Source organism: Aestuarium sp. (assembly GCF_023253315.1).
GTDB lineage: Bacteria > Pseudomonadota > Alphaproteobacteria > Rhodobacterales > Rhodobacteraceae > Marivivens > Marivivens donghaensis.
Genome location: NZ_JALRGW010000023.1, coordinates 1 through 44,665 on the forward strand (window position 1 = coordinate 1; position 44,665 = coordinate 44,665).

Here is a 44,665-nt window from a genome sequence, read left to right on the forward strand (position 1 = left end):
CTTGTTTTCAATGAGGCTGCTTATATCTCTGAAGATGTCTTTAATGGGACCACGCCTTTCCTGGCTGCGAACCCAGACTCAAAAGTAGTTCTAATTTCAACTCCTTTCGGCACCCTTGGTTATTATTATAAACGCCCATGAGCGGTGTCTTTGTCTCAGCCGCCGCGGTTGTCAGTGCAAGGCAGATCCCGGCCTGAGCAGGATCGCAGGGGCCAGGGGACAGTAGGATCGCTTCGGGGTTCATGCCCATCGCGTCCTGAACGGTGAGGGCGTCATTGCGTTTGACGACAACATCCGCGCCCAATTCGCCCAAGTAATGGACTAGGTTGTAGGTGAAGCTGTCGTAGTTATCGATCAAGAGCAACATGGTAGGCCCAACAAGCATTTAGGGGTTTTGCCGACCGTAAAGGTGGCGGTATAGTCGGCGCATACATGATCCTGTATGAGAGGGACCGTCAAGGTCCGCAGGGGAATTTACCGGACTGGGGCGTCACGGGGGCAGATAGGTGTTACGAGGATTACTTTCAGGCGTTGGTGTAGGCGCATTGGTTGCAGGTGCAGGGCTATCGGTGGTGTCACTGTTGGCCCCATTGCCCGTACCATCGACGCCTCCTGTCGGGGTGGAAACTCAGTCCGCGCAGATTGAGCCTGTCGCGGTCGAGGTGGAAAGCCCGACCTTGGCTGTAGATGCGGCGACGGGCATCCAGATCGAAGCGCCTGATATGTCACCCGGTGTCGCGATGGAGGTCACCGAACCTACGCCGCCGATTGCGGATACGACACCTGCGGATCGTCCTGATCCAATTGAAATTGCAGGCGATATGGCTGAGCCAGAGGCGGAGCAATCCGCAGGCGTTGAGGCCACAACCGATGCGCCTGTTCTCCAGTCGCCAATGGTTGCACAGCCTGAAATGCCAACGGGCGAGGCCGATATCGTGGTCAGCACCCAGCCCGCGATTGAAGTGATTGTGGTGCCTGAGGAAGAGCCAGCGCCTGTTGAGGACGCGCCCGTTGTGACGGATGTAGCGCCCGAGATGGTGGTGCCCGAGGTGGTTGAGCCTAAGGTTGTTGAACCTGAGCCAGAACCCACGCCTGAACCCGAGGCACCAAACGTCAACGCGGCCCCTGTGCCCGGTCTCTCTGGTGAACCCGCGAGCGTGATGCCGTCGAGCGATAGCTCTGTCGTGATCCGTCGACCCGCGACCGAAGCCGAGGCGCCCGTGGTCGAGGCCAGCACCAACGCGCTCCTCGATTACTCGGCCTATTTCGCGAACCCTGACGATCTGCCGCTGATGTCGTTTGTGGTGATCGATGACGGGGCTTTGCCGAACGGGCCTTTGCTCCTTTCTGCGGTGCCGTTCCCCGTGACGGTCGCGATTGCTGTCTCTGACCCTGATGCAGCTTCGAAAACCGCCGCTTACCGCGCTGCGGGCTATGAGGTTGCGGCGATCCTGACCTTGCCCGCAAACGCCACGGCCCCTGATGCGGCCCAAGTGATGGAAGCCACCTTTGCCACCATGCCAGAGGCTGCGATGGTTCTCGATATGGGGGACGCAGGCCTGCAATCGAACCGTCAAGCGACCGAAGCAGTTATGGCCCGCCTTGCGGCCGATGGGCGTGGGTTCATCACGGCGGCGAGTGGCCTGAACGCGGCGATCCGTGCGGCTGAGGGCGCTGATGTGCCCGTTGCCACGGTCGAACGTGACCTTGATAGCAATGACCAAACCGCCGCCGTCATTCGCCGCTTTATCGACCGTTCCGCGTTTCAGGCGCGGCAAACCAGCGGCGTTGTGCTGATCTCGCGTCTGCGGGCGGAATCGCTCAGCGCGCTGACGCTCTGGTCGACGGCGAATAGGGCGGGGCAGGTCGCTTTGGCCCCTGTTTCGGCGATTTTAAAGGACTAACGGGCGGGCCTTCGGGCTATCTCCCAGACGAAACCCACTACAAACGGAACCACAATGACACGTATCGTCCTCTCTAGCGACCACGCCGCAATCGAGCTGCGTCAGGCCATCGCCGCCCACATCACCGCCAAAGGTTATGAGGCCGTCGACATCGGCCCGACCGAGAACGTCAGCACTCATTATCCCGTCCATGGCAAGGCCGCGGCAGAGCGTGTGGCTTCGGGCGATTGCGATCTGGGCATTATCCTCTGCGGCACAGGCCAAGGCATTATGATGGCCGCGAACAAAGTCAAAGGCATCCGTTGCGGCGTCTGCTCTGACCAGTTTTCGGCTGCGATGATCCGTCAGCACAACAACGCCAACATCCTGTCGATCGGTGCCCGCGTTGTCGGCGAAGGTCTGGCTCTGGCCATCGTTGATGCCTTCCTCGACGCCGAATTCGAAGGCGGCCGCCACGCCACCCGCGTGGACATGATCGAAGAGTAAGAGAGATAAGCGCAGGGGGCTGAGGGGTTTCCTGCGCTGCTTAATTTGGCGTTAATTTTAGTTGGTGGAAATGTTACATTCGGAACTCTGTTCGCAGTTGGAAAATATTAAGAACAACCTGATTTTGGGGCTGTCAGGTGTATTTTTGTTAACCGAAGAACGTTCACGTGGTTTGTTGGCTGGTCATCATGCAAAAGTCGGTGGTCTAACTATCGACTTTACCGAAGTATCAAAACTGCTTGCCGAACCAGCAGACAGAGAAATCGCTGTAAAAGAGTGCATAAAGTCTATTTTCAGAAACTCACTCAAAGAAACGTTTGAGACGATCAAAGTTTACTGCGTCGATAGCAACCAAACTGAAATATTTCAAAAGTTTGGCAGTTATAAAGTCGCGAAACATCTTCGGAATGCGGTTTCTCACGACAACAAGTGGGACTTACGCCGCCCAGGAAAAAGTGAATTTTATCCTGGACTGCCGTTTAAATGGTCAGATTTGGTGATTTCCGCAGACCTTGATGGTTTACCAGTTGAACTGTCTCACGTTACATTTGAAATTCAACTCGCGTTGGTGCTCGATTTGATCAGGCATGCACAACAGGAGTTAAAATAAAACCCCGCTTGCGCGGGGTTCTTTTTTCTCAGTTATTGCCCGATCCCGTGAAACGCGTGGCGTCCTCGGCGGCTTTGCGGATGGCATTCGATTTGTGGACGGTTTCCATGTATTCGGCGTGGGGGTCGCTGTCGTAGACGACGCCGCCGCCTGCTTGGATGTAGAGTTTCTCGTCCTTGAGGACCGCAGTCCGTAGGGCGATGCACATGTCCATGTCGCCGTTCGCGCTGAAGTACCCACAGCCGCCGCCATAGACGCCGCGCTTTTCGGGTTCCAGCTCGTCGATGATCTCCATCGCGCGGACCTTGGGCGCGCCAGAGACTGTGCCCGCGGGCATCCCCGCAAAGAAGGCAGAGAGCGCGTCTTGGTCCTCGGCCAGTTCACCGACCACGTTCGACACGATGTGCATCACGTGGCTGTAGCGTTCGATGATGAACTGTTCGGTCGGGCGGACGGTGCCGATTTTGGACACTTTCCCCGTGTCGTTGCGGCCAAGGTCGAGGAGCATGAGATGCTCTGCCAATTCCTTTTTGTCGGCCAAGAGGTCGAGTTCGTTCGCCTTGTCCTCTTCGGGCGTGGCACCACGGGGGCGGGTGCCTGCGATGGGGCGAATGGTGACTTCGTTGCCGAACACACGAACGAGGATTTCGGGCGAGGCGCCGATGACCTGAAACCCGCCGAAGTTAAAGAAGAACATGAACGGCGACGGGTTCGTGCGGCGCAGCGACCGATAGAGCGCAAAGGGCGGTTCGCGGAACTCTTGGGTCCAGCGTTGGGCTGGCACGACCTGAAAGATGTCGCCCGCGCGGATGTAGTCCTTGGCCTTTTCGACGGCTGCCATATAGCCGTCTTTGGTAAAGTTCGACGTGGCAGGCGCGGCCTCGTGCGCGGTGCGGAATTCGCGGCTGTCGACGGGGACAGGGCGGTCCAAGGCGCGTTGGGCTTCTTTGACGCGTTCAGCGGCTTGGGCAAAGGCAGCCTTGGCCGAGAGGCCAGAGTTTGCCCATGCGGGTGCCACGAGGATTACGTCACCTTTGACCCCGTCGAGGACAGCCACGACCGATGGACGCAACATCATCGCATCGGGCAGGCCGATGGGATCAGGGTTCACGTCGGGCAGGTGTTCGACCAAACGGATCATATCGTAGCCGAGGTAGCCAAAGAGGCCAGCCGCAGCGCCCGGCAGATCGTCCGGCAGATCAATCTTTGATTCCGCGATCAGGTTGCGCAGCGAGGTGAGCGGATCGGCCTCTTCTTCGACAAAGGCGTCGTCATCATAGCGGGCCGCGCGGTTGACGCGGGCCGTGGTGCCGTCACAGCGCCAGATCAGATCAGGGTTCATGCCAACGATAGAGTAGCGACCACGGACTTCACCGCCCGTCACACTTTCCAGCATGAAGGCATCTTTGCCCGCGCCCGAGAGTTTGAGCATGAGGGACACAGGCGTATCGAGGTCAGCGGCCAGACGGGTGTAGACGATCTGGTTTTCACCAGCGTCATAGCCACGTTGGAAGCTCTCGAAATCTGGGCTGAGGGCCATAGTGCGGTTCCCTTATTGGATCTGAGCGTGGACCGCGTTCACGGCCTCGCGCACAACATTGATGTCGGTCTCACCGCGCAGGGTGTTGAGCGTAATCTGCATCGCGTCCTGAGCCACACCGTTCGACAGCTGCGCCGCGAAACGATCACGCAGGGCGATCACATCGGGGTCCTCAAGGTTCGGTGCGTTCACAGCATCCACACGGGCCAGAACCGCGCCGCCGTCATAGGGCAGGGCAAAGCCATTGCCAGCCGAGGTTTCGAACACGCGGGTCATGAAACCTTCGGGGGTGTAGTCGAGGAAGGTCTGACGGGTCACGTCAACGTCGATGGTTGGTGCGAGGCCAAATTCACCGAACTGCGAACCGTTGGAGAGGGCGGTTGCCATCTCTTCGGCTTTGGCGAGGATCGCGGCTTGGGTGGTGTCGCGTGTCCAGCCAGCGGTCACCTCGTCGATCACATCCTCAAGCGGCTGCAGTGCGGGCTCTTGGATCGTTTCGACGCGCAGCGCAAAGATGCCACCGTCAGACATTTCGATCAGTTCAGGATAGGCACCGATCTGCGCCACAGCCGCGGCCTGACGAAACTCAGGGTAAGCGGCCATGCCGTCGGTCGAGGCGACAGTCCAGTCAATCGAACCAAGCTCCATTTGGGTTTGGTCAGCGAGGTCCTCAACGCGGGCACCGCCAGCGATGAGATCAGCCATCTGTTCGGCGACATCGCCAATCACACGGCGGGCACGGTCACGGCCCAGTTCAGCGCGGAGTTCGTCAGCGGCAACTTCAAACGGGATCGATTCCGCTTCGAGCACGGCGTTGATGCGGAACAGCGCGGGTCCGATCAGCGAGGGCAGTGGGCCAACAACGTCGCCCGAGGCAGCCGCGAAAACAGCAGCGCCCGCTTCGGCCAGTTGCATCTGATCCACATCACCGAGGTCAACGTCGTCAAGCGTCAGGCCACGATCCGCAACCAGTTGGTCAAAGTCGGTTTCGCCAGCGGTGATCGCGTCCATGGCGGCTTGGGCAGAGGCCTCATCCGCAAAGCCGAGACGTTCGACCAAGCGACGCTCTGGGCTGTTATAGTCAGCGGTGCGCTGTGCGTAGAGATCCCGAAGCGATGTTTCGTCCACCTCAATCGTCGGCAGCAGCATGTCGGGTGTCAGGGCCGCATAAACGATGGATTTGGTTTCCAGCGTGGTGAAATCGGCGGGGTGACCTTCGTGGTAGGCAGCGAGGTCTTCGTCGGTCGGGGCAGGGATCGCATCGGTCAGAGCGGCGTCAGTGACCTGAACCCAAGTGATGTCACGGCGTTCTGCGGCATAGTTCACCATCGCATCGATGTAACCAGCGGGAACGGTGTAGCCAGCGGTCAGGCTGATCTGCAGCGCGGTTGCGGCCATTTCATCGCGGAGCGCTTGTTCGTAGTCGCTTTCGCGGGTGCCCATGCGGGACAGAACATCGCGGTAGGCGTCGCGGTCGAAGGTGCCAGAGAAGCCTTGGAAATTCGGGTTCGAGGTCACGCGGTCACGCACGCGTTGGTCGCCAACGGAGACGCCCATAAGTGAGGCTTCGTTTTCGAACAGGCGCATGTTGATCATGTCGTTCAGCACCTGTTGGTCGATGCCGAGCGATTGTGCTTGAGTGAAGCTCAGCGGTTGACCGACCTGACCCGAGAAGGTGTCGATCCCGCGGCGCAGTTCGAGTGCGTATTGGTTCAGGGTGATTTCTTTGTCACCGACCGTTGCGAGGGTGTTTGTCCGACCCGACAGGTTCGTCGTGCCAAAGCCCACAAGGCTGAAGAACAAAAGGCCCAAGATGACCCAGACGCCCAATTTTGTCTTCTTTTCGCGTGCCATCTGCGGCCCCCCTGAAACTGATCTCTTCACCCTGTCAAACAAGGCCTGCAATGAATAGGCGGGCGGGCGATAAGGTGCAAGCGGGGAGCCACGGGAAACCGTCAGTGTCCGCGGTTTTTTGAATTGGCGTGGAAATCTGGGAAAATGTATACTTTTGCATAAAAATGGCGCGAAAGGATAGTATTTCGCGCCATGAAATGTTCGAATTGTATAACTTTAACCGATGATTAATCGGTGCCGCGATAGGGCTGAACGTATTGCAGCGCCATATCCCAAGGGAAGAAAATCCAAGTATCTTGGCTGACTTCGGTGATGAAGGTGTCCACCTGCGGGCGGCCTTTGGGCTTTGCGTAGACGGTGGCGAAGTGGGCGTTGGGATACATTTCGCGGACCAGTTCAAGCGTTTTACCGCTGTCCACGAGGTCGTCGATGACGAGGATACCCGTGCCGTCACCCATGATCTCTGCGTCGGGTGCCTTGAGCACTTGAGCCGAGGATTGGTTCTGGTGGTTGTAGGATTTGACGCTGATGGTGTCGATGGTGCGGACATCCAATTCACGGGCGATGATCATCGCGGGGGCCATGCCGCCACGGGTGATCGCCACGATGGCTTTCCACGATCCATCTTCTGCCGGACCTTGGCCGTCCAGACGCCATGCCAGCGCGCGGCTGTCACGGTGGATTTGGTCCCAAGACACATGGAACCCTTTTTCGTGGGGCAGAAGATCGTTCTTTGCCATTTGGTCAGTCCTTTACGTCAGGGCGATTTTCAGGCCGAGCAGGGCAAGGAGCCCGCCGAACATCCGGTCAACACCGGCCTTTAGTCGCAAATAGGCAGCACGCGCGCGGGGCAGAGAAAAGACCCGAGCAACGATGATATACCAGAGTGTTTCATTGGCGAAAACAGCCGCAAGTATGGCAATACGCCACGGCAAGGGCGTGTCATGCGGCACGAGGCCGACAAAGACCGCGCCAAAGAACACAGCAGGCTTGGGGTTCGAGGCAAATGTCAGGAACCCGTAGCGCATCGCAGAAACGGCAGAGCGGGGCGCGGCGCCCGGTGTCGGTTCTGCCAGCGGTTCGCTCGCGTGTTTCCACATGTTGTAGGCGATCCAAAAGAGGAACGCGGCACCGACCAGTTTGAGGCCGATGAACAACGAGGGAAGAATTTCAAAGAGAAGGGCGAGGCCAGCCATTGCCGCGGTGGCCCAGAGGATCGCACCGAGCCCGAACCCAAGGGCGAGGGCGGTTGCCACCTTGAACCCGTCCGAGGCTGCGGTGCGCACAGCGACGACAAAGCTGGGTCCAGGGGAAATCGCCGCCGCAAGGTGGATCAGAACGATCGACAGAAATGCGGCGGCGGTCATGGTTTACTCTTTGTTCATGTCAGGCGCGTCGACGGCTTTCATGCCGACAACGTGGTAGCCTGCGTCAACGTGGTGAGTTTCGCCCGTCACGCCGGTTGAGAGATCGGACAGAAGGTAAAGCGCGGAACCGCCCACTTCGTCGATCGACACGTTTTTGCGCAGTGGCGAGTTATATTCGTTCCATTTCAAGATGTAACGGAAGTCACCGATGCCCGATGCGGCCAGCGTTTTGATCGGACCCGCCGAGATCGCGTTGACGCGAATACGGTCTTTGCCCAGATCTTCGGCGAGGTAGCGCACAGACGCCTCGAGGCCTGCTTTGGCAACGCCCATGACGTTGTAGTGTGGCATGACGCGTTCTGCACCGTAGTAGGTGAGGGTGAGGCACGAACCACCGTCGGTCATCATCTTTGCTGCGCGCTGAACAACGGCGGTGAACGAATAGACAGAGATGTCCATCGTCATCAGGAAGTTTTCGCGGGTGGTGTCCACATAGCGGCCACGCAGTTCATTTTTGTCAGAGAAACCGATGGCGTGGACGATAAAGTCCATCTTGCCCCATTTTTTCTCAAGCTCTGCGAAAAGCGCATCGACAGTGTCCATGTCGGACACGTCGCACGGCAGAACCGTGTCAGAGCCGAGCTGTTCAGCGAGCGGGCCAACCCGTTTCAGCAGCGCTTCGCCCTGATAGGAAAAGGCAAGTTCCGCACCAGCGTCTGCGAGTGCTTTGGCGATGCCCCAAGCTATTGATTTGTCATTGGCGAGGCCCATAATTAGACCGCGCTTGCCCTGCATGAGTTGCGACGACATTGTGTCCCCCTTGCCCCTTTCGCGTTATATCGCTTCGGTGTAGGCGATTGGACCAGTCGCTTCAAGCCTGTGTGAGACGCAACGTCACAGTTGTTGTATCAAAACGCGCTTGTTACGCGCCCCACCTTGTTGATGAGAAGAGGGTATCATGAGTGACCGCACTGGCATTTTCGCAGGCGACGATCCGTTCCAATTGGCGCGGGACTGGTTGGCTGAGGCCGAAAAGAGCGAGATCAATGACCCGAACGCTATCGCGCTGTCGACCGTGGACGCAGACGGTCTGCCGAATGCGCGTATGGTGCTTCTCAAAGAGATCGAGGACGACGCCTTTGTGTTCTACACGAACTACGGGAGCAAAAAGGCCCAAGAGCTAGAGGGGGCAGGGAAGGCTGCCTTTGTCATGCATTGGAAGTCCCTTCGTCGGCAAATCCGGGTGCGCGGAACCATCGAACGCGAGGACGGACCGCAGGCGGACGAATATTATCATTCGCGATCTCTCAAGAGCCGTTTGGGGGCATGGGCGTCGAAACAATCGCAACCTCTCGATAGTCGGGGCACTTTGATGGCCGAAGTGGCCGTTGTTACCGCTAAAGAGGGAATCAATCCGGCGCGCCCACCATTTTGGGGTGGGTTTCGCATCACGCCAGTCGAGATCGAGTTCTGGGCTGATGGCGCGTTTAGGTTGCATGATCGCTTTAGATGGACACGCGAAGGTGTAAACGCACCTTGGTCGGCGGTCCGTTTGTATCCCTAAGATGATCAAAATGCCGTTGGTGGGACTTGTTTCTTGCGAACAAAACAGGTCTGCTGACGCGGTGAAGCTGCGGCCGGATGGGGGCCCGCGGCGGGATTGAAAGTATGATGACTGACACAATAAATGAACGCCCTGTCAAAGGGCGTGTAAAATGGTTTGATCCTGGCAAAGGCTTTGGCTTTGTCGTGTCAAACGAAGGCGGCGCGGATATTTTGTTGCACGCAAACGTTCTACGCAATTTTGGGCAGAGTTCGGTGGCGGATGGATCGGATATTGATCTGCTCGTTCAAGAGACGGATCGTGGTCTTCAAGCAACCGAGGTTATCGCGATTTCTCCACCTGAGTTGCCAGCTAACGGGAGTATGCTGGCGGATCTGGTGGATGTTGATCCTGAGGTTCTCGATAACACGCCGATTTTACCTGCTCGGGTCAAATGGTTCGACAAAGGTAAGGGATTTGGGTTTGCCAATGTCTTTGGTTCGTCCGAAGATATCTTTGTGCACATCGAAGTTCTGCGCCGGTCTGGCCTTGCCGACCTGCAACCAGGCGAAGCTATCGCCATGAAGAGCATCGACGGGAAGCGCGGGAAACTGGCGGTCGAGGTTCTGATTTGGGAAAGCATTCATATAGACGATTAATATCGCTCGTGATTGCAGCGCTAGCCGCCGTGGCCCAACCGGCTGCGGCGGCTTGTTCTTTGGATAAGGTGCTGGTCAGGGGTGACTTTGGTCAGGCGCGGTTCACCGTTGAGGTGGCGGATACTGCGGACGAACGAGCCCAAGGGCTGATGAACGTGCCAGAGATGCCGACGATGGCGGGGATGTTGTTCGTTTACGAACGCCCGCATCAGGTGGCGTTCTGGATGCACAACACACTGATTCCTCTTGATATGATTTTCGCAGATGAAACGGGCACGATTACCCGCATTCATCCCAATGCGATCCCGCTCGACCGCACGCCAATAGACGGTGGGGCACAGGTTCAGTACGTTTTAGAGATAAATGGCGGCCTTGCAGGGCGTTTAGGCATGGCTGAAGGCGATGTTTTGCAGCATCCGTCCATCGGAGAAAACGCCGCTTTGCCATGTAACTAAGAAAAAGCACGCTTGGGGCTTTTCAATTCCGAAAAGCATCGCTAAACGGTGCGCAGTCGGGGCGTAGCGCAGCCTGGTAGCGCGACGGTTTTGGGTACCGTAGGTCGTAGGTTCGAATCCTATCGCCCCGACCACTCCATAAAATAGTTGGTGCATTTGCCGTTAGTGGTCGCTTTGCGATTCTTCGCGGGGCTGTCTCATTTGGATACCCACATCACCCAAAGTTCACCTCGTGACGCCAAAAGATGAGAAAACCTTTGCCTAAGCTGTGGGCAAGGCTGTGGATGAATCGAGCGGTTTTAAACACTTGCGTGCGTCAAGCTAGATTATCCAACATTTTGTCGAAAAAATTGATTGACCCCCAAGGGGTAGTTTTGTCAGTTTGTGCCTGCCGAGTGGGGCGCTACAATATGTGGTGCCGCTTGGATCAAGGCAGACTACCAACCGTAACGATCAGCACGCCGTGCTGTTGCAACAGGGTATTTCCCTGAGCGGAGTCGCTTGGCCCAAGCTTTGGTTCATTTGGCGTCAGGGAATTGGGGCGTCGTGTAGCGCCTTGAAGTAGATCGGCAGGCCGCGCAGACGGTCGTGTGTTAGGGGCCAGGTACGATGAAGATCGAACGCATTTTCACTAAAGCAGGACAAGACGCTTACGCGGACATCGACTTCCGCACGACGACGTCTGAAATTCGCAATCCCGATGGAACGATCGTGTTCAAGCTCGACGATTGTGAAGTTCCGTCGAAGTGGAGCCAAGTTGCCTCTGACGTGATTGCGCAGAAATACTTCCGCAAGGCTGGCGTGCCGAGCGCGATGACCAAAGTCCGTGAAAAGGACGTGCCAGAATTCCTGTGGCGCTCTGTTCCTGCAGAAGGCGCAGAAATGTCGGGCGAAACCAGTGCAAAGCAGGTGTTCGACCGTCTGGCTGGTGCATGGTGCTATTGGGGTTGGAAGGGTGGTTATTTCACCACCGAGGACGACGCCCGTGCGTATTACGACGAGATGCGGTTCATGCTGGCCAATCAGATGGCCGCACCGAACAGCCCGCAGTGGTTCAACACAGGTCTGCATTGGGCTTATGGCATTGATGGTCCGGCGCAAGGCCACCACTATGTCGACTACAAAACTGGGAAACTGGTTAAATCGAATTCTGCCTACGAACACCCGCAGCCGCACGCTTGCTTTATTCAGTCTGTTGCTGACGATCTGGTAAATGAGGGCGGGATCATGGACCTCTGGGTTCGTGAAGCGCGTCTGTTCAAATACGGCTCTGGCACCGGCACGAACTTCTCGTCGCTGCGGGGCGAAGGCGAAAAGCTCTCGGGCGGCGGTAAATCGTCGGGCCTGATGGGCTTCCTTAAAATTGGCGATCGTGCAGCTGGCGCGATCAAATCAGGCGGCACAACCCGTCGAGCAGCGAAGATGGTGATCGTCGATGCCGATCACCCCGATATCGAAGACTTCATCAACTGGAAGGTCATCGAAGAACAGAAAGTGGCGTCGATCGTCGCTGGTTCGAAGATGCACGAACAGAAGCTGAATGCGATCTTTAAGGCGATTAACACGTGGGATGGGGCAGAGGCTGATGCCTATGATCCGTCCAAGAACGAGAGTCTGAAATCCGCTGTTCGTGAGGCAAAGAAAGTCGCGATCCCGGAAACCTACATCAAACGCGTTCTGGACTACGCAAAACAGGGCCACACCAGCATCGAATTCCCGACCTATGACACCGACTGGGATTCCGAGGCCTATGCGTCTGTGTCGGGTCAGAACTCCAACAACTCGATCCGCGTGACCGATGCCTTCCTTCAGGCGGTCAAGGATGATGCGGATTGGGACCTGATCAACCGCAAAGACGGCACCGTTTCCAAGACTGTCAAAGCGCGCGATCTGTGGGAACAGGTTGGACACGCGGCATGGGCTTGTGCTGACCCAGGCATCCAGTTCCACGACACCGTAAACGCATGGCACACTTGCCCCGAGGATGGTGCGATCCGTGGGTCAAACCCCTGTTCGGAATATATGTTCCTCGACGATACAGCTTGCAACCTCGCGTCGATGAACCTGCTGCAGTTCTACAAGAACGCAGAGTTTAACGTTGAGCAGTATATCCACGCGACACGTCTTTGGACTGTGACGCTCGAAATTTCTGTGATGATGGCGCAGTTCCCGTCCAAAGAAATCGCGCAGCTGTCCTACGTGTTCCGCACGCTCGGCCTTGGCTATGCGAACATCGGCGGTCTGCTGATGAACATGGGCTTTGGCTACGACAGTGACGAAGGCCGTGCGATGGGCGCTGCCCTGACCGCGATCATGACGGGCGTGTCCTATGCGACCTCGGCTGAAATGGCGGGCGAGTTGGGTGCGTTTGAAGGCTACGAGCGCAACAAAGAGCACATGCTCCGCGTGATCCGGAACCACCGCAACGCGGCACATGGCAATGCGGATGGCTACGAAGCCCTTGCGGTGAAACCTGTTCCGCTCGACCACGCGAACTGCCCTGACGCGCGTCTGGTGCAAATCGCGACCGAGGCATGGGATCAGGCGCTGGCGCTGGGTGAAAAGCACGGCTACCGCAACGCGCAGGTCTCTGTGATCGCGCCGACGGGGACCATCGGCCTTGTTATGGACTGTGACACCACAGGCATTGAGCCTGACTTTGCCCTCGTGAAGTTCAAGAAGCTTGCAGGCGGTGGCTACTTTAAGATCATCAACCGTTCGGTTCCGTCTGCGCTGGAGACGCTGGGCTATAGCTCTGCCGAAATCGAAGAGATCATCGCCTATGCAGTTGGTCATGGCTCGATCGGTCAGGCCCCCGCGATCAACCACACGGCGCTGATCGGTCATGGCTTTGGCCAAGGCGAAATCGACAAGATCGAAGCCGCGCTGAAATCGGCCTTTGATATCCGCTTTGTGTTCAACCAGTGGACGCTGGGTGAAGAGTTCTGCCAGAAAACCCTCGGTATTCCTGCGGCGAAACTGAACGACCCGTCGTTTGACTTGCTGCGTCACCTTGGGTTCTCTAAGGCAGAGATCGACGCTGCGAACGACCACGTTTGTGGCACCATGACGTTGGAAGGTGCGCCGCACCTGAAAGAAGAGCACTACAACGTCTTTGACTGCGCCAACCCGTGTGGCAAAAAAGGCAAGCGTTATCTGTCGGTTAACAGCCACATCACCATGATGGCTGCGGCGCAATCGTTCATCTCTGGTGCGATCTCTAAGACGATCAACATGCCCAACGATGCGACGATTGAGGACTGCCAGAAGGCCTATGAACTGTCGTGGAGCCTCGGCGTTAAGGCGAACGCGCTCTACCGTGATGGGTCGAAACTGTCCCAACCTCTCGCTGCGGCGCTGGTTGAGGATGACGAAGAGGCGGCAGAGATCCTCGAATCTGGGAACCCAGTGGAAAAAGCTGCGGTGCTGGCCGAGAAGGTGATCGAAAAGGTCATCGTCAAAGAGATCGTGCGCAGCCACCGCGAAAAGATGCCAGAGCGCCGTAAGGGATATACCCAAAAGGCGGTCGTGGGCGGACACAAGGTTTATCTCCGGACGGGCGAGTATGCTGACGGTAGCCTCGGTGAGATTTTCCTCGATATGCACAAAGAGGGTGCTGGTTTCCGCGCGATGATGAACAACTTTGCCATCGCGGTGTCGGTTGGTCTGCAATACGGTGTGCCGCTCGAAGAGTTCGTCGATGCGTTCACCTTTACCAAGTTCGAACCCGCAGGGATGGTGCAGGGGAACGACTCGATCAAGTCGGCAACCTCGATCCTCGACTACATCTTCCGCGAGCTGGCTGTGTCCTACCTCGACCGCACCGATCTGGCGCATGTGAAGCCGCAGGGTGCTGCGTTCGATGATCTGGGTCGTGGCGAAGCGGAAGGCATCTCAAACGTCAAATCGCCCAGTGAAAGTGCGGCATCTAAGTCGTTGGAAGTGTTGAAACAAATCTCTTCGACGGGTTACTTGCGGAAGCGCTTGCCACAGGACTTGAATGTGTTTAGTGCGACGGCTGTAGAAGAGATTCAGCAGACCAAAGTTGTGACCGCTAAGACGGAAACCGCCGTCGGAACAGTGACCACGATGTCGGCACGTGACAAAGCGAAAATGCAGGGCTACGAGGGTGATCCTTGTGGGGATTGCGGCAACTACACGCTGGTGCGCAACGGCACCTGCATGAAGTGCAATACATGCGGCGGCACATCGGGCTGCAGCTAAGAGTTTCAGGGGCGGATGCGTTCGCCCCCGACGCGGATCGGGATACAGGCAAAAAGCAATCGGGCGGTATATAACTCCACCCGATCCGTGGAACTGGGGGGCCAAGCGCCCCCCATTCTTTATTTAGAAGTGATGGAATAGCCCGCAGCGGTGAGGCGTTCGCGGATGCTGCGCGCGATGGCAACGGCGCCAGCGGTATCGCCATGCACACAGATCGTGTCGATCGCGACAGGGATCGGATCGCCTGTGCGTGGCAGGATCGCGCCGGCCTCGAGCATTTGCAGGATACGGGTCGCAGCGATGTCGGGATCGTGGATAACTGCGCCGTCTTGCCCGCGCGGGGTGAGGGTGCCGTCGGATTCGTAGCTACGATCCGCGAAAATTTCTGAGATTACAGGCCCGCCGAGGGTCGCCGCCGCTCGTGCTTGGGCTGTGCCTGCGATCACCATGAGCGGTAGGTCAGGGCATACGGAGCGGGCGGCGCGGTAGCAGGTGAGCGCCATCTCTTCGTCGCGTGACGCCATGTTTGCCATCGCGCCGTGGAGTTTCAGGTGCGACAGCGATCCGCCCAAGGCACGGCAGACCCCGTCCGAAGCTGCGACTTGGTAACGGATGATTGCGGTGAGGTCTGAGGGGGCGAGCGTCATCTCGGTCCGTCCGAAATTCGCGCGATCCTCAAACCCAGGGTGGGCACCGATTGCGACGCCTTTGTCCAATGCGGTTTGCATGACGCGGGACATAAGACGCGCATCGCCTGCGTGGGCACCGCAGCTCACGTTGGCAGAGCTGACAATATTGAGCATCGCGAGTTCCGAGAGCACTTCGGCCTCGGTGCTGCCTTCGCCCATGTCGCAATTCAGATCGATCGTTTTCATGCGTCCCATCCTGTGATCATGCCGGAAATGAGTTGATAGCTGAGCAGGTCCGCCATTTGTGCGGGGTCACGGATCAGCGGTTTACAGAGCGCTGCGAGATCGCGGGTCAGTCCTGCGGGGCTTTGATACGAGGCTAGCGCCTCTGCGCGGGTGATGCAGGTGAATTGTATTTTTGCACCTGCTGCGGCCTGCGCGACCTTGGGAATGTCATGCGGAATAACCGTGCCGATCCGTGGATAGCCGCCGACCGTTTGGCATTCGGGCAGCAGCACGAACGGAACACCATCACCTGTCATTTGGATATCACCGGGCTGGATTGCGTCCGACAGGATGTTCAATTGATCCGCCGTCGCGAACCCTGCGCCTGAGCCGTTCAGTTTCACACCTTGGCGATTGGCGGCAGAATCGCGGGTGAATTCGGTCTGGGTGAACCGTGCGCGCGTTGCTTCATCAAATAATGCTGTCTGTGGTCCGTTGATATAGCGGATGGTGCCGCCCTCAAACCGATTGTCGGTTGGCAGGATCATTCCGACCCGATCCGTGTTTCGATCAGAGCCGAGGGGCAGGGTCGCGCCAGTTTCGATTACTGCGCCGATCCCGCAGGTGAGGTGGGTGGAACGGCTGCCCATCACAGGCTCAGTCACGATACCACCGCCAAATCCGATGTAGCCATATACGCCCGACAGCACAGGGCCGATGGTGAGGCGATCCTCTGGCATGAGGAGGTGAGAAGCGTTCCAAACCAGCGCCCTGTCGCCAATCGTGGCTCGCATCGGTGCGCCCGTTAGGGAAATACGGGTCGGTTGACTGACGGAAAACACGCCGCCCATACCCGCCATTTCGATCACAGCATGATCGGGCGATTGACCGAAGAGGGCGGCGCTTTCGCAGATGGCCTTGCGGTCTGCGGCGCCCCCACGGGGAAGCCCAATCGATAGATACCCCTCGCGACCGAGGTCTTGGACCGTCATCGCAGGGCCAGCGCGGTGGATAGTGAGCGTGGTCATTCCACGTCCTCCCACGTTGCGCCGCCAAAGGGGGCTGTTCGCGCGGTTGTGAATTCGGCCTCTGACACGGGGGTAAAGATGACCTCATCGGCGGGGGAAAACAGCGACGCGGGGCTGCGTGTCGGATCGAACAAGGGCAGGGCCGTTTGACCGATCCAGCGCCAGCCCGTGGGGGAGGCGTTTGCAAAGACCACAAACTGACGAATGGCAACGACCAATGCGCCCGCGGGCACTTTGGGCGTGAGAGCAGTTTGGCGCGGGATGTTCCATTCGGGCGGCAGCGTGCCGAGATAGGGCAAACCTGGCGCAAACCCGATGGTCAAAACACGCACCCGTGAGGTGCCGAGCGTATCAATCGCGGCATCCGTTGAAAGCCCTGCGAGTTCTGCGGCCTCTGCCAATTGCGGACCGTGATCGCCACCGTAGCAAGTCGGAACGCGCCAGAGTTTGCGACCTGCGGGCAGGGCGGCAGCGCCCCAGTCTTGGGTCCCAAGGTGCTGTTGGAGTAGTGCGGTAACCTCATCCAGCCCAACCGCCAAGGGGTCAAACCGAAGCGTTACAGAGGCGAGCGTGCTCGACACTTCGACAAACGGGAGGGCGCTGTTCCGAATATGCGCGGCAAAGCCCAAAGCCGCCCGATTGGCCTGATCTGACATGGTCGCATCGAACCGCACCAGAACAGCATCCAAACCAAACGGAAGGATTTCAGGCAGGGGCATCATGATGTGGCGTAATGCGTTGACGACATGGTCGGATTTGTGGGGAAACCCGCGGTGATCGTCAACGCCTTAGTCAGATTACGCGGTTTTCAACGAGCGAGCAGAGCCGCGAATGCGCTGGGTGCTGCTGCGCATACGTGTTGCCCCAGACGCCAGCGTTTCGGCCTGCTGTTGATTTTCGAGCGTGAGTTTCTGGATTTCACTCATCGCCATATTGATCTGATCCACCGCACGGGTCTGTTCAGAGCTAGCGAGGGTGATCTCTTCGATGCGTTCAGCAACGGTGGTGATTTCGCCCGCGATTTTCTCAAACGTTTCACGGGTTGTCGCCGATGTGGTTACACCAATCTCAACCTGTTTGCGCGATGTTTCGATCAAGCGTGACGTCTCACCCGCAGCCTTTGACGAGCGTGCAGCGAGGTTGCGGACCTCTTGGGCTACGACCGCAAAGCCACGACCGTGTTGGCCCGCGCGTGCGGCTTCGACCGCAGCGTTAAGGGCGAGGAGGTTGGTTTGAAACGCGATCTCGTCGATCACTTTGATGATCTGAATGATGGCGCGGGACGATTTGTCGATCTCGTCCATGGCCGTCACCATGTTTTCAACCTGCGACTGGCCGTCGTTAGCAATGGTCGCAGTGCGCCGCGCGAGGTCGTTTGCTGTGCTCGCCGATTTCGCATTAGACCGCACCATGGATGCGGTTTCCTCGATCGAGGAGGACAATTGTTCGACCGTGCTAGACTGGCGTTCGGCGTTTTGGTGGAGGTTATTGGTGCTGTTGTGGATCGTCTCAGCTGCGTTGTCAGCGATGTCGATTTCTTTGGTCACGTCGGTGATCACGCTTCGGATCAAGTTGATCAAATCGGTGATCGCAATGGTGGTGCGAGAAAGGTCGCCAGTCGGGGCTTCGGGCAACTGAACACTAAGGTCTTTCTCATCAGCCATTTTGCGAACAGCGCGATAGAGGTTGGCAAGAGGGCGAATGCTGCTGCGGGACCAACGAAGCAGAATATAAGCCGTCAGGATGCTTCCGCCGACCCAGATCAGCGAGATCGCAATGGCAGGGTTGCCAAGAGCATTGGACCAGTAGGGATAGGTGAACCCTACAATAGACCCAAAAACAGTGTTCAAAACTACACTGAACACCGCAACACGGATCATCAATGGCCACTTCGGGGGGATTAAAGTCATCACGGTTGCCTTGCCTGTTTTCACCTACAAAGGGTTCAACGGCGCAACCGTGACTTTATTTAGCGATAAAACGACTTAGTTCAGGCCGTTTTTGCATAGGTTGGCGCATCGTAATCGCCGTCCATTTCTTCTGTTTTCGCAATGGCTTGAACCATGCGGCAGAGCGTTTCTTTGATCTGTGGGCTCTCTACACGAGCGAGCGCAAACAAAATACGCGATGTGGTGGTGTCGATCTCGTCTGAATGAACACGGTCATCGACGCCTTCAAAGAAGTAACCCGGTGATACGTCCAGTGCGGTTGCGATCTGATAAAGACGGCTGGCGGAGACGCGGTTCTGGCCGGCTTCGTATTTCTGCAACTGTTGGAACGAACACCCGATTTGTGCGGCCAGACCCGATTGCGTTAGACCGCGCATCAGGCGGGCATTGCGAATTTTCTGGGCTACAAAATCATCGATAGGATGCGGCATGGTGTTTCCTCTACAACTTCTGCAAGAGAAAATCTCGCCACCACGGTTATGTTTCAACGTGTTAAATACAACTAAAAGTGGTTGAACTATCACCACTCAATGGTGCATAAATCACCCATCAAATTGAGCGGTGCAAGATTCGACCGTAACACGTTGCTTTGATGTCATTTTTTTTATGGAGCATTGAGATGGGCGAGCCAAAAACTGCTGCGTTATTTTATGAGATGCTCCGTTCGTTCACGGTTTTGGCAAAGGAGTTGAACCTCTCGCGGACCGTCTCTCGGTTGAATAGTACGCGTCAAACGGTCCGTCGGCACATTCGCGCATTGGAAGAGTATCGGGGAACCGAGCTGTTCTCTGTCAACGACCGACAATACGCTCTGACGGATGCGGGACGTGATGCGTTGGAGGGGGCTCTTGATATTGTGGCGCTGTCTGATGCGTGGATGAAAAACCAGTCGGGGCAGGTGCGTGGGCTGGATCAATTGCGCAGCGAAAAGACGAACGGCCACTATTACCATCTACAACAACAGCCGATCAGTCGGATTTGGGACACTGGCCCTGCGTTGTTGCGGAATTGCTTTAACGCGTGGGTCGCCTCGCAAGGACGTATTGAAGCGCCAGAGTTTCAGGCGGTCCGTGCGGCTGTCGTGATTTTCCGCCGTTTGGGCGAGGAATGGATCTGCGTGGAGGTCGGTGCGGAATCCTCATATTCGTCATGGTTCGGGCGCGATTGGGCGCTGAGCAGTATCGGCTTGAAGTCTGCAGACCTTCCAGGTGGTCAGGGGTTCGGTCGGTTGCTCGTCGCGCCGTTTGAGGAAGTGAAACGCACCGAGGGCGTGCGGCTAGATCACATCGTGTCAGAACTTCCGCGTGAGAAGGGCGGTGCCCCCGTGCCGATCAGCTATCAACGATTGCTGTTGGGGTGTCGCTTCCCAGATCAGAGCCGTGGTTTGGTGTCTGTCGTGGTACGTACCTATGACCTCTGCATCGACGGGCTACCCAGAGAAGAGATTGAACGAATGCCGAGCGAGCTGCTCATGGATATTCGTTAATACTGGTAAACCATTTATTAACGGTCGTGGATCACAAGATGGCTCCAAGGATGATTAGCCTTGGAGAGTGAACAATGACCATCCACGATTCTTTTGAAGGTGCGCTTTATGTAGCTACCATTGTAACTTTGGCGGAAAAATACGGCATTCGGTTAGAGTCGGGGTCCGACTTTGATTACTATGCCGAAACAATCGCCGCGCATCGACCGCAGCCGATTGGCGTGCCGTTTGACCCAAACCTTAACGCGATTCACCCTGATGATGGGTTTTGGTTTCTAGGTTGGGACCGTGACGGGCGGCTCGTTTTTACCCAAGCGGTGCGTTTGTTGCGGATCGAAGGGCAGAGCCTCGCCGATTATTTCCGCGATCAATACGTGGCCTTTCCGCCTGCAGGTTTGCCGATTGATTTCGACCGCTCGTTCTATTCCCCTGGACCGAGTGCGCGACGCATGACGGGCACCTGTGCCTATCACGGTGACGTCTGGATGATCAGCGATCCTGCCTACCGCGGCACAGGCATGTCGAGCATTCTGGCTCGGCTTGCTTTGGCCACGGCGCTGATGACGTGGTCGCCTGATCACATGATCGGGTTCATCATTAAAAAACTCGCGTTCAAGGGCTTGGGTGAACGCGAAGGCTACATGCATTCCGAACCCGCCGCGCTGAGCTGGTATGCGAAGGATCGCCCTGATCCGATGGTAGCGCATATGTGTTGGATGAACCGCGATGACCTGCGGTATCTTCTCACCATTCCTGCCGAAACTGTCATGGCCTAAATGAAAAAGGCGCCCGAGAGGGCGCCTGTTTTTCCGTTCCTCGGGAAGCGTTTAGCCGTTCCAAGTGCGGACCTCACCACAGTCCATGTGAACGAAGTTCGAGCCCGCATATCGACCAACGCCGCCAGCGTTACAGGATTGTGCGGCGCTTGCGATTTGGTTGACAGAGCGGCTTGATAGACGGAGGTCAGCAGCTTGACCGCGCATGTGGAGCGAATTGCGCGCAACGCCAGAGGATTGGCGGCGCAGCATGGCGTTGGTTTCAGGCGAACGATAGCCCGACAGCAGCATGTAAGGTTCAGTGACGTCGAGCAGGTTGTGCGAAGCTGCCATGATATCAATGGTGCGCGTGTCGATGGCGATGGTTTTGTTGTTCCGCCAGTCGCGCATGAAGTGGACGATCTGGTTGACCGATTCAGCGATATAGTCGCCTTCGATCCAATAGATCATGTCGATCTTTTCGCCGGTGCGGCCAGAATACATCTTAATCCGACGAACATCACCAGCGCCGCGCAGGAACCCAGCTGCTTGACCGAATGTAGGGGTGAAAGCCGGCGCTGCGGTTACAGCGGTCGCGGCGAACGCACGAAGGAGACCGCGACGAGAAATTCCCGAGGTATTCGTTGTCGTCATAGTTGAAGCGCCTGTCCCGTCGCTATCACCTGCTGTGGCGTGCAGGTTTTGTTTTCATCTCATCCCCAGATGCAGGAACTTTATGGCACAGACTGATTCCTGAACCAACCAAAGAATGCCCTAGCGTCCGTTAACAAAGGCCAAATAGGCGAAAATTTGCGCAAAATCCGATTGAGGTGGCCCGCGATGCGACGCGCTCGCGGTGCGGACCTGCAACATTTGGTAGCCCCGTGGCCGATTATCGCAATTGTGAGTGGACTATCGAGCCGTCAACGTGTCTCTCTCGTCGGCAATTGCGAATATTAGTTTGGGGCTTTGCGCGTGAATAGATCGGTTCGGTTTTCGTCTTTGGCGGCTGTGGTCGCGATGTCCTTTGTTCTGGGCACAACTGCGCCTGTGCAGGCTCAGGTCACAGCATTCCGTCAAGCCGTGGCTGAATCTGTTGCGATGGACGACGAACTGGCCGCGTTTTACCGCGCTCGTGATTTCGCGAGCATTTGGACCGGATCGGACGAGGTTGCGCAGGCCCGCCGTAATGCGCTCTTGGGTGCGTTTGCGGATGCGCCGCTCCATGGTTTGCCAGCCGAGAAATTCGATCCCAATGCTCTGATCGCCCGTTTGCAGTCGGCCAAAACGGCCTACGAACAAGGCGCGATGGAAGTCGAGTTGAGCGAATTGTTCCTCACCTATGCGCGGGATGTTCAGACAGGTATCCTCAACCCGAACCGTGTTTTGGATGCCATCAAACGTGAAGTTCCCGTGCATGATCGGATTGAGATCCTGAATGGGTTTTTGACGGCCGATCCGGTGCAGTATCTGCGGTCACTCGCCCCGCAGTCGGCTGAATATGCGCGGCTGATGCGGTCGAAAATGCGGCTAGAGCATCAGATCGCTCGCGGTGGCTGGGGTGCCACGGTGCCAGAGGCGACGCTGCGCCCCGGTGATACGGGGGCGGCTGTCGTGGCGCTGCGCAACCGTCTGATCGCGATGGGCTTTATGGAGCGGTCGGTGACGGCCACTTATGACGCAACTCTTCAGGCTGCGGTGCAAAAGTTTCAGGAATACAACGGTTTGACCGCTGATGGTGTTGCGGGTGGCTCGACGATTGTTGAGCTAAACCGCCCGATTGAGGACCGCCTTCAGTCAGTTATCGTCGCGATGGAGCGGGAACGTTGGCTGAATATCCCTCGTGGTGATCGGCATATCTGGGTGAACCTCACCGACTTCACCGCCAAGATCATCGACAACGATATCGTCACCTTTGAAACCCGATCTGTTATCGGTGCCAATTCGGACGACCGTCAGTCGCCAGAGTTCTCTGATCTGATGGAGTTCATGGTGATTAACCCGAGCTGGTATGTACCGCGCTCGATCATCGTGAACGAATATCTGCCGCGACTGCAGGCCGATGCGGGGGCGGTGAGCCACCTACAAGTCGTGGCGAGCAATGGTCAGGTTGTGAACCGCGCGAATGGCTTTAGCCAATATTCCGCGTCCAGCTTCCCGTTCTCGATGCGCCAACCGCCGGGACCGAGCAACGCGCTGGGGTCGGTGAAGTTCATGTTCCCGAACCGATACAATATCTATCTGCACGATACGCCTGCGCAGAATTTGTTCTCGCGTGAGGTGCGGGCCTTTAGTCACGGGTGCATCCGCTTGGACGATCCACATGACTTTGCCTACGCCCTATTGGCGCGTCAGACCTCTGATCCGGTCGAGTTCTTCCAATCCCGTCTTCGGACAGGGCAGGAAACGCGGGTTGATCTAGAGACGCCAGTGCCTGTGCATCTTGATTATCGTACCGCGTTTACCAATGTGGACGGATCATTGCAGTATCGCCGCGATATTTACGGTCGTGACGCAGTGATTTGGGATGCTTTGGCACGTGAAGGGGTAGCCGCGGGCGGCGTTCAGGGGTAAATCCTTCTCAACGTTGAGAGGGACTTATGGCTTATACCGTTTCAGAGATTGCAACCGCACTCGGGGCTGAGGCCTTAGGTGATCTGTCCCTAGAGATCGACACCGCGTCAGAGCCTGCAACGGCTGGTCCACGCGACCTCGCACTGGCGATGTCGCCTGCTTATGCGGAAAAGCTGGGGCAGGGTCAGGCACAGGTTGCTGTGGTCTGGTCTGGCTGCGACTGGCAGGCGCTCGGCCTTAAGGCGGCGATCATCGCGCCGCGCGCGCGGCTTGCGATGGCAAAGCTCACGCAGATGCTCGACCGTCCGTGGGATATTGAGGACGGTATTCACCCGACCGCGATAACTGAGGGCGCGACCTTGGGCGAGGGCGTCGCAATCGGTCCCTTTGTCCTGATCGGCAAAGGCGCAGTGATCGGCGCAGGCACCCGAATTGCTGCACATGTCACCGTGGCACCCGGTGCTGTGGTCGGTGAAAACTGTGTGCTTCTTGATGGGGCGCGGGTGATGCGGCGTGTGACCTTGGGTGATCGCGTGATCCTGCATCCAAACGCGGTGATTGGCGCGGACGGGTTTTCCTTTGTCATGGCCGAGCAGTCGAACGTTGAACGGGCTCGTGCGACCTTGGGCGATACCGAGGCGCAAATTCCGAACGATCCGCGCCAGCACCGTATCCATTCCTTGGGCGGCGTGATCCTCTCAGACGATGTTGAGGTCGGCGTTGGGTCCACAATCGACGCAGGGACCATCCGCCCGACCTTTGTCGGCGAAGGATCAAAAATCGATAACGGCTGCCATTTGGGGCATAACGTGGTCATGGGAAAACACTGCCTTATGGCGGGACACGCAGCGGTGGCTGGATCAACGGTCATCGGGGATCGCGTGGTTTTGGGCGGTCAAACGGGTGTGGGTGACAACCTCAAAATCGGTGATGATGTCGTAACTTCGGCGGGGACGATGGTTCTGGCGAATGTGCCTGCGGGTCGTGTGATGATGGGCTATCCTGCGACACAAATGACGCAGCAAATTGAGATTTATAAATCCTTGCGCCGTCTGCCAAGAATCCTACGTGATATGGGAAACCGTCAAAAATAAGTTTCAAACGGCGGTCATAGTGATTAGATCATTTTAAATGCCCAAGGGTCATACCCGAGAGAGGCGAGGACACATGGAAATTCGCGAAAAAGTCATCGAAATCATTGCCGAACAGGCCGTTCTAGAGCCGTCGGATGTGAAAATGGATCACACGCTAGAGGATTTGGGCATTGATAGCCTTGGTCTGGTGGAGAGCATTTTTGCGATCGAAGAGGCCTTTGACATCTCTGTGCCGTTCAATGCGAATGACCCGAGCGAGAGCGATTTCGACATTTCGTCCGTCTCTGCCATCATCGACGCTGTTTCAAAGCTCGTCTCCGAAAAGGTATAACGCCAATGCGTCGCGTTGTGATTACAGGTGCGGGGACGATTAACGCCCTCGGCCATGATGTTGCGCAAACGTTTGAGGCGATGCGCGAAGGGCGTTGCGGCATCGGTCCGTTGGAAATTCCTGACGTTGATCGCCTGATGGTGAAAATCGCGGGCCAAGTGCGCAACTACGACGAACACGCGCATTTCAACCGTCAGCAAATCGCGCTCTATGATCGGTTTACGCAGTTTACCTTGTTGGCTGCGCGTCAGGCTGTGGCGCAGTCGGGGCTCGAATTTCACGGTGAGTTGGCGGATCGGTCTGGGGTTGTGCTTGGCACCTCTGGCGGTGGTCTGACGACGCAGGATGAAAACTACCGTGTGGTTTACGAGGAAGGGAAGAACCGCGTTCACCCCTTTATCGTGCCAAAGCTGATGAACAATGCAGCGACGAGCCACCTGTCGATCGAATTTAACCTGCGCGGCCCATCCTTTACCGTGGCAACGGCCTGTGCGTCGTCGAACCACGCGATGGGGCAGGCGTTCCAGATGATCCGTTCGGGCATGGCGCCTGTCATGCTGACGGGTGGCTCTGAATCCATGCTGGTCTTTGGCGGTGTGAAAGCCTGGGAAGGGCTGCGCGTCATGTCCAAAGATGCATGCCGTCCGTTCAGCGCCAATCGCAACGGCATGGTCCAAGGCGAAGGCGCGGGCGTTTTCGTGTTCGAGGACTACGAACATGCACGCAAACGCGGGGCGACGATCCTTGCCGAAGTCATCGGTTTTGCAATGTCGTCGGATGCCTCTGATATCGTGATGCCGTCAAAGCAGGGCGCGGGACGTGCGATCACAGGCGCAATGCGAGACGCGCGGATCGACAAGAGCGAGGTTGGCTATATCAACGCGCATGGCACGGGTACGGCGGCGAACGACAAAACGGAATCGGCGGCTGTCGCGGATGCTTTTGGTCCGCACGCGGATAAACTGATGATGTCCTCGACGAAATCCATGCATGGTCACTTGATCGGTGGCACGGGCGCGGTCGAACTCTTGGCCTGTATCATGGCCCTCAAAGACGGCATCATCGCGCCGACGATCAACTACGAAGAGCCCGATCCAGAATGCGCGCTCGACGTGGTGCCGAATGAGGCCCGCGAGGCGAATGTGGACGTGGTTCTCACGAACGCCTTTGCCTTTGGCGGATTGAACGCGGTGCTGGCGCTACGCAAGGCCCCATAAACGCAAAACGCCGCCCCAAGAGGCGGCGTTTTGTTTAATAGTCAGCGCCTTAGTTAGTCGGCGGCGTGGCTTTGTCGAATCCAGCGGTAAAGCCAGCGAGCGACATATCCAGAATAACTTCGGCTGCTTCAGGTGCAGTTTCCGCACGAACGATACGCACTTTCGCGTTAGATCCTGCCTTGAACGCAGCGAGCTCTTCGGCGGTGAAACCAGCGCGGGTGACGCAGCCGCCTTGGTTACAGAATTCGATCGGATAACGGCGCGGATCGGCGTCATCAACTTGGATCATGATGCCTTCGGACAGGCGGGTCATTAGCGGGACGAGAAGGGTCGCAGCCGCTGCAGCCTGTTGGTCCGCGGGCATCGGGAACATGGTGACTTCCATGATCGAGTTACCGTCAGCATCCTTGAGCAGCTGGTAAATTTGGCAGGGTTCATCGCCAGATTCGACTTTGAGGCAGCGCAGTTCCCAATCACCATAGGTCTCTTTGACGTAGACCTGACCGACCTGCGGGTCAGCGGGGGCGTCCGTTGCGGGGGCTGCGGTCTCTTGCGCCAGTGCGACACCGCCGAGGGCGATCATCGTCAGGGTGGCGAGCGGCTTAATCACGTTGAACATAAAAAGTCCTGTCTTGGTTTGCTGCGCACTGTCTAACACGTGAGGTTGGGGGTGTCAGGTGACATTGCCGTCACCATCGGCATAACTTGGCCGATCTGGTCACATGAAGTGTTACCGTTAACGCGTTGCAGCAAAAAGAAAAGGGACCGAAACCGATCCCCTTTCTCTATTCTCCCTGTCGGACTTGGCCGACTATTTGTGCTGACGCTACGAAAAGGAATCGGGACCGTCAACTAAGAAACGACAGTTTTATGGCAGTCGCCTAAAAAAACCGCGCCCAAAGGCGCGGCAAGTCTAACAGGGAGGAGATTTTGTCGGTCAGAATACAATTCTGACGAACGCTTTCACTATGGCATGAAACCGTTAAGGATGTATTTTAGCACCGATTTGAGCATTTAGGGGACGTTATGGAAAACGCGATTTTTATCGGCGGGGGTGGCGAAGGCTACGCTGAACAGCAGGGGCTTTTGCTTAACTACGCGAACCGTCACGGCTTGATCGCTGGTGCGACAGGCACGGGTAAGACGGTGACGTTGCAAATTCTGGCCGAGGGATTTTCGGCTGCGGGCGTTCCTGTGTTCCTTTCGGATATTAAGGGCGATTTGTCGGGGTTGGCGGCGGCTGGTTCTGCGGAGTTCAAACTCCACGATGCGTTCATGAAGCGGGCGGCGACCATCGGGCTCGACCTGCAATACGACAAATTCCCAGTGACCTTCTGGGACCTCTACGGTGATCAGGGCCACCCTGTGCGCACCACCGTTGCCGAAATGGGGCCTCTGTTGCTTGCGCGGATGTTGGAACTGTCCGACGTCCAAGAGGGCGTTCTGAACATCGTGTTCCGCGTCGCCGACGAAGAGGGCCTCCCGCTCTTGGACCTCAAAGACCTGCAATCCATGTTGCTGTGGGTCGGTGAACATGCGAGCGAGATCGCGCTGCGCTATGGGAACATCGCCTCGGCGTCGATCGGTGCGATCCAGCGGCAGTTGCTGGTGTTGGAAAATCAGGGTGCAACGGCGTTCTTTGGCGAACCTGCCTTGGACCTGATGGACATGATGCAGGTGGCGCCCGACGGTCGTGGGCAGATCAACCTTCTGGCGGCGGATAAGCTGATGAACAGCCCGCGCCTCTATGCGACGTTCTTGTTGTGGCTGCTTTCGGAATTGTTCGAAGAACTGCCCGAGGTCGGCAACCCTGATAAACCCAAGCTCGTGTTCTTCTTTGATGAGGCGCATTTGCTGTTTGATGACGCGCCCAAGGCGTTGGTAGATAAGGTCGAACAGGTCGCGCGTTTGATCCGGTCCAAAGGGGTCGGCGTTTATTTCATCACGCAAAACCCTGCTGACGTGCCAGAGGATATTCTGGGCCAGTTGGGCAACCGCGTGCAGCACGCCCTGCGTGCCTTTACCGCGAAGGATCAAAAGGCCCTGCGTCAGGCAGCGGAAAACTATCGTCCGAACCCTGCCTTCGATATCGCTGATGCGATCACCGAGGTCGGCACGGGCGAGGCTGTAACCTCTATGCTCGAAAACAAGGGTATCCCTGGGATCGCACAACGCACGCTGATCCGTCCGCCGTCGTCGAAACTCGGCCCGATTGAGGCGAGCGACCGGAAGGCGCTGATGGCGACCTCACCTATGGCGTCTAAGTATGACACGGCTGTGGATCGTGAATCGGCGCATGAAATCCTGCTGAAACGCGCGGATGCCGCCGCCAAAGAAGCCGCTGCTGCAGAAGCGGCCGAAGCTAAGGCAGAGGAAGAGGAACGCGAGTTCCGCAATGCGCGCCGTTATGACGGTGGGTCGTCGCGGTCGACCAAAACCCGCACGACACGGACGCGGTCAACAAAGGATGAATCCTTTGGGGAGGCCATCGGCTCTGCCGTGATCAAAGAGCTGAAGGGGACCACGGGTCGGCGCATCGTGCGCGGCATCCTTGGGACGTTGTTCAAATCACGATAACGGAAAGGGCGGCGCGAGCCGCCTTTTTCAATTAAGCTGGCGGATTTTCAGGCTGGTGATCCGGTTTTGCTCTTTATCGATCACTTCGAACCGGAAGCCGTGGAAGCTGAACACTTGGCCGACAACAGGGATCATCTGCGCCTCGTGGATCACCAGACCCGCGATGGTGTTCGCCTCGTCATCGGGCAGGTTCCAGTCATGCGCACGGTTCAGGTCGCGCAGGGTCATTGACCCGTCGACGATATAAGCGCCGTCTGCCGTTGGTTTGATCATGTCCTCTTCGGCCACGTCGAATTCATCGGCGATTTCGCCAACGATCTCTTCGAGGATGTCCTCCAGCGTGATCAGCCCCTCAAGCCCGCCGTATTCATCCACCACCAAGGCAAAGTGAGTCTTTCGTTCAAGGAACTTGCGCATCTGATCGTCGAGCGTGGTGGTTTCGGGGATGAAGTAGGGCTTCATCGCGACCGACATGATGTCGAATTTGTTCATCTCGTCCGTGTCCATCGTCCCATCTTCGAGCATGCGGTGCATGGCACGCAGGAGGTCCTTGGCGTGGAGCACACCGACCACGTTTTCAGGATCATCGCGATAGAGCGGCAGACGGGTGTGCGGGCTTTCGAGAACTTGTGCGAGGATTTCAGGCACGGGCAGGCCCGCGTCGATCATCTGAATGCCAGAGCGGTGGAGCATGACCTCTTCGACAAAGCGCTCTGACAGGTCCAGCGCGCCAAGGATACGGTCGCGGTCTTCTTTTTCTACGACACCTTCGGAGTGACCGAGTTGCAGTGCGCCTGCGATCTCTTCACGGACGGCGAGAATGTTGCTGTCGGGGTCCGCTTTGACGCCGAACATCCGCAGGACCAGACGCACCAACAGGCGCACGGCAGAGACCACCGGCGAAAAGACGAGGATCACATAGCGGATCGGAGAGGCCACGCGGGCCGCCACGGTTTCTGGATTGGTGATGGCATAGGTTTTCGGCAGCACCTCGGCAAAGATCAGAACGAGGAGGGTCATCCCCAAGGTCGCCAGTGCGACACCGTTTTGCCCAAAAAGCTTCGTCAGAACAGCTGTCGCGAGCGAGGTGGCGAGGATGTTCACTACGTTATTGCCCAAGAGGATCGAGCCGATCAGGCGTTCGTTGTCCTCGGTCACATTCAACGCCGTCTCAGCCCCGCGCGATCCTTTGTCGGCGGCAGAGCGTAACTTGCCACGGCTTGCGGCCGTCAGCGCCGTTTCAGAGCCTGAGAAAAAGCCAGAGAGCACCAAAAGCACGAGGATGGCGGCGGCAGTTATCCAGAATGTAGCGTCGAGAACAGGCATTGGGTCCAATCCGTTGGTCTACAACGGTTATGGGGGCGCGAGAGGCGCGGTTCAAGTGGTCCGTTTTTTCGAAAGCGGATGATGGGTCAGAACGAGGTCTTTCAAACGCTCGTGTAGCACATGCGTGTAAATTTCCGTTGTCGCGAGGTCAGCGTGGCCCAACATCGTCTGGATCGCCCGCAAATCAGCTCCACCTGCTAAGAGGTGCGTGGCGAATGCGTGACGGATGGTGTGGGGGGTGACGCTTTCGGGGGAAATTCCTGCGGCGACCGCGAGTTCCTTGATCAGGGCAAAGAAGCGGTGTCGGGTGAGGTGGCCGTCCTTGCTTCGCGATGGAAAGAGGAATTTGGAGGCGGGGATGCCTTTGCGTTTGGCAAGGTCTTCGGCCGTATCCCGCACGTCGAGCCAGTCTGAGATCGCGTTCAGAGCGGCCGCAGAGAGCGGGACCATGCGTTCCTTACCGCCCTTACCGCGCACCAAGAGCATCTGAGGATTACCTCGCGCGGCGGCTATCGGGAGGCTAACCAGTTCAGTGACACGCATCCCCGTCGCGTAGAGAAGCTCCATCAGGCAGGTATTCCGTGCCGTGTCGCGGCCATGTGTGCGGGCGGCGAGAAGGAGGCGGTCAACGTCCTCAACGCTCAGCGTTTTGGGCAGACGTTTAGGTTTCCCTGGTCCTTTGATTTGGACTGCTGGGTTGTCGCTGCGCCAACCCTCTTCAAAGGCAAAACGGTAAAGCTGTTTGATCGCAGAGAGGCGACGGGCGCGGGTCGAAACGGCCAATCCTTCTGCCTCGCAACTGATCAGGTAGTTTTCGACGTTTGTCCGATCGGCATCGAGGAAATGGGTTTTGCGGCGGTCGAGCCAGTCCGCAAAATCCTTGAGGTCGCGGGCATAGGCCAGTTGAGTGTTTGTCGCGGCATCTAGCTCTGCGGCCTGCGCTTCGAGGAAGCTCTGGATCCAATGCATCATGCCAGACGGCGCTGTCATGATGGGCGGTCCAACAACAGATACTGGAGCGCCGCACGCCGCGCGACATCCTCTAGCCCGACCGTGCGCAGGGTCACGAGCGCTTCTGAAATGGCGACAGGATCACCGGTCATACCCTCACCAAAGGTCGCGATGGTGCGCAGGAGCGCCTCACCAAGTTTTTGCGAGTTGATGAGGTCCGCGATGGAATCGGGAACGGGTGTTTCGCCTGAAAATGCAGCGAATACAGTGTGTTGCGCGGGCGTCTTTGCGTTGACGGCTGAAACGTTACCACGGGCAACAGAGCTCAGGAAAACATCGTCGTCGGTTGTCGCGGTAAAGTTCAGTGCTGCGGCCTCGTAATCAGCGGACAAGAGCAGCACGTGGAACGCCAAGGCTTCTGCATCGCCCGTCAATGGCAAGGCAGCAAGGTCCGGTGCATAAAGGCGCGCAAACGGCACTTCGGTGCGGGCGTCTTTCATTGCGGACCATGCGGCGGGCAGGGCAGCGGCAACTGCAACGGGGTCGCGGGCGCGAATGGCGGTGTCAAACCGTTGGAACGCCTCAGCCCGATCCCAGATGCCGCCAGAAGCCGCAGGACGCTGGGCGGTGTAAAGCGCACGCAGAACATTGTCGTCAACGGCACCATAGCGGGCCAAACGCTCTGCCGCTTCGAGTTGGCTCCGCCAGCTCGCCACATCGCGCAGATCGGCGTGGGCAAAGGCGCGTGGCAGGGTTGCCGTGGGAACAGGTTCACCAATCGCTTCGAGTAGGCGGAATTTCAGCGGCGTGATACGATCAGGCGTTGGAACGGCTGCCGCGTGATCATCGAATTCGGTCTCGAGGAACCGCACCAAAAGCTGTTCGTCGTCGGGCTGGATGTCCCCCAGCGCGATCCCAGTGTTGAGGATCAGCGCCGCCGTGTCCCAATCGCCGCCACGGGCCACGCAGAAAATACGAACCGCGTGAGTGGGCGCGAGGTCGGGCGCGTCGCGCATCGTGGCGCAAGCGTTGTCTTCGGTGCCCGTCAGTAGCGAAATGTCGAACCAACGACGGAAGAGGGCGGGTTCTTGCGGATCTGCGGCCTCGAGAAGCGCTTGTGCCTGTTGCAGCGCGCCAACCTCTAGCAACTTATCAACGCGGGCAAGGAAGAGGTTCCCCTCACGGCCTGCATCAAAGGGTGGTTTGGCTTCGGCCAAGAGAAGGACCGTGAGGAAGTCTTGGATCGCGGGGACCGACTCTGTCCGTTCTGCGGTGACGAGCGATACGAGAATTGATTCGGTGCTCGCAGACCAGATGGTGTTCGGCAGACCTGTCATTGATGGTGGCAAGAGCCCGACCAAATCAGGGGATCCACTGTCCAGAGGGGTCACTGTCACCACTGGTGATTCCGCCCCATCAAGCGGCGCAACGCCTGTTCCAAACTCAGAACCTAGCGGACTGACAGTGATTGTTGGATCAACGCTATTGGACAGCCAATCAATGGCCGAAAGCGGACCTGCCTCTTGGGCTTGGGTCGCGGAGGCCAGCAAAACAAAGGCTGTGATAAGCTGTGCCCCTTGCATTTGTTATTTCACCTGCAGGGTAACGGGTTGGCTGACCGCTTGTTCTGGCGCCGCGAAATCTGCCGGAAAGAACAGCGGCCCGACGTAGGCGTATGCCACAAGTCCGATCCCCGCTAGAAAAAGCAGAACGATCAGAGTTTTGAACAATCTCCACAACATTCCGATAGCCTTTCTTGCCCTTTGTGCCTCATGGGCTTTGCACCCTTGGCTGTCTTTATATATGCCCTTTCTGGCAATAACACGCCATTCGGGACAGAAAATGACAACTCGGCAAGCCACAGCCGATCACGACCCAGAGAGCAAAACCGCTTTGAGCGGTCCATTTTGTCTTGAACGGACAGTTGTTCTGGTCGGAATGATGGGATCAGGCAAGTCTGCGATTGGCAAATCGCTGGCGACTCGATTGGGCGTGGCGTTCCTTGATTCTGATGCCGAGATTGAGCGTGCGGCCAACGCGAGCATCTCTGAAATTTTTGCGCGCGATGGCGAAGAGTTTTTCCGCCGTCGCGAAACCGAGGTTATTCGGCGTCTTCTGAACGGGCGGCCCTGTGTGTTGTCGACGGGCGGCGGGGCGTTCATGGCGGAACGGAACCGCACGATGATCACCGAAAAGGGTGTATCGCTCTGGCTGAAGGCGTCATTGGATACGCTCTGGGAACGAGTGCGTCACAAGGATACGCGCCCGCTGTTGCGCACCGCGAACCCGCGTCAGACACTTGCGGATTTGCTGGCTGTACGCGAGCCGATCTACAGTCTTGCGAACCTAACGGTCGAAACGCAGGCGAATTATTCGATTGATGACACCACCGACAAAGCGATCGAAGCGCTGTTGGGCCGTGTCGATGTCCTAAAGGAAAAATCATGACTTTCGAAACCGTGCATGTTGGGTTGGTTGGCCGCGAATACGACGTTCTGATCGGGCCAGACTTGATTGCGACGGCAGGTGCGCGGGTGGCGGACATGCTGACGGTTAAGAAGGTCGCGATTGTGACGGATACGAATGTCGCGGGCCTTCATCTGGCGACATTGCAGGCGTCTTTGGATGCTGCGGGGGTAGCGCATTCCGCGCTGACCTTGCCTGCGGGCGAAAGCACCAAACGGTGGCCTGAATTTACCAAAACGGTCGAATGGCTGCTTGAGCAAAAGGTCGAACGGAACGGCCTCGTTATCGCGCTTGGCGGTGGGGTGATTGGTGACCTCGTTGGTTTTGCGGCCTCCGTTTTGCGCCGTGGTGTGCGGTTTGTGCAAATCCCGACCTCGCTCTTGGCGCAGGTGGATAGCTCTGTTGGCGGAAAAACGGGGATCAACACGGATCAAGGGAAGAACCTCGTCGGTGCTTTCCATCAGCCGAGCCTCGTTTTGGCGGATACTTCGATCCTGTCCACGCTCACAGAACGCGATTTCCTCGCGGGCTATGGTGAGGTGGTGAAATACGGTCTTTTGGGCGATGCGGCGTTTTTTGATTGGCTGGAAGTGAACGCACCGAAAATGGCTGCGGGCGATATGGCCGCGCGAGTCTATGCGGTGAAACGGTCCGTCGAAATGAAAGCCGAGATCGTGATGCGCGATGAGACAGAGCAGGGGGATCGGGCGCTCTTGAACCTCGGTCACACGTTCTGTCATGCGCTGGAAAAGGCGACGGGCTATTCGGATCGTCTACTCCACGGCGAAGGCGTCGCAATCGGCTGTGCACTGGCGTTTGAACTGTCGTCACGCATGGGGCTGTGTAGTCAAGAGGACCCAAGCCGCGTTCGGGCTCACCTGCGTGAGATGGGCATGAAAACGGATGTGACCGATATTCCAGGCGATTTGCCAGATGCCGAAGCGCTGTTAACCCTCATGGGGCAGGACAAAAAGGTTCTGGATGGAAAACTACGGTTCATCCTCGCGCGCGGGATCGGTCAGGCCTTTGTGACTTCTGACGTGCCGCGTGAGGCTGTGCTGTCGGTTTTGAATGACGCGCTGCGCGGTTAATCCGCTGCGGCCTTTGCGATGGCTGTGGCGAGGTCGCCGTATCCTGTAAATCGACGCTCAAACGCAAGGCCCATGCGGGTCGCGCAGTCCTCTGCCTTGGCTGTCAGGGCTGGGTCGTCGGTTTGGGCGAGGTAGACCAGTTTTTCGTAATTGCCGAAATACATCGACAATAGATCGGGGTGACGATCTAGTCCGAGTGGTTTCCAGACAAAGGCGTCGAATTGGCGGGCGAGGAAGTCGGTGAGGTAAAAGGCGGTCACTTCACCGTGGGCCTCAAAAACAGCATTCGTTTCAAAGAACGAATAGCAGTGCGGGCCAGCGATATAGTCGACGCCCAGTTCGTCGCATTTCGCGAACAACTGACCACCCGTGCCACAGTCCGCATAGGCGACCATGATCTGATCATAGGCATCGCGGTTCTCAGTGACCGCGGCCTCAACCGCATCCGTGATGCGTTCGGGGTGGTTGTGCAAAATCGCGGGAAGGCATTGCAGGTCAACGTGATCCCAACCATTCAGCCGTTTCAGCGCGATGATCTCATGCGCGAGGGCACCGCAGGCCACAATAAGAACGCGGCCTCGCCCCAGAGGGGCAAGGCCGTCATTTGTCAGTGTGATGTCTGAAAGATCAGGCATTCATCTGGTTGTGCTTGCGCGCAACGAAAGCTTTTGCGGTATCAACTGCAACAGCAGCGTCACGGCAGTAAGCATCAGCGCCAATCGCACGACCGAATTCTTCATTGAGCGGTGCGCCGCCAACCAGAACGATATAGTCGTCGCGGATACCCTGTTCGACCATCGTGTCGATTACGGTCTTCATGTAAGGCATCGTAGTGGTCAACAGAGCCGACATGCCGAGGATGTCAGGCTTTTCGGTTTCCAGCGCTTCGAGGTATTTCTCAACAGCGTTGTTGATGCCGAGGTCGACAACCTCAAAGCCAGCGCCTTCCATCATCATGGACACGAGGTTCTTACCGATATCGTGGATGTCGCCCTTAACGGTGCCGATCACCATTTTGCCAACGCGTGGTGCGCCAGTTTCTGCCAGAAGCGGCTTCAGGATGGCCATGCCACCCTTCATCGCATTCGCAGCGAGCAGAACTTCGGGAACAAAGAGGATACCATCGCGGAAGTCGCGGCCAACAACAGTCATGCCACCAACGAGAGCTTCGGTGAGGACGCGGTAAGGGGTCCAGCCACGCTCGAGAAGGATTTCAACACCTTCTTCGATCTCTTCCTTCAGACCGTCGTAAAGGTCGTCAAACATCTGTTCGACGAGTTCTTCGTCGTTCAGTTCGGACAGAATGATGTCATCTTGATCGGACATTGGCGTTCTCTAGTTGGAAGGGTCAATTGGGGTGATTTGATCCCAATGCGACAATTGGTCTGGACCGATTGCGACTCTGGGCGGGTCGGAAACGACGGTATCACAAAATGTCGAAAAAAAACCGCACCGAGCGGCGCGGTTTTTGGGTTTTTCAGGGGTCGGCCTGCACTTAGCCGCGGCGGCGCGATTTGCGACGCTCTGGGCCGTCACCGTCGGTGCCGTCGGATGCCGACGAGAAACCACCGAGTTTCGCAGCGATTTCATCCAAGGTCGGACGGTCGCCACGCGGACGGGTTTCTAGCGCTTCTTTCATGGCGCGCAGGTGCTCTGGCGTGGTGCCACAGCAACCGCCGATGATGGTCGCGCCGCAATCACGAGCCAGTACAGCATAGTCACCCATCAGCGACGGGGTGCCGTCATAGTGGATGTGGCCGTCGTGGTATTTCGGGATGCCAGCGTTGCCTTTCGCGATGATCGGCGTCTGCGATCCAGTGGCGGCAAAGCCCAAAACGGTGCGCAAGAGGTCAGCCGCGCCAACGCCACAGTTCGCACCAAAGGCCAGCGGCGGGTGGTCGAGTTTGTCGATAACCTTCGCGAGGTCCGCGCTGGTGATGCCCATCATTGTGCGGCCAGCGGTGTCAAAGCTCATCGTGCCACACCATGCCATGCCAGCGAGTTTCGCAGCTTCTGCCGCGGCTTTGTATTCCTCAACCGCCGAAATGGTTTCGACCCAGAGAACATCCGCGCCGCCTTCTTTGAGGCCTTCGGCCTGTTCGTGGAACATTTCGACGGCAAGTTCGTGGGTCAAGCTGCCCATCGGCGCCATAATCTCACCAGTTGGGCCGACAGAACCTGCGACGATCACAGGACGGCCAGCGGCGTCCGCCACTTCACGGCCCAGTTCGGCAGCGATGCGGTTCAATTCACGAACGCGGCCTTCAGCGCCGTGCAGTTTCAAACGCGATGCGTTGCCACCGAAAGAGTTGGTGAGAAACAGGTCGCTGCCCGCATCTACAGCGCCAGCGTAGAGGGCTTTGATCTTTTCAGGATGTTCGACGTTCCACATTTCCGGCGCATCACCAGAGCTGAGGCCCATGTTGAACAGGTTGGTGCCTGTCGCGCCGTCGGCCATGAGCCAGTCGCGTGTTTCGAGCAAGCGGGAAAGTGCATTTGTCATGTCGCGAACCATCTATCAGAGTCGTTTGTCCCCGCATGGCATGACATGGCAGGGTTTTCAAACCTGAATTGTATAGAATGTGCGGGCGCGTTTGTTTTTCGCGCCCGAAATTGGGTCAGACCTCAGAAAGGATCTGTTCTTTGGCCAGAGTGAGAAGGTCCTTCATCTTAGCGCGAATGGTTGCTTCATCCGACCTATCACCAAGGTCGCTTGCGATTTTCCGAAACACGTCCTCTTCGCCAGCTTCTTCGAGATCGGCTTTTAGCACCTCTCGGGCATAGGCTTCGGCCTCGTCACCTGTTTTGCCCAAAAGTTCAGCGGCCCAGAGGCCCAAGAGTTTGTTTCGACGGGCTTCTGCCTTGAATAGCAGTTCCGCATCGTGGGCGAATTTCTTTTCAAATGCCTGTTCGCGTTCGTCAAAAGTGCTCATGGTCACATGTCTCCAGATTGCTCAGGTACATCTAATGTGGTGATCCAGTGTAACCCGAACAAGTCAGGGCCGATTTGAGCTATCTTAAATTCGCATAGCGGTTTGCGCTTGCAATTCTTGCAGCTTCGGGGGGCTTGCCCTATACGCAGCCCATGACTCACGCTGCGGAAAGCGCAGCCAGACGAGGGGACGTGCATGGCGCGGCGCAAAAAGATCTACGAAGGCAAAGCCAAAATTCTGTATGAAGGCCCAGAACCGGGCACGATTGTTCAGTATTTTAAGGACGATGCCACTGCATTCAACGCAGAGAAAAAGGCTGTCATCGACGGTAAGGGCGTGTTGAACAACCGCCTGTCCGAGTTTTTCATGACCGGCCTTCAGGCGGTAGGGATTCCTACGCACTTTATCAAACGCCTCAACATGCGCGAACAACTGTGCCGTCAGGCAGAGATTGTGCCGCTCGAGGTGATCGTGCGTAACTTTGCGGCTGGTTCCATGGCAAAGCGTCTGGGCCTCGAAGAGGGCACCCAATTGCCGCGTCCGATCGTTGAGTTTTCGTATAAAGACGACGCTCTTGGCGATCCGCTGGTCCCTGAAGAATATATTGCAGCGTTCGGCTGGGCGACCCAGCAAGAACTGGACGAAATCGTTTCGACCGCTCTGCGCGTCAACGATTTCCTCGCCGGTGTTATGCATGGCGTCGGCATCCGTCTGATCGACTTCAAAATCGAATTCGGCCGCGTATGGGAAAATGAATTCCCGCGTCTGGTGGTTGCTGATGAGATCAGCCCTGATAGCTGCCGTTTGTGGGATATCGAAACAGGTGCGAAGCTCGACAAAGACGTATTCCGTCGTGATCTGGGCAACCTGACCGATGCCTATACCGAAGTGGCACGTCGTTTGGGGGTTCTACCCACGAACGTCACCCACACGACCAAGCCAACGATGATTAACTAAGAAGGATATCGCCCGATGAAAGCTCGTGTGCATGTCATGCTGAAAAATGGCGTTCTGGACCCGCAAGGGGAGGCTGTGCGCCACGCGCTGGGTGCGCTTGGTTTTGCCGGCGTCGAAGGTGTCCGCCAAGGTAAAGTGATCGAGCTCGATCTTGCTGATGGGACCACTGAGGCCACCGTCAAAGAGATGTGTGAAAAGCTCCTCGCGAATACCGTGATCGAAAGCTACACGGTGGAGCTGTCCTGATGAAGGCTGCTGTCCTCCAGTTCCCGGGTTCCAACTGCGACCGTGATATGGCGGTCGCGCTGGAAAAGTCCGGCTTCGATGTAACGGTGGTTTGGCACAAAGACGCCAGCCTGCCCAAGGTTGATCTGGTCGCTGTTCCGGGTGGTTTCTCGTTCGGTGACTACCTGCGCTGTGGCGCGATTGCGGCGCAATCGCCTGTCTGTCAGGGCCTTGTCGATCACGTCCACGCTGGTGGTTATGCGCTGGGTGTGTGCAACGGTTTTCAGGTTCTGACCGAAACCCGTCTGCTGCCAGGGGCACTGATGCGCAACGCGGGTCTTAAATTCGTTTGCCGCACTGTCGGCCTGACTGTTGAGACAACCGATAGCGCGTTCACCTCGGGCTACACCAAGGGTCAGATCGTCGATATTCCTGTCGCTCACCACGATGGTAACTACTATTGCGACGACCAAACCCTTGCTGCGCTGCGTGATCAGGACCGTATCGCGTTCACCTACACTGAGAACGTAAACGGCGCCCGCGAGAATATCGCTGGTGTTCTGTCTGAAAACCGCCGTGTTCTGGGGATGATGCCGCACCCTGAACGTGCCATCGACGCCAACCATGGCGGAACCGATGGACAGGCGCTTTTCCGCTCTATGCTGGACCAGTTGGTCAGCGCCTAATTGAGCCTTCCGTGGGGCGAGCGTAACATCGCCCCATGGGTGCAAAGACCGTGAACCGTGCTGAGAGAGCAAAAATCCGTCGTTGGCTTAATCGGCTGGCGTTCGGTTTATTCGTCGCAATTGCGATCGCGGTGGTCTACGTCACCAATGTTTTCCTGACAGAGCGTTTTACGGAATCGACCCGCAACAGGGCCGAAGTACGGATGACGCTCTACGTCGGCAACCTGATTTCCGAACTTCAGCGTAACTCTATCGTGCCGCAATTGCTGGCCCGCGACCCAGAGTTGCTGCGTGCATTGTCGGCGGCGGAATATTCGCTTTCCACCCAACGTCTGTTGTCTTTTGTCGATGAGATCGGCGCGGCGTCTTTGATGCTGTTGGATAAAGACGGACGCACGGTTGCTGCGACTGACAGAAACCGTTTGGGTGAAAACCACCGCAACGCGCCGTATTACATCAATGCGCTGCGGTCGAACGCCACGATTTTTACCACGGTGCGCACTGAATCGGGCGGGTTTTCGTTCGTTTACTCGCGTAAGATGGATGACCCAAGCGGCACCTTGGGCGTGATGACCGTTGCCGTCGATTTGCAAAAACTCGAACGCAGTTGGGCGAGCATTTCTGATGCAGTGTTCGTTGCTGATAGTGAGGGGACGATCATCCTCTCGACCGAACCGCGCTGGCGTGGATTGGTAGAAGAGCAAGCCTTGGCCCGTCAATCGCCCGCATCCGCCATTGATCGTGCGTTCGAGGCGACTCGCGATTGGACCGTCGTTCCGATTGACGCCTATTTGCGTGGCGAGGCCGTGTTGCGCCGCGAAACCCGTGTTCCGTTCCAAGGCTGGAAGATGGTGAGTTTCACCACCTATGATTCCGTGCGGGAAAAGGTGAATGGGGTACTTGCCCTCGAAATCATGGGCTTTGCGATCCTTTTGGCTTTGGCGTTCTGGGTGTCCTCACGCAAATCCGCTAACCGCGTTGTGTTTTTCCAACGGGAATCGGCAGAGTTGCGGGCGTTGAACCTGCGGCTCCAGCGCGAGATTGCAGAGCGTCAGAAGGTCGAAAAGACGCTGGAGGTGGCGGAGCAATCGCTAGCGCAGTCATCGAAATTGGCTGCTTTGGGTGAAATGTCTGCGGCGGTGAGCCATGAGTTGAACCAACCGCTCGCAGCGATGAAAACATACCTCGCGGGCGCACGATTGTTGTTGCAGCGTAAACGGGCGGACGAGGCGCTTTCGTCGTTCGGGCGGATTGACGATCTGATCGACCGCATGGGCGCGATCACCAAACAGCTGAAATCCTATGCCCGCAAAGGCAAAGACGCCTTTGAAGAGGTGGATGTGCGTGACGCGGTGTCCACCGCGCTGTCGATGATGGAACCGCAGTTGAAAACGCGTAAGGTCGCGATCACTCGGACCTTGCCATCCGATCCCGCGCTGATCTTTGGGGATCGGCTGCGGCTTGAACAGGTGATCATCAACCTTTTGCGCAACGCTCTCGACGCGACCAAAGGTGTCGATGACCCGTCCGTTGAGGTTACGCTGACGGTGACGGATGCTGTGCGATTGATCGTGCGCGATAACGGTGCAGGGATCGAAGACCTCGATGCCCTTTTCGAACCATTTTACACGACGAAACAACCGGGTGACGGTGTGGGGCTCGGCCTCGCGATTTCGTCAGGAATTGTGACTGACCTTGGGGGTCGCCTCACCGCGCGTAATGGCGCAAAAGGTGGGGCGGTCTTTGAAATGACCTTGCCGGTCTTGGCCAGTGACGTTGAAGCAGCGGAGTAAACACAGATGACAAAAGCCATGAAAATTGCCGTTGTGGACGATGAAAAGGACATGCGCCAATCCATCAGCCAGTGGTTGGCTTTGTCGGGATTTGACACCGAAACCTACGCCTGTGCCGAAGATGCGCTAAAGGTTTTGACCTCGGATTACCCTGGTATTGTGGTCAGTGACATTAAGATGCCCGGCATGGATGGGATGCAGTTTCTGCGTAAAATCAAAGGTCTGGATAGCACTCTTCCTGTGATCATGATCACTGGTCACGGCGATGTTCCGATGGCGGTGGAGGCGATGCGGATCGGGGCGTATGATTTTCTTGAGAAGCCGTTCAACCCTGATCGAATGACCGAGCTTGCGAAAAAGGCGACCAATGCGCGGCGTGTGACCTTGGATGCACGGATGCTGCGCAAGGAACTGTCGGACCCGACTTCACTGATGCAAAAGTTGATCGGCACCTCGCCCGCGATGGAGCGTCTGCGCGAGGATATCCTCGATCTAGGCCAAGCCGATGGGCATGTGTTGATCGAAGGCGAGACAGGCACGGGTAAAACGCTGATTGCTCACGCTCTCCATGCGGTGAGCGCACGTGCGTCGAAGAAATTCGTGATCCTCTCCTGTGGCGCTTTTGACGAGGATAGCCTGACCCGCCGTCTGTTCGGACCGGCGAACGAGGACGAACCGATCCCAGCGATGGAAGAAGCACGAGGCGGGACATTAGTCCTCGAAGACATTGAGGCGCTCAGCCCGTCGCATCAGTCGCGTTTGATGACTGCGATCAACGAGCAGGGCACCCCAGCTGAGACGCGGATCATTGCGATCTGTAACCTGCAAGAGCAGGATAAAACCTGCGAAAGCGAGCTGCGCTCTGATCTGTTTTACCGTCTGGCCGCGCTGCGCATCACCGTGCCGCCGCTTCGGGCGCGGGGCGAGGATATTCTGTCGATCTTTACGACCTATGCGGAACAATTCGCAGATGAATACGGATGCGAAACGCCGCAAGTGTCGGCACAAGAGGCCGCGCAGTTGTTGCAGGCACCGTGGCCGGGGAACGTGCGCCAGTTGACGAATGTTGCTGAACGCGCGGTTTTGCAGTCTCGCCGTGGGTCGGGCACGATTGCGTCCTTGTTGATGGCGGATAGTGACGAACAGCCGCCGACCATGACCACCGAAGGCAAGCCGTTGAAAGAATTCGTGGAAGCTTTTGAGCGGATGCTGATCGACAACACGATGCGCCGACACAAAGGGTCGATCGTGGCGGTGATGGACGAACTGTGCCTGCCGCGCCGAACGCTCAACGAAAAGATGGCAAAGTACAACTTACAACGGTCCGATTACCTGTAATTGGCCTTTGATTTGGCTGGTTAACACATTGACCATTGTATTTTATCCCCAGCCAGTCTTATGTAGTCGTTACGTGATGGCGTCCGCAATGGCGCGGCCGACACCGGAAAGTTTCACTGTCTCAGACATTAGGGTCACAGACTCGGTCTCCGACAGATGTGTATTTGGCCCCGAAATGGGTCGATAGGATGCCCTGGCAGCGCGAGTTTATCGGACGCGCCGGGCTTATAACGGGCGCCCGAAAAAGGGCGCTGAGGAAGAACCGCGATGCAACGCGCGCTGGACACAGGCAGACGATTGACGGCCCCAAGGGGCCTCTCTGCTTGCCGCGCCCGTTTCGCCCCTGACAGACACGACTACATATCCGCCGCGCCCCCGGGTAGGGCGGCATTGCGTCGTGCAATTGGAAAACATGGCAAAGAAAATGCTCATCGATGCCACCCACGCGGAAGAAACCCGCGTCGTGGTGGTAGACGGCAACAAAGTTGAGGAATTCGACTTTGAAAGTCAGTCAAAACGCCAGCTTGCTGGTAATATTTATCTCGCAAAAGTAACGCGCGTCGAACCGTCGCTTCAGGCGGCTTTTGTCGATTACGGTGGTAATCGGCACGGTTTCCTTGCGTTCTCGGAAATCCATCCGGATTATTATCAGATCCCGGTCGCTGACCGTGAAGCCCTGATCGCCGAAGAGCGTGCATATGCGGAAAGCCTCGCTGCCGAGGACGAAGACGAAGATAAGCCCAAGAAGGTCAACCGCCGCCGTCGGTCGCGGTCGAAACCTGCTGCGGCCAAGTCGGACGATCTGATCGCGACAAAGGACGTTGATGCAGAACCCAAAGGGATGGAGACCATCGATCTGGGTGAGGACGACGACCAAGAGGGCCTGAGCCCGATGGAAACCGTTGCGGAAACCCCTGTCGAAGAGCCCGAGGATGACACGGCTGCTGAGGCTCCTGTTGTCGAAGAGGCTGCAGGAACCGAAGAGGCTGTCGCTGAGGACATTCAGGACGAGGCTCCTGAAGTGGTGTCCGAAGAAACCGTCGAGGACGAAGCAGACGACGAAGACGACGATGCTGATAACAACATCGAGTCTGTAGCGAATGAGGACGACCACGAGGACGTTCGTCCGGCTCGTAAACCGCGCCCCAAACGTTACAAAATTCAAGAAGTGATCAAGGTTCGCCAGATCCTGTTGATCCAAGTGGTAAAAGAAGAACGTGGCAACAAAGGCGCGGCGCTGACCACCTATCTGTCGCTCGCTGGCCGGTACTGTGTTCTCATGCCGAACACGGCGCGTGGTGGCGGCATCAGCCGCAAGATCACCAATGCTGTTGATCGCAAGAAGCTCAAAGAAATCGCGACCGAGATGGATGTGCCAGATGGTGCAGGCCTGATCATCCGCACTGCGGGCTCTCAGCGCACGAAGGCTGAGATCAAGCGAGACTACGAATACCTACAGCGCCTGTGGGAACAGATCCGCGAACTGACGCTGCAATCGACAGCGCCTGCCAAGATCTACGAAGAAGGCGACCTGATCAAACGCACAATCCGCGACCTCTATTCCAAAGAGATCGACGAGGTGATCGTTGCGGGTGATGCGGGCTACCGCACGGCAAAAGACTTCATGAAAATGATCATGCCGTCGCATTCGAAGAACGTGAAACCCTATAACGACCAACTGCCGCTCTTTGCGCGTTATCAGGTTGAGGGCTATCTCGCTGGGATGTTCAACCCGACCGTTCAGTTGCCGTCAGGCGGCTATATTGTGATCGGTGTGACCGAAGCTCTGGTTGCGATCGACGTGAACTCTGGCCGCGCGACCAAAGAAGGGTCGATCGAACAGACCGCGCTGAAAACCAACCTTGAAGCGGCGGATGAAGTTGCGCGTCAGATGCGTCTGCGCGACCTTGCTGGTCTGATCGTCATCGACTTTATCGATATGGACGAGCGCAAAAACAACACAGCCGTTGAAAAGCGTCTCAAAGACAAGCTGAAAACCGATCGCGCCCGTATCCAAGTGGGCCGCATCTCTGGCTTTGGTCTGTTGGAAATGTCGCGCCAGCGTCTGCGTCCGGGTATGCTCGAGGCAACGACACAGCCTTGCCCACATTGCCACGGCACAGGTCTGCTGCGGTCGGATGATAACGTTGCACTGTCGATCCTGCGTCAGTTGGAAGAAGAGGGCGTTCGTGGCCGTTCCAAAGAGGTACTGGTCCGCGCACCGATTGCGATTGCAAACTATCTGATGAACCAGAAGCGCGAACACATCGCTGCGATTGAAGCCACCTACGGTATGGCTGTTCGCATCGAATGTGACCCGACGCTGGTTTCGCCTGATTTCGCGATTGAGAAGTTCAAGACCGCAACCCGTATCGTTCCTGAGGCCGCACCT

General features: G+C 57.2%; 42 protein-coding genes, 1 tRNA gene and 1 pseudogene. 23 read left to right on the forward strand and 21 right to left on the reverse strand.

The annotated features are described in order from the left end of the window. Positions 1 to 115: 115 nt before the first annotated feature. Positions 116 to 367, reverse strand: a pseudogene (locus AC1QQ2_RS11215) (glutamine amidotransferase-related protein); the annotation flags it as partial. Between the two features lie 139 nt (positions 368 to 506). Here AC1QQ2_RS11215 and AC1QQ2_RS11220 point away from each other — a divergent pair. From AC1QQ2_RS11220 to AC1QQ2_RS11230, 3 genes are all read left to right on the forward strand, one after another. Next, positions 507 to 1,904, forward strand: coding sequence for a divergent polysaccharide deacetylase family protein (locus AC1QQ2_RS11220; RefSeq protein ID WP_479713198.1), 1,398 nt, complete (start codon positions 507 to 509; stop codon positions 1,902 to 1,904). A gap of 54 nt (positions 1,905 to 1,958) precedes the next feature. Further along, a complete protein-coding gene (gene rpiB, locus AC1QQ2_RS11225) occupies positions 1,959 to 2,390 on the forward strand; it encodes a ribose 5-phosphate isomerase B (protein WP_074038990.1) in 432 nt (143 codons plus the stop codon). A 97-nt stretch (positions 2,391 to 2,487) separates the two neighbouring features. Further along, the gene (locus AC1QQ2_RS11230) at positions 2,488 to 3,000 is read left to right on the forward strand and encodes a hypothetical protein (RefSeq protein WP_479713199.1); all 513 of its coding nucleotides are present in this window, start codon (positions 2,488 to 2,490) and stop codon (positions 2,998 to 3,000) included. A 28-nt stretch (positions 3,001 to 3,028) separates the two neighbouring features. Here AC1QQ2_RS11230 and trpE read toward each other — a convergent pair whose 3' ends face one another. From trpE to fabI, 5 genes are all read right to left on the reverse strand, one after another. Next, positions 3,029 to 4,540 (reverse strand): anthranilate synthase component I, encoded by a 1,512-nt coding sequence (gene trpE, locus AC1QQ2_RS11235; RefSeq protein WP_105234908.1) that lies wholly within the window; start codon positions 4,538 to 4,540, stop codon positions 3,029 to 3,031. Between the two features lie 12 nt (positions 4,541 to 4,552). Then, positions 4,553 to 6,394: a peptidylprolyl isomerase gene (locus AC1QQ2_RS11240; protein ID WP_479713200.1), complete on the reverse strand. Its 1,842-nt coding sequence runs from the start codon at positions 6,392 to 6,394 to the stop codon at positions 4,553 to 4,555. Between the two features lie 227 nt (positions 6,395 to 6,621). Beyond that, positions 6,622 to 7,134 carry a xanthine phosphoribosyltransferase gene (gene gpt, locus AC1QQ2_RS11245; protein WP_105234910.1) on the reverse strand — a complete coding sequence of 171 codons (513 nt, stop codon included), beginning with the start codon at positions 7,132 to 7,134 and terminating at the stop codon, positions 6,622 to 6,624. Positions 7,135 to 7,146: 12 nt separating this feature from the next. Further along, the gene (locus tag AC1QQ2_RS11250; protein WP_479713201.1) at positions 7,147 to 7,761 is read right to left on the reverse strand and encodes a LysE family translocator; all 615 of its coding nucleotides are present in this window, start codon (positions 7,759 to 7,761) and stop codon (positions 7,147 to 7,149) included. Positions 7,762 to 7,764: 3 nt separating this feature from the next. Beyond that, positions 7,765 to 8,571 (reverse strand): enoyl-ACP reductase FabI, encoded by an 807-nt coding sequence (gene fabI, locus AC1QQ2_RS11255; RefSeq protein WP_479713202.1) that lies wholly within the window; start codon positions 8,569 to 8,571, stop codon positions 7,765 to 7,767. Positions 8,572 to 8,719: 148 nt separating this feature from the next. Here fabI and pdxH point away from each other — a divergent pair, with 148 nt between their 5' ends. The 5 genes from pdxH (at position 8,720) to AC1QQ2_RS11280 (ending at position 14,642) form a co-directional block, all read left to right on the forward strand. Beyond that, complete coding sequence (gene pdxH, locus AC1QQ2_RS11260; RefSeq protein ID WP_067545481.1) at positions 8,720 to 9,325, forward strand: pyridoxamine 5'-phosphate oxidase; 606 nt, start codon at positions 8,720 to 8,722, stop codon at positions 9,323 to 9,325. A 104-nt stretch (positions 9,326 to 9,429) separates the two neighbouring features. Further along, positions 9,430 to 9,963: a cold-shock protein gene (locus AC1QQ2_RS11265; protein ID WP_479713203.1), complete on the forward strand. Its 534-nt coding sequence runs from the start codon at positions 9,430 to 9,432 to the stop codon at positions 9,961 to 9,963. Between the two features lie 8 nt (positions 9,964 to 9,971). Further along, positions 9,972 to 10,418, forward strand: a complete 447-nt coding sequence (locus AC1QQ2_RS11270) for a DUF192 domain-containing protein (RefSeq protein ID WP_479713204.1) — start codon at positions 9,972 to 9,974, stop codon at positions 10,416 to 10,418. A 57-nt stretch (positions 10,419 to 10,475) separates the two neighbouring features. After that, positions 10,476 to 10,552 (forward strand) — tRNA-Pro (locus AC1QQ2_RS11275). 475 nt (positions 10,553 to 11,027) lie between these two features. Continuing rightward, positions 11,028 to 14,642: a vitamin B12-dependent ribonucleotide reductase gene (locus AC1QQ2_RS11280; RefSeq protein ID WP_479713205.1), complete on the forward strand. Its 3,615-nt coding sequence runs from the start codon at positions 11,028 to 11,030 to the stop codon at positions 14,640 to 14,642. A gap of 119 nt (positions 14,643 to 14,761) precedes the next feature. Here the strand turns inward: AC1QQ2_RS11280 and AC1QQ2_RS11285 are convergent, their stop codons facing one another. From AC1QQ2_RS11285 to AC1QQ2_RS11305, 5 genes are all read right to left on the reverse strand, one after another. After that, positions 14,762 to 15,517 (reverse strand): LamB/YcsF family protein, encoded by a 756-nt coding sequence (locus AC1QQ2_RS11285; RefSeq protein ID WP_479713206.1) that lies wholly within the window; start codon positions 15,515 to 15,517, stop codon positions 14,762 to 14,764. Next, positions 15,514 to 16,524 (reverse strand): 5-oxoprolinase subunit C family protein, encoded by a 1,011-nt coding sequence (locus tag AC1QQ2_RS11290; protein ID WP_479713207.1) that lies wholly within the window; start codon positions 16,522 to 16,524, stop codon positions 15,514 to 15,516. Before AC1QQ2_RS11290 ends, AC1QQ2_RS11285 begins: the two co-directional genes overlap by 4 nt. Continuing rightward, positions 16,521 to 17,246, reverse strand: coding sequence for a 5-oxoprolinase subunit B family protein (locus AC1QQ2_RS11295; protein ID WP_479713208.1), 726 nt, complete (start codon positions 17,244 to 17,246; stop codon positions 16,521 to 16,523). The genes AC1QQ2_RS11290 and AC1QQ2_RS11295 overlap by 4 nt, the downstream gene beginning before the upstream one ends. A gap of 75 nt (positions 17,247 to 17,321) precedes the next feature. Beyond that, a complete protein-coding gene (locus AC1QQ2_RS11300; protein WP_479713209.1) occupies positions 17,322 to 18,404 on the reverse strand; it encodes a methyl-accepting chemotaxis protein in 1,083 nt (360 codons plus the stop codon). A 110-nt stretch (positions 18,405 to 18,514) separates the two neighbouring features. Beyond that, positions 18,515 to 18,904 (reverse strand): helix-turn-helix domain-containing protein, encoded by a 390-nt coding sequence (locus AC1QQ2_RS11305; RefSeq protein ID WP_105234956.1) that lies wholly within the window; start codon positions 18,902 to 18,904, stop codon positions 18,515 to 18,517. A gap of 188 nt (positions 18,905 to 19,092) precedes the next feature. On the opposite strand from AC1QQ2_RS11305, the gene AC1QQ2_RS11310 reads away from it, so the two are divergent. Together AC1QQ2_RS11310 and AC1QQ2_RS11315 are read left to right on the forward strand one after the other, a co-directional pair. Beyond that, a complete protein-coding gene (locus AC1QQ2_RS11310) occupies positions 19,093 to 19,959 on the forward strand; it encodes a helix-turn-helix domain-containing protein (protein WP_479713210.1) in 867 nt (288 codons plus the stop codon). Positions 19,960 to 20,033: 74 nt separating this feature from the next. Then, positions 20,034 to 20,735 carry a hypothetical protein gene (locus tag AC1QQ2_RS11315; protein ID WP_067545424.1) on the forward strand — a complete coding sequence of 234 codons (702 nt, stop codon included), beginning with the start codon at positions 20,034 to 20,036 and terminating at the stop codon, positions 20,733 to 20,735. A 51-nt stretch (positions 20,736 to 20,786) separates the two neighbouring features. Here AC1QQ2_RS11315 and mepK read toward each other — a convergent pair whose 3' ends face one another. Continuing rightward, complete coding sequence (mepK, locus tag AC1QQ2_RS11320; RefSeq protein WP_479713211.1) at positions 20,787 to 21,368, reverse strand: peptidoglycan L,D-endopeptidase MepK; 582 nt, start codon at positions 21,366 to 21,368, stop codon at positions 20,787 to 20,789. A 366-nt stretch (positions 21,369 to 21,734) separates the two neighbouring features. Between mepK and AC1QQ2_RS11325 the strand changes: the two genes are divergently transcribed. From AC1QQ2_RS11325 to AC1QQ2_RS11340, 4 genes are all read left to right on the forward strand, one after another. Next, on the forward strand, positions 21,735 to 23,288 hold the full coding sequence (locus AC1QQ2_RS11325; RefSeq protein ID WP_479713227.1) for a L,D-transpeptidase family protein: 1,554 nt from the start codon (positions 21,735 to 21,737) through the stop codon (positions 23,286 to 23,288). A gap of 26 nt (positions 23,289 to 23,314) precedes the next feature. Then, complete coding sequence (locus tag AC1QQ2_RS11330) at positions 23,315 to 24,382, forward strand: UDP-3-O-(3-hydroxymyristoyl)glucosamine N-acyltransferase (RefSeq protein ID WP_105234961.1); 1,068 nt, start codon at positions 23,315 to 23,317, stop codon at positions 24,380 to 24,382. A 73-nt stretch (positions 24,383 to 24,455) separates the two neighbouring features. After that, positions 24,456 to 24,713, forward strand: coding sequence for an acyl carrier protein (locus AC1QQ2_RS11335; protein ID WP_105234962.1), 258 nt, complete (start codon positions 24,456 to 24,458; stop codon positions 24,711 to 24,713). Between the two features lie 5 nt (positions 24,714 to 24,718). After that, entirely contained in the window at positions 24,719 to 25,930 is a 1,212-nt protein-coding gene (locus AC1QQ2_RS11340; RefSeq protein ID WP_479713212.1) for a beta-ketoacyl-[acyl-carrier-protein] synthase family protein, read from the forward strand. A 49-nt stretch (positions 25,931 to 25,979) separates the two neighbouring features. Here AC1QQ2_RS11340 and AC1QQ2_RS11345 read toward each other — a convergent pair whose 3' ends face one another. Continuing rightward, entirely contained in the window at positions 25,980 to 26,549 is a 570-nt protein-coding gene (locus tag AC1QQ2_RS11345; RefSeq protein WP_479713213.1) for an invasion associated locus B family protein, read from the reverse strand. A 407-nt stretch (positions 26,550 to 26,956) separates the two neighbouring features. Here AC1QQ2_RS11345 and AC1QQ2_RS11350 point away from each other — a divergent pair, with 407 nt between their 5' ends. After that, positions 26,957 to 28,507, forward strand: a complete 1,551-nt coding sequence (locus AC1QQ2_RS11350) for a helicase HerA-like domain-containing protein (protein ID WP_479713214.1) — start codon at positions 26,957 to 26,959, stop codon at positions 28,505 to 28,507. Between the two features lie 27 nt (positions 28,508 to 28,534). On the opposite strand, the gene AC1QQ2_RS11355 is transcribed toward AC1QQ2_RS11350, so the two are convergent. From AC1QQ2_RS11355 to AC1QQ2_RS11370, 4 genes are read right to left on the reverse strand one after another with little or no spacing between them, the layout of a single operon-like run. Then, positions 28,535 to 29,833: an HlyC/CorC family transporter gene (locus tag AC1QQ2_RS11355; protein ID WP_479713215.1), complete on the reverse strand. Its 1,299-nt coding sequence runs from the start codon at positions 29,831 to 29,833 to the stop codon at positions 28,535 to 28,537. Between the two features lie 51 nt (positions 29,834 to 29,884). Beyond that, entirely contained in the window at positions 29,885 to 30,805 is a 921-nt protein-coding gene (locus AC1QQ2_RS11360; RefSeq protein WP_479713216.1) for a site-specific tyrosine recombinase XerD, read from the reverse strand. A 14-nt stretch (positions 30,806 to 30,819) separates the two neighbouring features. Next, positions 30,820 to 32,367 carry a hypothetical protein gene (locus AC1QQ2_RS11365; RefSeq protein WP_479713217.1) on the reverse strand — a complete coding sequence of 516 codons (1,548 nt, stop codon included), beginning with the start codon at positions 32,365 to 32,367 and terminating at the stop codon, positions 30,820 to 30,822. A 3-nt stretch (positions 32,368 to 32,370) separates the two neighbouring features. Next, positions 32,371 to 32,526 carry a hypothetical protein gene (locus tag AC1QQ2_RS11370; RefSeq protein ID WP_479713218.1) on the reverse strand — a complete coding sequence of 52 codons (156 nt, stop codon included), beginning with the start codon at positions 32,524 to 32,526 and terminating at the stop codon, positions 32,371 to 32,373. Positions 32,527 to 32,626: 100 nt separating this feature from the next. Between AC1QQ2_RS11370 and AC1QQ2_RS11375 the strand changes: the two genes are divergently transcribed. Next, positions 32,627 to 33,232, forward strand: a complete 606-nt coding sequence (locus tag AC1QQ2_RS11375; RefSeq protein ID WP_479713219.1) for a shikimate kinase — start codon at positions 32,627 to 32,629, stop codon at positions 33,230 to 33,232. Next, positions 33,229 to 34,341, forward strand: coding sequence for a 3-dehydroquinate synthase (gene aroB, locus AC1QQ2_RS11380; protein WP_479713220.1), 1,113 nt, complete (start codon positions 33,229 to 33,231; stop codon positions 34,339 to 34,341). The genes AC1QQ2_RS11375 and aroB overlap by 4 nt, the downstream gene beginning before the upstream one ends. Here the strand turns inward: aroB and AC1QQ2_RS11385 are convergent. The 4 genes from AC1QQ2_RS11385 to AC1QQ2_RS11400 all read right to left on the reverse strand — a co-directional run bounded on the left by AC1QQ2_RS11385 (position 34,338) and on the right by AC1QQ2_RS11400 (position 37,274). Beyond that, the gene (locus tag AC1QQ2_RS11385; RefSeq protein ID WP_479713221.1) at positions 34,338 to 34,976 is read right to left on the reverse strand and encodes a DUF1638 domain-containing protein; all 639 of its coding nucleotides are present in this window, start codon (positions 34,974 to 34,976) and stop codon (positions 34,338 to 34,340) included. The genes aroB and AC1QQ2_RS11385 overlap by 4 nt on opposite strands. Then, entirely contained in the window at positions 34,969 to 35,667 is a 699-nt protein-coding gene (locus AC1QQ2_RS11390) for a corrinoid protein (protein WP_067545389.1), read from the reverse strand. The genes AC1QQ2_RS11385 and AC1QQ2_RS11390 overlap by 8 nt, the downstream gene beginning before the upstream one ends. Positions 35,668 to 35,836: 169 nt before the next feature. After that, positions 35,837 to 36,844, reverse strand: coding sequence for a betaine--homocysteine S-methyltransferase (gene bmt, locus AC1QQ2_RS11395; protein ID WP_105236339.1), 1,008 nt, complete (start codon positions 36,842 to 36,844; stop codon positions 35,837 to 35,839). A gap of 115 nt (positions 36,845 to 36,959) precedes the next feature. After that, a complete protein-coding gene (locus tag AC1QQ2_RS11400; RefSeq protein ID WP_479713222.1) occupies positions 36,960 to 37,274 on the reverse strand; it encodes a DUF1476 domain-containing protein in 315 nt (104 codons plus the stop codon). A 195-nt stretch (positions 37,275 to 37,469) separates the two neighbouring features. On the opposite strand from AC1QQ2_RS11400, the gene purC reads away from it, so the two are divergent. From purC to AC1QQ2_RS11430, 6 genes are all read left to right on the forward strand, one after another. Further along, entirely contained in the window at positions 37,470 to 38,231 is a 762-nt protein-coding gene (purC, locus tag AC1QQ2_RS11405; RefSeq protein ID WP_479713223.1) for a phosphoribosylaminoimidazolesuccinocarboxamide synthase, read from the forward strand. Positions 38,232 to 38,246: 15 nt separating this feature from the next. Then, complete coding sequence (gene purS / locus AC1QQ2_RS11410; protein WP_067545380.1) at positions 38,247 to 38,477, forward strand: phosphoribosylformylglycinamidine synthase subunit PurS; 231 nt, start codon at positions 38,247 to 38,249, stop codon at positions 38,475 to 38,477. After that, positions 38,477 to 39,142: a phosphoribosylformylglycinamidine synthase subunit PurQ gene (purQ, locus tag AC1QQ2_RS11415; RefSeq protein ID WP_479713224.1), complete on the forward strand. Its 666-nt coding sequence runs from the start codon at positions 38,477 to 38,479 to the stop codon at positions 39,140 to 39,142. The genes purS and purQ overlap by 1 nt, the downstream gene beginning before the upstream one ends. A gap of 35 nt (positions 39,143 to 39,177) precedes the next feature. Then, a complete protein-coding gene (locus AC1QQ2_RS11420; protein WP_105234974.1) occupies positions 39,178 to 40,935 on the forward strand; it encodes a sensor histidine kinase in 1,758 nt (585 codons plus the stop codon). Positions 40,936 to 40,941: 6 nt separating this feature from the next. Continuing rightward, positions 40,942 to 42,273 (forward strand): sigma-54-dependent transcriptional regulator, encoded by a 1,332-nt coding sequence (locus tag AC1QQ2_RS11425; RefSeq protein ID WP_479713225.1) that lies wholly within the window; start codon positions 40,942 to 40,944, stop codon positions 42,271 to 42,273. 412 nt (positions 42,274 to 42,685) lie between these two features. Continuing rightward, on the forward strand, positions 42,686 to 44,665 hold a 1,980-nt coding region (locus AC1QQ2_RS11430; protein ID WP_479713226.1), incomplete at its 3' end, for an Rne/Rng family ribonuclease.

Excerpts from the sequence above, each read along its gene's own strand:
- rpiB (WP_074038990.1), top strand. The coding sequence starts at position 1,959 with ATGACACGTATCGTCCTCTCTAGCGACCACGCCGCAATCGAGCTGCGT.
- trpE (WP_105234908.1), bottom strand. The coding sequence starts at position 4,540 with ATGGCCCTCAGCCCAGATTTCGAGAGCTTCCAACGTGGCTATGACGCT.
- AC1QQ2_RS11240 (WP_479713200.1), bottom strand. The coding sequence starts at position 6,394 with ATGGCACGCGAAAAGAAGACAAAATTGGGCGTCTGGGTCATCTTGGGC.
- gpt (WP_105234910.1), bottom strand. The coding sequence starts at position 7,134 with ATGGCAAAGAACGATCTTCTGCCCCACGAAAAAGGGTTCCATGTGTCT.
- AC1QQ2_RS11250 (WP_479713201.1), bottom strand. The coding sequence starts at position 7,761 with ATGACCGCCGCCGCATTTCTGTCGATCGTTCTGATCCACCTTGCGGCG.
- fabI (WP_479713202.1), bottom strand. The coding sequence starts at position 8,571 with ATGTCGTCGCAACTCATGCAGGGCAAGCGCGGTCTAATTATGGGCCTC.
- pdxH (WP_067545481.1), top strand. The coding sequence starts at position 8,720 with ATGAGTGACCGCACTGGCATTTTCGCAGGCGACGATCCGTTCCAATTG.
- AC1QQ2_RS11265 (WP_479713203.1), top strand. The coding sequence starts at position 9,430 with ATGATGACTGACACAATAAATGAACGCCCTGTCAAAGGGCGTGTAAAA.
- AC1QQ2_RS11280 (WP_479713205.1), top strand. The coding sequence starts at position 11,028 with ATGAAGATCGAACGCATTTTCACTAAAGCAGGACAAGACGCTTACGCG.
- AC1QQ2_RS11285 (WP_479713206.1), bottom strand. The coding sequence starts at position 15,517 with ATGAAAACGATCGATCTGAATTGCGACATGGGCGAAGGCAGCACCGAG.
- AC1QQ2_RS11290 (WP_479713207.1), bottom strand. The coding sequence starts at position 16,524 with ATGACCACGCTCACTATCCACCGCGCTGGCCCTGCGATGACGGTCCAA.
- AC1QQ2_RS11295 (WP_479713208.1), bottom strand. The coding sequence starts at position 17,246 with ATGATGCCCCTGCCTGAAATCCTTCCGTTTGGTTTGGATGCTGTTCTG.
- AC1QQ2_RS11300 (WP_479713209.1), bottom strand. The coding sequence starts at position 18,404 with ATGATCCGTGTTGCGGTGTTCAGTGTAGTTTTGAACACTGTTTTTGGG.
- AC1QQ2_RS11305 (WP_105234956.1), bottom strand. The coding sequence starts at position 18,904 with ATGCCGCATCCTATCGATGATTTTGTAGCCCAGAAAATTCGCAATGCC.
- AC1QQ2_RS11310 (WP_479713210.1), top strand. The coding sequence starts at position 19,093 with ATGGGCGAGCCAAAAACTGCTGCGTTATTTTATGAGATGCTCCGTTCG.
- AC1QQ2_RS11315 (WP_067545424.1), top strand. The coding sequence starts at position 20,034 with ATGACCATCCACGATTCTTTTGAAGGTGCGCTTTATGTAGCTACCATT.
- mepK (WP_479713211.1), bottom strand. The coding sequence starts at position 21,368 with ATGACGACAACGAATACCTCGGGAATTTCTCGTCGCGGTCTCCTTCGT.
- AC1QQ2_RS11325 (WP_479713227.1), top strand. The coding sequence starts at position 21,735 with ATGTCCTTTGTTCTGGGCACAACTGCGCCTGTGCAGGCTCAGGTCACA.
- AC1QQ2_RS11330 (WP_105234961.1), top strand. The coding sequence starts at position 23,315 with ATGGCTTATACCGTTTCAGAGATTGCAACCGCACTCGGGGCTGAGGCC.
- AC1QQ2_RS11335 (WP_105234962.1), top strand. The coding sequence starts at position 24,456 with ATGGAAATTCGCGAAAAAGTCATCGAAATCATTGCCGAACAGGCCGTT.
- AC1QQ2_RS11340 (WP_479713212.1), top strand. The coding sequence starts at position 24,719 with ATGCGTCGCGTTGTGATTACAGGTGCGGGGACGATTAACGCCCTCGGC.
- AC1QQ2_RS11345 (WP_479713213.1), bottom strand. The coding sequence starts at position 26,549 with ATGTTCAACGTGATTAAGCCGCTCGCCACCCTGACGATGATCGCCCTC.
- AC1QQ2_RS11350 (WP_479713214.1), top strand. The coding sequence starts at position 26,957 with ATGGAAAACGCGATTTTTATCGGCGGGGGTGGCGAAGGCTACGCTGAA.
- AC1QQ2_RS11355 (WP_479713215.1), bottom strand. The coding sequence starts at position 29,833 with ATGCCTGTTCTCGACGCTACATTCTGGATAACTGCCGCCGCCATCCTC.
- AC1QQ2_RS11360 (WP_479713216.1), bottom strand. The coding sequence starts at position 30,805 with ATGATGCATTGGATCCAGAGCTTCCTCGAAGCGCAGGCCGCAGAGCTA.
- AC1QQ2_RS11365 (WP_479713217.1), bottom strand. The coding sequence starts at position 32,367 with ATGCAAGGGGCACAGCTTATCACAGCCTTTGTTTTGCTGGCCTCCGCG.
- AC1QQ2_RS11370 (WP_479713218.1), bottom strand. The coding sequence starts at position 32,526 with ATGTTGTGGAGATTGTTCAAAACTCTGATCGTTCTGCTTTTTCTAGCG.
- AC1QQ2_RS11375 (WP_479713219.1), top strand. The coding sequence starts at position 32,627 with ATGACAACTCGGCAAGCCACAGCCGATCACGACCCAGAGAGCAAAACC.
- aroB (WP_479713220.1), top strand. The coding sequence starts at position 33,229 with ATGACTTTCGAAACCGTGCATGTTGGGTTGGTTGGCCGCGAATACGAC.
- AC1QQ2_RS11385 (WP_479713221.1), bottom strand. The coding sequence starts at position 34,976 with ATGCCTGATCTTTCAGACATCACACTGACAAATGACGGCCTTGCCCCT.
- AC1QQ2_RS11390 (WP_067545389.1), bottom strand. The coding sequence starts at position 35,667 with ATGTCCGATCAAGATGACATCATTCTGTCCGAACTGAACGACGAAGAA.
- bmt (WP_105236339.1), bottom strand. The coding sequence starts at position 36,844 with ATGACAAATGCACTTTCCCGCTTGCTCGAAACACGCGACTGGCTCATG.
- AC1QQ2_RS11400 (WP_479713222.1), bottom strand. The coding sequence starts at position 37,274 with ATGAGCACTTTTGACGAACGCGAACAGGCATTTGAAAAGAAATTCGCC.
- purC (WP_479713223.1), top strand. The coding sequence starts at position 37,470 with ATGGCGCGGCGCAAAAAGATCTACGAAGGCAAAGCCAAAATTCTGTAT.
- purS (WP_067545380.1), top strand. The coding sequence starts at position 38,247 with ATGAAAGCTCGTGTGCATGTCATGCTGAAAAATGGCGTTCTGGACCCG.
- purQ (WP_479713224.1), top strand. The coding sequence starts at position 38,477 with ATGAAGGCTGCTGTCCTCCAGTTCCCGGGTTCCAACTGCGACCGTGAT.
- AC1QQ2_RS11420 (WP_105234974.1), top strand. The coding sequence starts at position 39,178 with ATGGGTGCAAAGACCGTGAACCGTGCTGAGAGAGCAAAAATCCGTCGT.
- AC1QQ2_RS11425 (WP_479713225.1), top strand. The coding sequence starts at position 40,942 with ATGACAAAAGCCATGAAAATTGCCGTTGTGGACGATGAAAAGGACATG.